The 56,475-nt window shown below is 69.5% G+C and carries 54 protein-coding genes (2 of these 54 running past the window's edge); 30 read left to right on the forward strand and 24 right to left on the reverse strand.

All coding sequences use genetic code 11. The features are described from left to right. A protein-coding gene (locus AC2D10_RS11035; protein WP_484707721.1) for an adenylosuccinate synthase crosses the window boundary here: on the reverse strand, positions 1 to 396 show its start. Its footprint begins 891 nt before the window's first position; the window shows 396 of its 1,287 coding nt (coding positions 1-396); it begins with the start codon at positions 394 to 396; its stop codon lies beyond the left edge, outside the window. A gap of 311 nt (positions 397 to 707) precedes the next feature. Here AC2D10_RS11035 and AC2D10_RS11040 point away from each other — a divergent pair, with 311 nt between their 5' ends. Then, positions 708 to 1,640 (forward strand): DMT family transporter, encoded by a 933-nt coding sequence (locus tag AC2D10_RS11040; RefSeq protein ID WP_484707722.1) that lies wholly within the window; start codon positions 708 to 710, stop codon positions 1,638 to 1,640. Between the two features lie 56 nt (positions 1,641 to 1,696). Here the strand turns inward: AC2D10_RS11040 and AC2D10_RS11045 are convergent, their stop codons facing one another. Beyond that, positions 1,697 to 2,365, reverse strand: a complete 669-nt coding sequence (locus AC2D10_RS11045; protein WP_484707723.1) for a GntR family transcriptional regulator — start codon at positions 2,363 to 2,365, stop codon at positions 1,697 to 1,699. Between the two features lie 180 nt (positions 2,366 to 2,545). Here AC2D10_RS11045 and AC2D10_RS11050 point away from each other — a divergent pair, with 180 nt between their 5' ends. From AC2D10_RS11050 to AC2D10_RS11085, 8 genes are all read left to right on the forward strand, one after another. Beyond that, complete coding sequence (locus tag AC2D10_RS11050) at positions 2,546 to 3,238, forward strand: Pr6Pr family membrane protein (protein WP_484707724.1); 693 nt, start codon at positions 2,546 to 2,548, stop codon at positions 3,236 to 3,238. Between the two features lie 232 nt (positions 3,239 to 3,470). Continuing rightward, positions 3,471 to 4,436 (forward strand): AAA family ATPase, encoded by a 966-nt coding sequence (locus AC2D10_RS11055; protein WP_484711846.1) that lies wholly within the window; start codon positions 3,471 to 3,473, stop codon positions 4,434 to 4,436. Between the two features lie 7 nt (positions 4,437 to 4,443). Next, positions 4,444 to 5,331, forward strand: a complete 888-nt coding sequence (locus AC2D10_RS11060; protein WP_484707725.1) for a DUF58 domain-containing protein — start codon at positions 4,444 to 4,446, stop codon at positions 5,329 to 5,331. Then, complete coding sequence (locus tag AC2D10_RS11065) at positions 5,318 to 5,806, forward strand: hypothetical protein (RefSeq protein WP_484707726.1); 489 nt, start codon at positions 5,318 to 5,320, stop codon at positions 5,804 to 5,806. Before AC2D10_RS11060 ends, AC2D10_RS11065 begins: the two co-directional genes overlap by 14 nt. Then, positions 5,797 to 6,783, forward strand: coding sequence for a vWA domain-containing protein (locus AC2D10_RS11070; protein WP_484707727.1), 987 nt, complete (start codon positions 5,797 to 5,799; stop codon positions 6,781 to 6,783). The genes AC2D10_RS11065 and AC2D10_RS11070 overlap by 10 nt, the downstream gene beginning before the upstream one ends. Continuing rightward, a complete protein-coding gene (locus tag AC2D10_RS11075) occupies positions 6,780 to 7,817 on the forward strand; it encodes a vWA domain-containing protein (RefSeq protein WP_484707728.1) in 1,038 nt (345 codons plus the stop codon). The genes AC2D10_RS11070 and AC2D10_RS11075 overlap by 4 nt, the downstream gene beginning before the upstream one ends. Then, positions 7,814 to 8,566: a hypothetical protein gene (locus AC2D10_RS11080; RefSeq protein WP_484707729.1), complete on the forward strand. Its 753-nt coding sequence runs from the start codon at positions 7,814 to 7,816 to the stop codon at positions 8,564 to 8,566. The genes AC2D10_RS11075 and AC2D10_RS11080 overlap by 4 nt, the downstream gene beginning before the upstream one ends. Beyond that, the gene (locus AC2D10_RS11085) at positions 8,566 to 9,666 is read left to right on the forward strand and encodes a DUF4064 domain-containing protein (RefSeq protein WP_484707730.1); all 1,101 of its coding nucleotides are present in this window, start codon (positions 8,566 to 8,568) and stop codon (positions 9,664 to 9,666) included. The genes AC2D10_RS11080 and AC2D10_RS11085 overlap by 1 nt, the downstream gene beginning before the upstream one ends. A gap of 242 nt (positions 9,667 to 9,908) precedes the next feature. On the opposite strand, the gene AC2D10_RS11090 is transcribed toward AC2D10_RS11085, so the two are convergent. From AC2D10_RS11090 to AC2D10_RS11100, 3 genes are all read right to left on the reverse strand, one after another. Then, complete coding sequence (locus AC2D10_RS11090; protein ID WP_484707731.1) at positions 9,909 to 10,901, reverse strand: hypothetical protein; 993 nt, start codon at positions 10,899 to 10,901, stop codon at positions 9,909 to 9,911. 62 nt (positions 10,902 to 10,963) lie between these two features. After that, positions 10,964 to 11,932, reverse strand: a complete 969-nt coding sequence (locus AC2D10_RS11095; protein ID WP_484707732.1) for an alpha/beta hydrolase — start codon at positions 11,930 to 11,932, stop codon at positions 10,964 to 10,966. Positions 11,933 to 12,220: 288 nt separating this feature from the next. Continuing rightward, complete coding sequence (locus tag AC2D10_RS11100; RefSeq protein ID WP_484707733.1) at positions 12,221 to 12,928, reverse strand: ZIP family metal transporter; 708 nt, start codon at positions 12,926 to 12,928, stop codon at positions 12,221 to 12,223. Positions 12,929 to 13,269: 341 nt separating this feature from the next. On the opposite strand from AC2D10_RS11100, the gene AC2D10_RS11105 reads away from it, so the two are divergent. The 7 genes from AC2D10_RS11105 to AC2D10_RS11135 all read left to right on the forward strand — a co-directional run bounded on the left by AC2D10_RS11105 (position 13,270) and on the right by AC2D10_RS11135 (position 22,184). Further along, complete coding sequence (locus AC2D10_RS11105; protein WP_484707734.1) at positions 13,270 to 13,527, forward strand: hypothetical protein; 258 nt, start codon at positions 13,270 to 13,272, stop codon at positions 13,525 to 13,527. A 66-nt stretch (positions 13,528 to 13,593) separates the two neighbouring features. Then, on the forward strand, positions 13,594 to 15,027 hold the full coding sequence (gene argG / locus AC2D10_RS11110; protein ID WP_484707735.1) for an argininosuccinate synthase: 1,434 nt from the start codon (positions 13,594 to 13,596) through the stop codon (positions 15,025 to 15,027). 241 nt (positions 15,028 to 15,268) lie between these two features. After that, the gene (locus tag AC2D10_RS11115; protein ID WP_484707736.1) at positions 15,269 to 15,913 is read left to right on the forward strand and encodes a TetR/AcrR family transcriptional regulator; all 645 of its coding nucleotides are present in this window, start codon (positions 15,269 to 15,271) and stop codon (positions 15,911 to 15,913) included. Further along, positions 15,910 to 16,659, forward strand: coding sequence for a hypothetical protein (locus tag AC2D10_RS11120; protein ID WP_484707737.1), 750 nt, complete (start codon positions 15,910 to 15,912; stop codon positions 16,657 to 16,659). The genes AC2D10_RS11115 and AC2D10_RS11120 overlap by 4 nt, the downstream gene beginning before the upstream one ends. After that, positions 16,656 to 18,533 (forward strand): YhgE/Pip family protein, encoded by a 1,878-nt coding sequence (locus AC2D10_RS11125; protein ID WP_484707738.1) that lies wholly within the window; start codon positions 16,656 to 16,658, stop codon positions 18,531 to 18,533. The genes AC2D10_RS11120 and AC2D10_RS11125 overlap by 4 nt, the downstream gene beginning before the upstream one ends. Positions 18,534 to 18,647: 114 nt before the next feature. Next, a complete protein-coding gene (locus AC2D10_RS11130) occupies positions 18,648 to 21,386 on the forward strand; it encodes a penicillin acylase family protein (RefSeq protein WP_484707739.1) in 2,739 nt (912 codons plus the stop codon). A gap of 36 nt (positions 21,387 to 21,422) precedes the next feature. After that, positions 21,423 to 22,184 carry an alpha/beta fold hydrolase gene (locus tag AC2D10_RS11135; RefSeq protein ID WP_484707740.1) on the forward strand — a complete coding sequence of 254 codons (762 nt, stop codon included), beginning with the start codon at positions 21,423 to 21,425 and terminating at the stop codon, positions 22,182 to 22,184. 88 nt (positions 22,185 to 22,272) lie between these two features. On the opposite strand, the gene AC2D10_RS11140 is transcribed toward AC2D10_RS11135, so the two are convergent. The 7 genes from AC2D10_RS11140 to AC2D10_RS11170 form a co-directional block, all read right to left on the reverse strand. Then, the gene (locus tag AC2D10_RS11140) at positions 22,273 to 23,085 is read right to left on the reverse strand and encodes an endonuclease domain-containing protein (RefSeq protein WP_484707741.1); all 813 of its coding nucleotides are present in this window, start codon (positions 23,083 to 23,085) and stop codon (positions 22,273 to 22,275) included. A 319-nt stretch (positions 23,086 to 23,404) separates the two neighbouring features. Further along, on the reverse strand, positions 23,405 to 23,794 hold the full coding sequence (gene mnhG / locus AC2D10_RS11145) for a monovalent cation/H(+) antiporter subunit G (RefSeq protein ID WP_484707742.1): 390 nt from the start codon (positions 23,792 to 23,794) through the stop codon (positions 23,405 to 23,407). Next, the gene (locus tag AC2D10_RS11150; RefSeq protein ID WP_484707743.1) at positions 23,791 to 24,060 is read right to left on the reverse strand and encodes an MrpF/PhaF family protein; all 270 of its coding nucleotides are present in this window, start codon (positions 24,058 to 24,060) and stop codon (positions 23,791 to 23,793) included. Before AC2D10_RS11150 ends, mnhG begins: the two co-directional genes overlap by 4 nt. Then, a complete protein-coding gene (locus AC2D10_RS11155) occupies positions 24,057 to 24,644 on the reverse strand; it encodes a Na+/H+ antiporter subunit E (protein WP_484707744.1) in 588 nt (195 codons plus the stop codon). The genes AC2D10_RS11150 and AC2D10_RS11155 overlap by 4 nt, the downstream gene beginning before the upstream one ends. Beyond that, positions 24,641 to 26,194 (reverse strand): Na+/H+ antiporter subunit D, encoded by a 1,554-nt coding sequence (locus AC2D10_RS11160; protein WP_484707745.1) that lies wholly within the window; start codon positions 26,192 to 26,194, stop codon positions 24,641 to 24,643. Before AC2D10_RS11160 ends, AC2D10_RS11155 begins: the two co-directional genes overlap by 4 nt. Further along, positions 26,191 to 26,763: a Na(+)/H(+) antiporter subunit C gene (locus tag AC2D10_RS11165; RefSeq protein WP_484707746.1), complete on the reverse strand. Its 573-nt coding sequence runs from the start codon at positions 26,761 to 26,763 to the stop codon at positions 26,191 to 26,193. Before AC2D10_RS11165 ends, AC2D10_RS11160 begins: the two co-directional genes overlap by 4 nt. After that, entirely contained in the window at positions 26,763 to 29,771 is a 3,009-nt protein-coding gene (locus AC2D10_RS11170; RefSeq protein ID WP_484707747.1) for a Na+/H+ antiporter subunit A, read from the reverse strand. Before AC2D10_RS11170 ends, AC2D10_RS11165 begins: the two co-directional genes overlap by 1 nt. A gap of 138 nt (positions 29,772 to 29,909) precedes the next feature. On the opposite strand from AC2D10_RS11170, the gene AC2D10_RS11175 reads away from it, so the two are divergent. Then, a complete protein-coding gene (locus AC2D10_RS11175) occupies positions 29,910 to 31,409 on the forward strand; it encodes a hypothetical protein (protein ID WP_484707748.1) in 1,500 nt (499 codons plus the stop codon). Here the strand turns inward: AC2D10_RS11175 and AC2D10_RS11180 are convergent. Next, positions 31,398 to 32,483, reverse strand: a complete 1,086-nt coding sequence (locus AC2D10_RS11180; protein WP_484707749.1) for a LacI family DNA-binding transcriptional regulator — start codon at positions 32,481 to 32,483, stop codon at positions 31,398 to 31,400. The genes AC2D10_RS11175 and AC2D10_RS11180 overlap by 12 nt on opposite strands. A gap of 60 nt (positions 32,484 to 32,543) precedes the next feature. On the opposite strand from AC2D10_RS11180, the gene AC2D10_RS11185 reads away from it, so the two are divergent. Further along, positions 32,544 to 33,779, forward strand: coding sequence for an MFS transporter (locus tag AC2D10_RS11185; protein ID WP_484707750.1), 1,236 nt, complete (start codon positions 32,544 to 32,546; stop codon positions 33,777 to 33,779). 47 nt (positions 33,780 to 33,826) lie between these two features. Further along, on the forward strand, positions 33,827 to 34,522 hold the full coding sequence (nucS, locus tag AC2D10_RS11190) for an endonuclease NucS (protein ID WP_484707751.1): 696 nt from the start codon (positions 33,827 to 33,829) through the stop codon (positions 34,520 to 34,522). Between the two features lie 18 nt (positions 34,523 to 34,540). On the opposite strand, the gene AC2D10_RS11195 is transcribed toward nucS, so the two are convergent. Next, positions 34,541 to 34,876, reverse strand: coding sequence for a response regulator (locus tag AC2D10_RS11195; RefSeq protein ID WP_484707752.1), 336 nt, complete (start codon positions 34,874 to 34,876; stop codon positions 34,541 to 34,543). Positions 34,877 to 35,022: 146 nt separating this feature from the next. Here AC2D10_RS11195 and AC2D10_RS11200 point away from each other — a divergent pair, with 146 nt between their 5' ends. Next, positions 35,023 to 35,688, forward strand: a complete 666-nt coding sequence (locus AC2D10_RS11200; protein WP_484707753.1) for an HAD hydrolase-like protein — start codon at positions 35,023 to 35,025, stop codon at positions 35,686 to 35,688. 182 nt (positions 35,689 to 35,870) lie between these two features. Here the strand turns inward: AC2D10_RS11200 and AC2D10_RS11205 are convergent, their stop codons facing one another. Beyond that, positions 35,871 to 36,077: a cold-shock protein gene (locus AC2D10_RS11205; protein ID WP_042540947.1), complete on the reverse strand. Its 207-nt coding sequence runs from the start codon at positions 36,075 to 36,077 to the stop codon at positions 35,871 to 35,873. Positions 36,078 to 36,241: 164 nt separating this feature from the next. Continuing rightward, on the reverse strand, positions 36,242 to 39,808 hold the full coding sequence (locus AC2D10_RS11210; RefSeq protein WP_484707754.1) for an efflux RND transporter permease subunit: 3,567 nt from the start codon (positions 39,806 to 39,808) through the stop codon (positions 36,242 to 36,244). Between the two features lie 643 nt (positions 39,809 to 40,451). Here AC2D10_RS11210 and AC2D10_RS11215 point away from each other — a divergent pair. Further along, positions 40,452 to 41,270, forward strand: coding sequence for a shikimate 5-dehydrogenase (locus tag AC2D10_RS11215; RefSeq protein WP_484707755.1), 819 nt, complete (start codon positions 40,452 to 40,454; stop codon positions 41,268 to 41,270). 21 nt (positions 41,271 to 41,291) lie between these two features. Here AC2D10_RS11215 and AC2D10_RS11220 read toward each other — a convergent pair whose 3' ends face one another. Continuing rightward, positions 41,292 to 42,320, reverse strand: a complete 1,029-nt coding sequence (locus tag AC2D10_RS11220) for a zinc-binding alcohol dehydrogenase family protein (protein WP_484707756.1) — start codon at positions 42,318 to 42,320, stop codon at positions 41,292 to 41,294. 70 nt (positions 42,321 to 42,390) lie between these two features. On the opposite strand from AC2D10_RS11220, the gene AC2D10_RS11225 reads away from it, so the two are divergent. Next, the gene (locus tag AC2D10_RS11225) at positions 42,391 to 42,756 is read left to right on the forward strand and encodes a winged helix-turn-helix transcriptional regulator (RefSeq protein ID WP_484707757.1); all 366 of its coding nucleotides are present in this window, start codon (positions 42,391 to 42,393) and stop codon (positions 42,754 to 42,756) included. Between the two features lie 32 nt (positions 42,757 to 42,788). On the opposite strand, the gene AC2D10_RS11230 is transcribed toward AC2D10_RS11225, so the two are convergent. The 4 genes from AC2D10_RS11230 to AC2D10_RS11245 form a co-directional block, all read right to left on the reverse strand. Beyond that, a complete protein-coding gene (locus tag AC2D10_RS11230) occupies positions 42,789 to 43,070 on the reverse strand; it encodes a hypothetical protein (RefSeq protein ID WP_484707758.1) in 282 nt (93 codons plus the stop codon). Then, a complete protein-coding gene (locus AC2D10_RS11235; RefSeq protein ID WP_484707759.1) occupies positions 43,067 to 43,237 on the reverse strand; it encodes a hypothetical protein in 171 nt (56 codons plus the stop codon). The genes AC2D10_RS11230 and AC2D10_RS11235 overlap by 4 nt, the downstream gene beginning before the upstream one ends. 114 nt (positions 43,238 to 43,351) lie before the next feature. After that, a complete protein-coding gene (locus AC2D10_RS11240; protein WP_484707760.1) occupies positions 43,352 to 44,938 on the reverse strand; it encodes an amidohydrolase in 1,587 nt (528 codons plus the stop codon). Continuing rightward, on the reverse strand, positions 44,935 to 46,179 hold the full coding sequence (locus tag AC2D10_RS11245) for an MFS transporter (protein ID WP_484707761.1): 1,245 nt from the start codon (positions 46,177 to 46,179) through the stop codon (positions 44,935 to 44,937). Before AC2D10_RS11245 ends, AC2D10_RS11240 begins: the two co-directional genes overlap by 4 nt. 178 nt (positions 46,180 to 46,357) lie before the next feature. On the opposite strand from AC2D10_RS11245, the gene AC2D10_RS11250 reads away from it, so the two are divergent. After that, complete coding sequence (locus AC2D10_RS11250; protein WP_484707762.1) at positions 46,358 to 46,960, forward strand: TetR/AcrR family transcriptional regulator; 603 nt, start codon at positions 46,358 to 46,360, stop codon at positions 46,958 to 46,960. Between the two features lie 30 nt (positions 46,961 to 46,990). On the opposite strand, the gene AC2D10_RS11255 is transcribed toward AC2D10_RS11250, so the two are convergent. Then, positions 46,991 to 47,986: a LacI family DNA-binding transcriptional regulator gene (locus AC2D10_RS11255; RefSeq protein WP_484707763.1), complete on the reverse strand. Its 996-nt coding sequence runs from the start codon at positions 47,984 to 47,986 to the stop codon at positions 46,991 to 46,993. Between the two features lie 68 nt (positions 47,987 to 48,054). On the opposite strand from AC2D10_RS11255, the gene AC2D10_RS11260 reads away from it, so the two are divergent. From AC2D10_RS11260 to AC2D10_RS11285, 6 genes are all read left to right on the forward strand, one after another. Then, entirely contained in the window at positions 48,055 to 49,551 is a 1,497-nt protein-coding gene (locus AC2D10_RS11260) for a mannitol dehydrogenase family protein (protein WP_484707764.1), read from the forward strand. Beyond that, positions 49,548 to 50,552, forward strand: a complete 1,005-nt coding sequence (locus AC2D10_RS11265; RefSeq protein WP_484707765.1) for an L-idonate 5-dehydrogenase — start codon at positions 49,548 to 49,550, stop codon at positions 50,550 to 50,552. The genes AC2D10_RS11260 and AC2D10_RS11265 overlap by 4 nt, the downstream gene beginning before the upstream one ends. 76 nt (positions 50,553 to 50,628) lie before the next feature. After that, positions 50,629 to 52,020, forward strand: coding sequence for an MFS transporter (locus AC2D10_RS11270; protein ID WP_484707766.1), 1,392 nt, complete (start codon positions 50,629 to 50,631; stop codon positions 52,018 to 52,020). Between the two features lie 67 nt (positions 52,021 to 52,087). Further along, positions 52,088 to 53,314, forward strand: a complete 1,227-nt coding sequence (gene manD / locus AC2D10_RS11275) for a D-mannonate dehydratase ManD (RefSeq protein ID WP_484707767.1) — start codon at positions 52,088 to 52,090, stop codon at positions 53,312 to 53,314. Then, complete coding sequence (locus AC2D10_RS11280; RefSeq protein ID WP_484707768.1) at positions 53,304 to 53,948, forward strand: bifunctional 4-hydroxy-2-oxoglutarate aldolase/2-dehydro-3-deoxy-phosphogluconate aldolase; 645 nt, start codon at positions 53,304 to 53,306, stop codon at positions 53,946 to 53,948. Before manD ends, AC2D10_RS11280 begins: the two co-directional genes overlap by 11 nt. Next, on the forward strand, positions 53,945 to 54,907 hold the full coding sequence (locus AC2D10_RS11285) for a sugar kinase (RefSeq protein WP_484707769.1): 963 nt from the start codon (positions 53,945 to 53,947) through the stop codon (positions 54,905 to 54,907). The genes AC2D10_RS11280 and AC2D10_RS11285 overlap by 4 nt, the downstream gene beginning before the upstream one ends. Before the next feature lie 200 nt (positions 54,908 to 55,107). Here the strand turns inward: AC2D10_RS11285 and AC2D10_RS11290 are convergent, their stop codons facing one another. Continuing rightward, positions 55,108 to 55,674, reverse strand: coding sequence for a TetR/AcrR family transcriptional regulator (locus AC2D10_RS11290; protein WP_484707770.1), 567 nt, complete (start codon positions 55,672 to 55,674; stop codon positions 55,108 to 55,110). Positions 55,675 to 55,744: 70 nt separating this feature from the next. Here AC2D10_RS11290 and AC2D10_RS11295 point away from each other — a divergent pair, with 70 nt between their 5' ends. Further along, positions 55,745 to 56,308, forward strand: a complete 564-nt coding sequence (locus AC2D10_RS11295; RefSeq protein ID WP_484707771.1) for a dihydrofolate reductase family protein — start codon at positions 55,745 to 55,747, stop codon at positions 56,306 to 56,308. A gap of 24 nt (positions 56,309 to 56,332) precedes the next feature. Here the strand turns inward: AC2D10_RS11295 and AC2D10_RS11300 are convergent, their stop codons facing one another. Continuing rightward, positions 56,333 to 56,475, reverse strand: the end of a protein-coding gene (locus AC2D10_RS11300; protein WP_484707772.1) for a RecQ family ATP-dependent DNA helicase. It continues 1,519 nt past the right edge of the window; only the last 143 of its 1,662 coding nucleotides appear in the window; its start codon lies off the right edge, out of view; it ends in the stop codon at positions 56,333 to 56,335.

The following is a 56,475-nucleotide window of genomic DNA, read 5'->3' on the forward strand; positions in this document are numbered from 1 at the left end:
GATGCCGCGGCCGGTGGTGCCGATCATGCGCTTGCCGAGGAAGCGCTCGGTGACCTTGTCGAGTGTGCGGTGGTATGCCGTGATGATGTGCGCGTTGGCGCTGACGCGCAGGCGCGACACGTCGATTCCGCGAGCCGAGAGCGCCTCGAGTTCGAAGAACAGCACCTCGAGGTCGATCACGACGCCGTTGCCGATGACCGGGTTCACACCGGGAGAGAGGATGCCGGAGGGCAGGAGGTGCAGGGCGTACTTCTCGTCGCCGACGACGACGGTGTGCCCGGCGTTGTTGCCGCCGTTGAACTTCACCACCCAGTCGGTGCGCTCACCGAGAAGATCGGTGGCCTTGCCCTTTCCTTCGTCGCCCCACTGCACGCCGACGATCACGATTCCTGGCATGGGTATCCCCCTGGCTGCTGACCGGGATTCCACCGGCCGGATGAGCTGGCCCGAACGGGCGGTCCCATCCTATCGGGAGGCCTCTGCGGCGCCTGCGGGCTGCTTCCGGTCGCAGTTCCTGCCTGCTGCGGGCGGCGCGGGCGGCGCGAACTGCGACCGGAGCCGCGTCGCACGAGGCGAGGCGGCGCGAACTGCGACCGGAAGCGGAGCCGGATGCCGCACCGGCCCGGCCCGCGATGTGACGGAAAAGCGACGGATGCTGGCGCTTCGCGCCGTCGACGGATGTCGGAGGCCGGTGCGAGGATCGGGGCATGCCAGAAGCAGTATCCGGAGGCCCCGGCGTTCGCACGCCGAGCGTCGCCCTGAAAGCGCAGGGACCGCTCGTCCTGATCGCCGCCCTCGTGACGGTCGTGCTCTGGGCGTCCGCGTTCATCGGCATCCGCGGGGCGGGTCCGCACTTCGATCCGGGCTCGCTCGCGCTCCTGCGCATGGCGATCGGCAGCGCGGTGCTCGCGATCATCGCGGTGCGCCACGGCATCCGTCTTCCCGATCGTCGGCACTGGTGGCTCATCGCGGTGTGGGGCGTCGGCTGGTTCTGCGTCTACAACATCGCCCTCAACGCCGCCGAGCGCACGCTCGACGCCGGCACCGCCGCGATGGTGGTCAACCTCGCACCGCTCATGGTCGTGATCTTCAGCGGACTGTTCCTGCGCGAGGGGTTCCCGCGACCGCTCGTGATCGGCGCCCCGATCGCCTTCCTCGGCGTCGTGCTCATCGGCATGAACTCGTCGACGAGCGCGGGTCCCGACATCACGGGGCTGCTGCTCGCCCTCCTCGCCGCCGTGATGTACGCCGGCTGCACCCTCGTACAGAAACGGCTGCTCAGCGCCGGGACCGATGCGACGACGCTGACGTTCCTCGGCGCGGTCGCGGGTACCGTCGCACTGCTGCCGTGGGCCGGCAGTCTCATCGGCGCACTGCAGTCCGCGCCGCTCGACGCCACGCTGTGGGTCGTCTACCTCGGCATCTTCCCCACCGCGATCGCCTTCACGACGTGGGCGTACGTGCTGCAGCGCAGCACCGCAGGCCAGACCTCGGCGACCACGTACGTGGTGCCGGCCATCGCGATCCTGATGTCGTGGGCGATCCTCGGCGAGGTGCCCACGCCGCTGATGTTCCTGGGCGGCGCGCTGTGCCTGCTGGGTGTGCTCGTCACCCGACTGCGCTGGCGGCGGCGAAGCTGACGGCTGGCAGCGCCGAAGCTGACCGCCGCCCACCCACCATTGCCGGCCGACGGGACTCAGCCCGGGAGCACCGACAGCGGCTGACCGTGCAGACGACGGAACCACTGCTCCGCGGCATCCCCGTCGCCGGCGAGGATCGCTGCGCGGATCTGCGCGAGGTGATCGGCGCGCGACGCGGGCGTGCCCAGCATGACCCGCGACCGGCGCAGGTTGCGCGTCACGAGCAGGTCGACCGCGCGCATGCCTGCCACCAGCATCGGGTTGCGCGACTGCTGCGTGAGGTAGCCCACGAACATGCGCGACGACAGCATCAGGTCGGCAGCGTCGTCGGCGGCGGACGCCTCGATCATGCGATCCAGCAGTGAGACCGCCTCCTGCCGCGCCTCGGCGTCCATGCGTCGCGTCGCCAGGTGCAGCACGATGCCCGCCTGCTGGTTCGTGTACTCGAGCGTGTGGGCGATCGACTCCGTGGTGACCTCGGTCACGCGGGTGAAGCGGTTCGGCGACACCTCCACGAGTCCGAGCCAGGAGAGATGCCGCAGGGCTTCCCGCACCGGTGTGCGAGAGATCTCGAGTGCCTCGGCGATCTCCTTGTCGCTGATGCGCTGGCCGGGAGCGAGCCGCCCCTCCACGATCGCATCGCTGATGGTCTCGAAGACGCGCTCACCCAGCACCTCGCCGTCGCCGAGCGGCCCCAGACTTTCCCGCAGCGTCGAATCGCCCATGATCGTGCCTTCCCTCTGCCGAGTCCCCGGATGACGCCCGCCCGGCGCGCGGGTGACGCGACGGGGAGTGCGGGTGACGACGGTTTTCGGGTTACAGCTATGTATACCCATATACAAACACGTGCGAAAGACGCCTCTCGCAACGAATTCCCCGACCGCTACAGTGGCGGCGGAGGCGATATGAAAACCTGGTGGCCCTACATCCGCATCGTCGGATCGGCTCTCGCCGTCGCCGCGATCATCGCGCAGCTGACGCGCTCCCTCGAGATCGCCCGCGCGGCTGACACCGAGTACGGCGGGCATCTGCCGACCGTCGTGGCGAACTTCTTCAGCTTCTTCACCATCGAATCGAACGTGCTGGCGGCCGTCGCCCTCGCGATCGGCGGCGTCTGGGCACTCCGACAGAAGAGCGACGCCACCCCCGAGCCGCAGTGGCTCGCGGTGCTGCTCGTCTGCGCCAGCACCTACATGATCGTCACGGGCGTCGTGTACAACCTGCTGCTGCGCGGCATCGCGTTGCCCCAGGGCGCCACGGTCGGATGGTCGAACGAGGTGCTGCACGTGGTGATCCCGATCGTCATGCTCGCCGACGTGCTGTTCGCCCCGCGGCGGCGCACGGTGACTTGGAGCGCCGTGGGAATCGCCGCGATCTTCCCGATCGTGTGGGTCGTCTACACGCTCGTGCGGGCGAACCTCGTCATCGCGCCGGCGTCGGGCAACGCCTGGTGGTATCCGTATCCCTTCCTCGACCCGCACCAGCCCGGCGGCTACGGCGCGGTCAGCCTGTACGTGCTCCTCATCGCGGCCATCATCGTCGGCACCGCCGCCCTGGTCGTCTGGGTCGGTCGCCGCCGGGGCGTCGTCGTCAGCTGAGCGGTTACTCTGGTCGCGGGGGCTGAACGTGATGTGCACCTCCGTGTGAACGAGGGAGCCCCAGATGAACGAGCCCTACGCCTCGAGCCCGCCGATCGGTTCGGCCCCGCCGCCCCCTCCCGCGCCCCCGGCGCCGCAGACCGCGGCACCGCAGGCACCGCAGGCACCCGCTCCGGCACAGGCCCACGCCCCGGTGGGTCTGCGCAACCAAGACGCCCCCACGGCCGCCGAGATGGCGCGCGCCGGCGAGGTGCTGCGCGTCGTCTCCGACGCCTACTCCGCCAAGATGGTGGGTCAGGAGCGCCTGCGCACCAGCCTGCTCGTGTCGCTCATCGCCGGCGGGCACATTCTGCTCGAGAGCGTGCCGGGGCTGGCGAAGACCACCGCCGCGAGCACCCTTGCCGATACCGTGAAGGCGCAGTTCAAGCGCATCCAGTGCACGCCCGACCTGCTACCCAGCGACATCACCGGCAACCAGATCTACGACGCGGCGACCGGCTCGTTCCGCACGGTGCTCGGACCGGTGCACGCGAACTTCGTGCTGCTCGACGAGATCAACCGCTCGAGCGCCAAGACCCAGAGCGCCATGCTCGAGGCGATGCAGGAGCACCAGACCACGATCGGCGGCGAGGTGCACCACCTGCCGCAGCCGTTCCTCGTGATCGCGACGCAGAACCCCATCGAGCAGGAGGGCACCTACGAGCTGCCCGAGGCGCAGATGGACCGCTTCCTGCTGAAGGAGATCGTCGAGTACCCGAGCCCGGCCGAGGAGTTCGAGATCCTCAGCCGCATCGACTCCGGCGTGCTCGATCCCGACCGGCATGTGGCGAGCGCGGTCTCGCTCGACGACATCCGGATGCTGCAGGATGTCGCGAGTCGCATCTACGTCGACCCGGCCATCCGCAACTACATCGTGTCGATCGCCTACGTCACGAGGAACCCGGCGCCCTACATCGGCGAGGAACGCGCGCGGTACATCAAGTACGGCGCGAGCCCGCGTGCGAGCATCGCGTTCCTGCAGGCCTCCCGTGCGCTCGCCCTGCTCCAGGGACGCTCGCACGTGCTGCCCGAAGACATCCGCGAGCTGCGCCACCTCATCCTCCGTCACCGGGTCCTGCTGACCTTCGAAGCCGACGCCGAGGGCATCCGCAGCGAGGAGATCATCGACCAGATCTTCGCCTCCGTGCCGACGCCCTGACCTCTCCATGGCCAGCCTGATCGCGCAGGTGAAGAGCAAGCTCTTCATCCACTCGTCGCGCAAATCGATGCATGCGCTCGACGGCGCCTACGCATCGCTGCTGCACGGGCGCAGCCTCGACTTCGAGGACCTGCGCAAGTACGAGTACGGCGATCAGGTGCGCGACATCGACTGGCGTGCCACGGCGCGACTGGGCACGCCGCTGGTCAAGCGCTCGCGCGCCACGCGCATGCACACGATCCTGTTCGTGGTGGACTCCGGCCGGTCGATGGCCGCCCTCGCCGCCGACGAGCAGTCGAAGAAGGACCTCGCGATCCTCGCCACCGGCGCCCTGGGCGTGCTGACACTGCGCCACGGCGATGACTTCTCGGCCGTGTACGGCGACGCCGACCGGGTGCGCCGCCTGGCCCCCGGTCGCAGCGAGGGCGCGCTCGAGCACGCCCTGCGCACGATCGACCGCGCCATCACCGACAGCACCGCCCCGAGCGACCGCGATGCGCTGCTGTCGTACGTCACCCACACGATCTCGCGCCGCATGATCGTGGCGATCGTGACCGACGAGGCGCCCATCACCGACGAGACCGAGCGCATGCTCCGCCGTCTGCGCGTGCAGCACGACGTGCTGTGGCTGACCGTGCGCGACGCCGACCCCGTGCTCGATCACCCGACCGGTCGCACCCGCAGCGACGTCGACAGCCTCTGGGAGGTTCCTGACTTCGTGCAGGGCGACCTCGGCATCGTGCAGGAGCTCACCCGGCAGACGCAGGCCGACGCCGCGCGCCTCGCCGAGACGCTCACGCGCATGGAGATCAGTCACGCCGTGCTCGACGGTCAGACCGATGCCGTGTCGCAGCTGCTGCAGCTGCTGAACCGGAGGTCGAATGCCCGGTACTGACGAGCTGTACCCGCCCGCGCAGTACGGGTGGGGATGGATGCTGCTGGCCCTCGGCATCCTGCTCCTGCTGATCACCGCCGCGTGGCTCGTGGTGCTCCTCACCCGACCCCGTCGCGCCGACACGACCGGAGACGTGACGCAGCCGCCGCTACGCACCGAGGACGTGCTCTCGCAGCTGCGCACGGAGTACTTCGCCGAGATCGAGAAGATCGAGACGGACTACCGCGAGCGACGCCTCTCGCCCCGTGACGCGAATCTGCAGCTGAGCCGCGTGGTGCGCACCTTCGTCAACGAGTACAGCGGGCTCGAAGCCCCGGTGCTGGCGCTCGATGACCTGCGGGCGCGCGGCGTGCACCCCGCCCTGCTCGATGCGATGGGCCGCCACTACTACCCGAGCATCTTCCGCCAGGGCCCGCCGATCGATCCGATCGCCGGCGCCGAAGCTGCACGGACGGTGGTGCGCACATGGCACTAGCCAACCTCTGGGTGCTGCTGATCGCGGTCGGGGTCGCGATCGTCGCCATCGCGCTCGGTCTCTTCCTCGGCCTGCGCCGCACCGGTCACAGCGACACCGCCGACGCCGCCCGCATCGCCCGCGCCGAGCGCCTGCGCGCCCTGCCCGCGTTCCGTGCGGCGCTGACCCGCCGCGTGGTCGCGCTGACCGGCATCCTGGCGCTCGGCGCCGTCACTATCGTCGCGGCCGGAGTCGTGGCCGCTCGACCGATGTCGTCGCAGACCATCCAGCCCGTCAACACCAGCCGCGACATCATGCTGTGCCTCGACGTGTCGGGATCGATGAGCGAGGTCGACGTCGAGGTTCTCACGGTGTTCGAAGAGCTGCTCGAGGGCTTCGAGGGCGAGCGCATCGGGCTGACGATCTTCAACAGCTCGCCGGTGCAGATCTTCCCGCTGACCGACGACTACGACTTCATCCGCGGGCACCTCGAGCGCATCGTGCAGAGCTTCGACTACGCCGAGGAGATCCCCGAGCACTGGGTCGGCACGCTCAACGGCAACGGGGCGTCGCTGATCGGCGACGGGCTCGCCGCGTGCACGCTGGGCTTCGATCGCCCCGACGACGAGCGCTCGCGGTCGGTCATCTTCGCCACCGACAACGAGGTCAACGGCGCCTCGATCGTCTCGCTCGAGGAGGCCGCTGCGTTCGCCGCGTCGAAGGACGTGCGGGTGTTCGCCCTGAACCCGGTGCAGGGGAAGGATGCCGACGTCAGCGCCGAGCTCGCCGCCGCCGCCGAGGCCACGGGCGGTGCGGCCTTCGGGCTGCGCGACACCACGACCGTCGCCGACATCGTGGCGCAGGTGCAGGAGCAGGAGGCGACCGAGCTGCGCGGCGAGGCCCAGGTGGTGTGGGCTGACACCCCGGATCTCTGGATCGTCGTGTTGATGGCCGGGCTGCTCGCGTTCATCGTGGTGCTGTGGAGGGTGCGACTGTGATCCTCCAGCCCGTGCTGAATCCGCTGCTGCTCCTGCTGCTGTTCGCGCCCGTCATCGCCCTGGTCGTCTGGGTGATCGTGCGCCCGTCCGCCGCCGGCGCCCGCGATGCGTCACTGGGCCGGATCCGCGGTCACCGGGCCCTCTGGGCGATACGCCTGGTCATGGTGCTCGCCTGCCTCGTGATGCTGCTGCGCCCCGGCATCCCCGGCGGAGCCACCCAGACCCTCGCGACCGACACCGACGTCGTACTCGTGGTCGACACCACCGCGAGCATCGTCGCCGAGGACTGGAACGGCGACCAGCCCCGTCTCGACGGCGTGCGCGCCGACGTGCAGGCGCTGATCGCGGAGTACCCCGGCGCCCGCTTCGCCCTGGTCACGTTCGACGCGGCAGCAGAGCTGCGGATGCCGCTCACCACCGACACCACGGCACTGGTGGGGTCGCTCGGCGTGCTGCGGCCCGAGGTGACCAGCCAGTCCCGCGGCAGCTCGATCGGCATCGCCGCACCGCTCGTCGCCGAGACGCTGTCGGCCGCGGCCGAGGCCTCGCCGGACCGGTCGCGCATGGTGTTCTACTTCGGCGACGGCGAGCAGACCGTGACCTCGCCGCCGGAGCCGTTCAGCGCGAGCGCGGAGTACACCGACGGCGGAGCGGTGTTCGGCTACGGCACCGCCGAGGGCGGGCCGATGCGGATCACGACGGGTGGCGTCGGCGGTGACGACGCCGAGTACATCGAGTACGAGGGAGCGAACGCGCTGTCGACCATCGACGAGACGAACCTCGAGACCGTCGCCGATCAGCTCGGCGTCGACTACCAGCACCGCGCGGCCGACGTCGCGCCCGAGCTGCCTGACGCGCCGTCGACCACCACCACGTACGCGGAGTCCGGCGAGGTGGGCAACGTGGTCGAGCTGTACTGGATCGCCGCGCTGCTGATCGTGGCGCTGCTGGGCGTCGAGCTCGCGCGGGCGACGATGCTGATCGCCCGGCTGCGGCAGCTGCGCGCCCCGCGCACGGACGGGGGTGCGCGATGACTGACCCCAACCCCGCCGCCGCTCTGCTCGAGGCGAATCGTCGGCGCCGCCGCATCCGTCGCTGGATCGCGATCGGCACCCTGCCCCTGACCCTCGCCGCTCTGCTGCTCGTGGGCAAGGTGCTCAGCATGTATGCCTTCGCGCACCAGTCGATCACCGCGTATGTGGTCGACGAGTACGCCGGGTCGGAGTCGGCCGCCCGCGGCCAGGAGTTCCTCAACTGGTTCGAGCCGGCCAAGGCGCCGTACAACGTCGGCACCGCGCTCGCGGGTGCCGAGAGGCTGCCCGAGGCGCGGGCGAAACTCGAAGAGGCGCTCCCTCTCGCGCAGGGCCTCGAGGTCTGCGCCGTGCGCATCAACCTGGCCTTCGTGATCGAGCGGATGGGCGATGCCGCCCGCGCCGACGGGGACGGCGCGGGGGCGGCGAGCCTCTATGGCGAGGCGCTCACGATCACGCTCGACACCCCCGACGAATGCCGCACCGACGAGGCGCAGCAGCAGTCGCCCGATCCGCAGCGCGACATGGAAGACACCCTCGACGACGCCGAGCGGCGCCTCACCGAGAAGCAGCAGCAGGAGCAGCAGCCCCCGCCGCCGCCCGAGGAGCAGCCGCAGCCCGAAGAGGAGCCGCAGCCCTCTGACGACAAGCTGCAGGAGTTGCAGGACAAACTCGACCAGGGCACGCAGGAGCGCGATCAGCAGCAGGACGGCGACGACCCCGGCGGCTCCGGAACGGACAAGCCATGGTGATGGATCACGAGAAGCAGCGCGCACGGTACATCGCGGGGACCGAGGGTGCGCCACCCGTTCCGCCGCCCGGGGGCTACCGCGGTGCACGGCGAGCGCAGGGTCCCGACTCATGGGTGCCGCCGGTCCCTGTCGCCCCGACCGCGGGCGACGATGAGAAGACCACGGCGAACGCGCTCGGGTGGATCGCGCTGGTCGCCGGCATCCTGTTCGTGCTGATCCTGTTCGGCACGCTGCTCGCCGGCGCCACCGACCTGCTCTACGGCGTGACGATGATCGCGCTGCAGCTGATCGTGGTGGGAGTCGTGATCGCGGCCCTCATCTCTCCGCGTGGACGCCGTCTGGGCGCGGTCGCGCTCGTCGTGACGATCCTGTTCAACGTGGCGACCGTCGGCGGCATGAGCGCGCTGCAGACGTCGGCCTCGGGCAACTACGACGGCGCCAAGACCGACGAGCAGAAGCACGCCGAGGCGTACCCCGGCATCAAGGGGACCAACCCGCAGGACGTACTGGCGCAGCAGTCGCTCGAGCAGGTGCGCTCCGACGCCGACGGCCTGTTCGCCGAGGTGCGGGCACGGCTCACCGACGAGTTCGGCTACACCTGGACGCAGGTCGGCGAAGAAGACCTGCGCCCGGAGCGCAACGGCTACGGCGGAGAGTCGATGCTGTACGAGTACGGCTCGGTGGGCTGGGCGACGAACGAGCCGATCCAGGACTACTCGCGCAAGCTGGAGGTGATGCAGGTGATCGACGAGGTCGTCGTCGATCAGGGCCTGTGGGATCTGTACAGCTTCAACGAGCCCGGGATGTCGGGCATCGACCCAACCATGATCGCGAAGCTGTACGGCACCGATGACCCCCGCACGCAGCACACGTGGGAGTACTACAGCGAGAACTACCCCGACCCGCTGCGCTTCTACGCCAACGTGTACGACCTGTCGAACGACGCTACGGGTGACTTCCGAGTCACGCGCGAGGCGCAGAGCGCGCGCACGGGCGAGCCGCTCGAGGGGCTGCAGCTGCAGGTCATCGCGAGCGCCGTGCTCAGCGACGCCGACCGCGCCGAGTTCGAGCAGAAGCTGACGGAGTACCCGGGGTTCTGAGCCGCGGCGGCGTTCCACGCCACGACTCCCGCGGGCGCGGCGGTGCTCCGGTCGCAGTTCGTGCCGCCCGCCGGGCTTGCGGTCGCCAGTCGGCGGTGCTCCGGTCGCAGTTCGTGCCGCCCGCCGGCGTTCCGGTCGCAGTTGACGCCGTCGGCGGCGGCATCCGGCGGCAGCAACTGCGACCGGAAGGCGCCGGGCATGAGGCGCCGGGCATGAGGCGCCGGAGACCCGGCGCGCAACCCTCAGGCGGCGAGGCGCAGCAGCATCCGCGCGATGACGAACCGCGCCTGACCCCGCGGGGTGCGCGGGTCGTATCCGAGCTGGTCGATCAGTGCGGTCAGCCGGTCCTGCACGCTCGAGTGGTGTCGGCCGAGGCGCACGGCGGCGCCGCGCACGCTCTGCTCGTCGACGACCGCGTCGAGCAGTTCGCGGCTGCGCGCGTCGAGCATCGCGAGCGCGGCCGCATCCGGATGCATCGGCCCCGAGTCCGCAGCCTCGGCGATCAGCAGGAACGCACCGAGGTCACTTGCTGCGACGATGGGCTCCTCCGGCGTGCTCAGCCGCACGGCGATCAGCGCCGCCGCCCACGAGGCGGGCAGTTCCTCAGCCGCAACGGCCGTGCCGACACCGAGCCGCACGCCCGGTGCGTCGGTCCACGCGGCCTCAGCCGCAGCATCCGCCGTGACGATCGTCGCCCGGGTGAGTCCGTGCCGGGTCGCGACCACGGCGGACGGATGCTGCGCCGGCGCCGGGTCGGGCGGCGAGGCGATCACCCGCAGCCGCCCGGAGCCGAGGCGGAGCCGTGACACCGCGGCTGCCCGTTCCCCCGCGCTCGCGAACGCACTGATGCCGAGTTCGACCGCGCTCTCCGCTCCGCCCGAATGCCGCGCGCGGATGATGCCCAGCGCGAGCGTCAGACGCTCCAGGATCATCGCGTCGTTGGTGTGCGGGGCGCCGTCGCGCTCGATCCAGGCGACAGCATCCGGTCCACTGTCGCGCAGCGTCCAGGCGTCCCCCGGATCGAGGGGCTCGATGCGCACCCCGTCGGCGCGCACTCGCACGATCTGGCGGGCGTCACGATGCCCGACGGTCGCGCCGCTGAGCACCGCGGCTCCGCGCAGCATGCTCTCGACGCCCACCGAGCGCGTGACGAGCGTGTCGAAGTAGGAGACGACTTTGAGCGTCTCGCTCGCATCGGGGTCGAGGGCGGTGAGCCGCCCCAGCAGATCTTGCATGTGGGCTCCATCGCGCGGGATTCCCACCCTAGAGGGTCGCGTCCGACCCCCTGGGGAGGGAGTCACGCGAACAGGCGGTTCACCCAGTTGTCGCGGGCGGCGAGCATCGCCTGGGCGACCGCGGAGTGCGGCGCGAACGAATCGAAGCCGTGGAACCCGCCGGCCCAGACGTGCAGTTCCGCCTGCACCCCCGCCGCCCACAGCGCCGTGGCGTAGGCGACGTCCTCGTCGCGGAAGACCTCGGCGCTGCCGCAGTCGATGAACGCCGGCGGAAGACCCGAGAGGTCGGTCGCCCGGGCGGGGGCTGCGTAGATCGACACGTCGTCGGAGCCCCGACGGTCACCGAGGAGCGCCGACCATCCGGTCATGTTGGAGCCGCGGTCCCACACGCCGACGCCGTCGATCTGGTGGGTGGACACCGTCTCGTCGCGGTCGTCGAGCATGGGGTAGATCAGCAGCTGACCGATCAGCTCCGGGCCGCGGCGGTCGCGGGCGAGGAGTGCGGTCCCGGCCGCGAGTCCTCCGCCGGCGCTGGCGCCCCCGATCAAGAGCCGATTCGGGTCGATGCCGAGCTCGTCGGCGTGCTCGGCGGTCCAGAGCAGCCCCGCGTAGCAGTCCTCGACGGGATACGGATCGGGGAACTCGGGCGCGAGCCGATACTCCACGGTCACGATCACGCCGTTGTAGCGCTCTGCCCAGTCGAGGAAGCCGACCACGCCGATCCAGCGGTTGCCGAGGATCATGCCGCCGCCGTGCGTGTGGAAGAAGCCGGGGCCGGTGCCGGTGCGGCCCTCCTTCTCGACCACGGAGACCGTGATCTCGTCTCCGCCGTGTCCGGCGATCGTCACGTCACGACGCGAGAAGCCGCGCTCGGCCAGCACGCCGAAGATCTCCTCCTCGCCGCCGAGCGGTGCCTGACGCATCAGCGGGATCATCTCCGCCGTGAGCGTGGGCGGCATCTGATCCCCGATCAGGGCCAGCGCGGCCTCCAATTCCGGATCGAACGGGGGGCGTGCGGTCGTCGTGGTCATCAGAACTCCCTTGTTCTCGGCCGTCGGTGCGGCGGCGTCCCGCCAGCATCCTGCACGCGTCGATCGAGGGTAACCCGCCATTCGGGGCGGTTCCGCAGCCGTGGGGCCGCCGGGTGGCGGGTGGCGGGTGGCCCCGCCGGGCCTCGCCGGGTTCCGGTCGCAGTTGGCGTGGCCTCGCCGGGTTCCGGTCGCAGTTGGCGCCGTCGGCGGCGGCATCCGGCGGCAGCAACTGCGACCGGAACCACCCGCTAACCAGCCGCGGACCACCCGCGACGCGCCCGGCGACGCTCAGGACGCGAGCGCCAGCCCCGCGGCGAGCGCGAACCCGAGCACGGTCGCGAGCCCCGTCGCCTCCTTCGCCTTCGACTGCGCCTCGGGAACCATCGAGTCGACCAGCATCACCAGCAGCGCTCCCGCCGCGAACCCGCCGGCCGCGGCACGGAAGTCGTCGCCCGTGACGCTCGCGAGCGCGAAGCCCGCCACGGTGGCGACCGTGCAGACGACGGCGACCCCGGCCCAGAGCAGCAGCACGCGCGACTTCGCCATGCCGCCCTCGAGCAGGTCGGCGGCCGATCCGATCGATTCCGGCAGGTTCGACACGACGATCGCGACCACGAGGGCCACGCTCACCGGTTCGCCCGACGCCAGGCCGATGCCGAGCACGAGTTGCTCAGGGATGCCGTCGAGCAGAGCGCCGACGGCGAGCTGTCCTCCGCCCGCCTGGCCCTTCTTCCGGGCCGCGCGGGCGTCGAGGATGCGGGCGGCGAGGTAGTAGCTGAGCGCACCCGCCGCGACTCCTGCCACGAGCGGGATCGGGCCCGCGAGCGCCAGCCCCTCCTCCCACAGTTCGAACGCGATCGACGCCATCAGTGCGCCGGCGCCGAAGCCCAGCACGATCCCGAGCCACCGCGGCGGCCAAGTGCGCAGCAGCGCGAGCACCGCACCGACGAACAGCGGCGCGGCGGCCACCGCACCCCACAGCACTGCATCGCCCATCGTCGACCTCCCGCGCACACTCTGCCACGTCGGGCGAGCAGCGCAGAAGCGGCCTGCACAGTGCTCGACTTTACGAGATCATCCCCGATCGCCGGAGTGGACGAGCACGCATCGTCCGTCCCGTGTCCCCGAGGCTGTTTCATCGTCGGATGACCCGCCACTCCCGTAAACGTTTCATTGACGATGCCCGACCCAGAACATTACGCTGATTCTCGTGATCGGCGCCGATCGCACCGGTCAGTTGCTCGAACTCGTTCTCGTGCCGGCGCCCGACCCCGCCCTCATCATCCATGCCGATCGACTGCGGCCCGGTCGATACAAGTACCTCTGAGGAGACCGCATTGTCCGAGACGAGTGTCCGCGACGAACACGACCACGACATCGACGCCTTCATCGCCAGCATCCGCCCCGAGTCGATGCGAGACGCGTCCCGTCTGCGCGAGATCGCGGATGCTCGGGCAGCTCGCGGCGCCGCGGAAGCGCGCCTGACACTGGCCATCGCTGCGGCCCGGCAGGCCGGAGACTCCTGGACGATGATCGGCCTGGCACTGCGAACCTCCAAACAGAACGCGTTCCGCAAGTACGGTTCAGCGGTCTGACGCTGCCGCTCTCCGCGCCGTCATGCGGCACGGGGCGACACGCCGCCCGCCGATAGACTGGGAAGCATGTCCAAGGTCCTCCAGTCCCTGCCCGTCGGCGAGCGCGTCGGCATCGCCTTCTCCGGAGGACTCGACACCTCCGTCGCCGTCGCCTGGATGCGCGAGAAGGGCGCCGTGCCCTTCACGTACACGGGCGACCTCGGGCAGTACGACGAAGACGACATCGCGTCGATCCCGGGCCGCGCCCTCGAGTACGGCGCCGAAGCCTCGCGCCTGGTCGACTGCAAGACCGCGCTCGTCGAGGAGGGTCTGGTCGCCCTCTCGTGCGGCGCCTTCCACATCCGCTCGGGCGGCAAGACGTACTTCAACACGACTCCGCTCGGTCGCGCGGTCACCGGCACGCTGCTGGTGCGGGCGATGAAGGAGGACGGCGTCGACATCTGGGGCGACGGCTCCACCTACAAGGGCAACGACATCGAGCGCTTCTACCGCTACGGTCTGCTCGCCAACCCGCGCCTGCGCATCTACAAGCCGTGGCTCGACGCCGACTTCGTCACCGAGCTCGGCGGCCGCAAGGAGATGAGCGACTGGCTCGTCGCCCGCGACTTCCCGTACCGCGACTCCGCCGAGAAGGCGTACTCGACCGACGCGAACATCTGGGGCGCGACCCACGAGGCCAAGACGCTCGAGCACCTCGACGTGTCGCTCGAGACCGTCGACCCGATCATGGGCGTCAAGTTCTGGGACCCCTCGATCGAGATCGAGACCGAAGACGTCACGGTCACGTTCGAAGCCGGCCGCCCGGTCGCCATCAACGGCACCTCCTACTCCGACCCGGTCGCCCTCGTCATGGAGGCGAACACGATCGGCGGACGCCACGGACTCGGCATGAGCGACCAGATCGAGAACCGCATCATCGAGGCCAAGTCGCGCGGCATCTACGAGGCACCGGCCATGGCGCTGCTGTTCATCGCGTACGAGCGTCTGGTCAACGGCATCCTGAACGAGGACACCCTCGCGACGTACCACGAGCAGGGTCGGCGCCTGGGTCGCCTGATGTACGAGGGCCGCTGGCTCGAGCCGCAGTCGCTCATGCTGCGCGAGTCGATCCAGCGCTGGGTCGGCCTGACGATCTCGGGCTCGGTCACGATCCGCCTGCGCCGCGGCGACGACTGGACGATCCTCGACACCGTGTCGCCGAACCTGTCGTACGGCCCCGAGAAGCTGTCGATGGAGCGCGTCGGCGACGCCGCGTTCGGCCCCGTCGACCGCATCGGCCAACTCACCATGCGCAACCTCGACATCGCCGACTCCCGCTCGCGCCTCGAGCAGTACGCCGGGCTCGGCCTAATCGGCGGAGCGACCGGCGACCTCGTCGGCCGCGTCACCGCGGGCGAGTCGGGCGAGATCACCGGTTCGGTGGAGTCGGTCGACGAGCGGCTCGCCGATGCCGTCGACACCGCATCCGAGGGTGCGGCGTTCGACTCCGGCACGGACTGACACTCCGGCGACACAGACACCCGAAGGGGGCGGATGCTGCGGCATCCGCCCCCTTCGTCGTGCTCGTGCCGTCCGTGCGCCGTTCACAATTCAGCAGATCTGCGCCGAGATGCGTCGCATCCGGCTCTACCGCGACGAGAACGCACGTTCTTTGCTGAGTTGTGAACGCAGCACCGGGCGCACCCTGTGAGTACTCCGAGTTATCTTGCACAACAGTGTGCACAATACGTACGATGGAGGCATGACCTCCCGTGCTCCCCGTCGCGACGCCGTCGAGAACCGACTCGGCATCCTCGCCGCCGCGCGCTCCGCCCTCGCGCTCGACCCGCGCGCCTCGATCGACGCCATCGCCCGCAGCGCCGGACTCTCGCGCCGCACGCTTTACGGGCACTTCGACGACCGCGAGGCGCTCATCCGCGAACTCATCGACCACGGCGCACAGCGCTTCAACGCGATCGCCGCCTCAGTCGCCGATGCCGACGCCCGCCTCGCACTCGCACGCCTGGCCGCACGGCTGTGGCACGAGGCCGCGCACGTGCAGGTCACCGCGGCCCTCGCCCTCGATGAGGCGCATGTCGAGCACACCGCGCAGGCGCTCGCCCCGCTCCGTCGCGCGGTCGTGGATCTCACGCGGCGCGGCCAGGCCGACGGCTCCTTCCGCGGCGACATCGACGCCCCCACGCTCGCACGCCTGATCGAGGAGATGGCCCGCATCGTGGTGTCGCGGACGGATGCCGCAGCCGACGCCGCATCCGGAGTCGCCGTGCGCGCGGTGCTGTCGATCGCCGGGCTGTCGTGGCGCGAGGCCGACGAGCTGCTGACGTCGAACCCCGCGATCCTCGCCGAAACCTCAGAGACACCCGAAACCCCCGAGGCCACCGCATGAGGATCACGCTGCACGCGGTGAGCAAGGGCCGCGGCGGGCAGGCTCTGCCGACGACGAGTCTCGAGTTCCACACCGGCGCCGTGCGCTTCGCCCTCGCCGAGACCGAGCAGCGGCCGACCGTGCTGGGTCTGATCGCGAGCGGACGCATGCGCCCCGACACCGGCCACGTGACGATCGACGGAGCCGCGAACGCGAAGGACATCCGCCGGCGTGTGGCCCTCGTCGACGCGCCGGACGCGAGCGATCCGCACGCCGACATCACTCTCGCGGGAGTCGTCGGCGAAGAGCTGATGTTCGCGGGCGTGGGTGCGACACCCCTGCACGCTCGACGCTGGCTGGCGCAGCTCGGCTACGAGGAGCTGCGACAGGTGCCCATCGGCGCGGTCGATCCGGCGGCACGGGTGCGGATCCTGTGCGAGCTCGCGGTGCTGCGCGAGGGAGTCGACGGCATCGTCCTCGTCTCTCCCGACCGGCACGGCGGAAGCCCCGACGGCTGGTGGCGCATCGCGTCGGAGTTCGCCGACCGTGGCTACGCGATGCTCGTGATCGTCGGCGGATCCGCAGCCGTCGCCCTCGAACGGATGCAGGAACTCGAAGCGATCAACGCATCCGGTCCCATCCCGGACTTCCCCTCCCTGCGCCAGGCTCCAGAGCCCGAGCCCGAGCCCGAGCCCGAGCCCGAGCCCGAGCCCGAGCCTGAACCCAACGAAACACCCTCCACGCCCGAAGACGGAGCCGCACGATGAAGGTCCCCTCGATGATCGCCGCCGAGCTGCGACGACTCACCGCCAGCCGTATGGGAGTGATCGCGCTGATCGCGCTGGTGTGCGTGCCGATCCTCTACGGCGGCCTGTACCTGTGGGCGAACCAGGATCCGTATGCGAAGTTCCCCGACGTCCCGGTCGCGCTCGTGGTCGGAGACGACGGCGCCCCCACACCGACCACCGGCAACGCCGCCCCTACGGGCGAGACCGTGAACTACGGCCAAGACGTCGCTGACAACCTGATCGAGGGCAACGCCTTCGACTGGCAGCGCATGAGCGCCGAGGGCGCGGCCGCGGCCCTCCGCCACGGCGACGTCGACTTCACCGTGACGATCCCGTCGGACTTCTCGGCCGCGCTGACGTCTGCCGCCGGCGATGCGCCGCATCAGGCACGCATCGAGCTCGAGACGAACGACGCGAACAACTACCTCGCGTCGTCGATGGGCACTCAGGCGGTCGAGAAGATCCGCAGCTCCGTCGCCGAGATGGTCGGCAGCGAGGCCGCCGAACGACTTCTCACCGGACTCAGCGATGTGCGCGACAGCCTGGTCTCGGCCACGGACGGCGCCACTCAGCTCACCGACGGCGCCGACGCTGCGGCATCGGGCAGCACGACTCTCGCCGACGGCACGGCCGAGCTCGCCGACGGCACTGCCCAGCTGTCAGCCGGGGCACAGCAGCTAGCCACCGGTGCACAGCAGCTCGCGTCGGGTGCGCAGCAGGTGAGCGACGGCAATCGGCAGCTCGCCGACACCGCCGATCGAGCCGGTGCCGCCGTGCAGCATGCGGCCGATGTTCTGCCGCAGGTGCGCACCGACATCGCCGACGTGCTCGCCGACCGCGGGCTGACCGGCGACGAGATCGACCAGGTGCTCGCCCGCCTCGACCCGGTGGGCGCTCGACTCGAAGAGGGCAACAGCCGGGTTCAAGCGGCGGTCGGCAAGGTCGATCAGCTGGCGACCGGAGCCGCGACCCTCGCCTCGGGTGCTTCCGATCTCGCGTCCGGCGCCGGCACGCTCGCGTCCGGCGCTGACGCGGCCGCCACCGGGGCGGCAGCCGCGAACGACGGCGCTGCACAGCTGCGTGACGGCCTGCAGACCCTGGCGTCGGGCACCGCCGAGCTGCGTGACGGGCTCGCCGCCGGGGTCGAGCAGATCCCGGCATCCACCCCCGAATTGCGCACGCTCCAGGCCGACACCATCGCCGACCCGGTGAAGGTGTCGAGCGACAAGGTGGCGTCCGCCGAGGACTACGGCGCCGGGCTCGCGCCGTTCTTTGCGGCGCTGTCGGCATGGATCGGCATCTACGCCCTCTTCCTGATCGTCAAGCCGATCTCACGGCGGGCGATCACCGCGCTGCATTCTCCGGTGCGCATCACGCTCGCGGGCTGGTTCACGCCGGCGATGCTCGGCGCGGTGCAGATGGTGGGGTTGATGGGCATCCTGGCGATCACCCTCGGGTTCACGTTCAACCACCCGCTGGGCACGCTCGGGGTGATGGTGTTCGCGTCGGCGACGTTCGCGGCGATCATCCTCGCGCTGAACGTCTGGCTCGGATCCGTCGGGCAGTTCCTCGGACTCGTGCTGATGGTGCTGCAACTCGTCACCGCGGGCGGCACCTTCCCGTGGCAGACGCTGCCCACGCCCCTGGCCGCTCTGCATCATGTGCTGCCGCTCGGGTACGTCGTCGATGCCATGCGTCAGCTGATGTACGGCGGCGATCCGGCGCGCGCGGCCTGGGATCTCGCGGTGCTCGGCATGTGGCTCGTGGGGGCGCTGCTCTTCGCGATGCTCGGGGTCACGCGCATGACGCACCGCCGCACGTTGCGCGATCTGCAGCCGAGCCTGATCGGCTGATCCGCGCGCACGAGTCGCATTCGTGTGTATAGGATGCGAGAGCGCGTACCCGAAACGCGCTCCGGGACTCGGTGGGACTGAGTCTCACCGTGCTACCCGAAGGTGTTCTCGACGATGATGACCGATTCGCAGACGATCGCCGTCCCCGCGCGCCCTCCCCTGGGTGTGCGGATCGGTCGCATCGCATTCCTGGTGGTGGCCGGCATCGTGGTGGTGGCGGTCGCCGCCGCGTTCTTCGTGACCTGGACCATCCAGCGCTCCTTCCCGCAGACGTCCGGCACTCTCGAGGTCGATGGACTCTCGGCCGAGGTCACGGTGCAGCGCGATGACCAGGGCATCCCCACGATCACGGCCGACACGACCGACGACCTGTTCTTCGCCGAGGGCTTCGTGCACGCGCAGGATCGGTTCTTCGAGATGGACTTCCGCCGCCATGTGACCGCGGGTCGGGTGGCCGAGATGTTCGGCGCGTCGCAGGCGGGGACCGATGCGTTCCTGCGCACGCTCGGCTGGCGCAAGGTGGCCGAAGCCGAGGTCGCCGCCATGGATGACACGACGCTGGGGTACTACCAGGCGTATGCCGACGGCGTGAACGCCTACCTCGCCTCGCGGTCGGGCGCGGAGCTCTCGCTCGAGTATGCCGTGATCGGCATGCAGAATCCCGACTACTCCCCGGAGCCGTGGGAGCCCGCCGATTCGGTCGCGTGGCTGAAGGCGATGGCCTGGGATCTGCGCGGCAACGTCGTCGACGAGACCGAGCGCGCGCTGCTCGCCGCCGAGCTCGACGCAGGAGCGGATGCCGGGGCCGACCCCACCGCCGTGCCGACCCAGCAGATGCTCGAGAAGCTGTACCCCGCCTATCCCTTCGCGGAGAACCCGGTGATCGTGCCGAAGGTCTCGACCGCACCCCCGGCCGGCACCGACACCGGCACCGACACCGGCACTGACACCGGCACCGACGCCGACGCGGCCTTCGCCCCCGGCACGAACGATCCCGGCACACCCGACGCCGAGGTGCAGCAGGCGCGCACGACCGTCGACTGGCAGCAGACCGCGAGCGTGGTCGAGGCCGCGAGCCTGATGATCGGCGACATGGGCGAGGGCATCGGCTCGAACTCGTGGGTCGTCTCCGGATCCCTCACCGAGAGCGGCATGCCGCTGCTCGCCAACGACCCGCACCTCGGCTCTTCGCTCCCCTCGGTCTGGTACCAGGTGCAGCTGAAGTGCTCGACGGTCGACGAGTCGTGCCCGTTCGACGTCAGCGGATTCTCGTTCTCGGGTCTCCCCGGCGTCGTGATCGGCCACAACCAGACCGTGGCGTGGGGCTTCACGAATCTGACGACCGATGTCACCGACCTCTACATCGAGAAGATCGAGGGCGACCAGTACTGGCGTGACGGCGCACTGGTGCCTCTCACCGAGAGCACCGAGACGATAGAGGTCGCGGGTGGCGACGACATCGAGCTCACCATCCGCTCCACCGCGCACGGGCCGATCATCTCGGGCCTGACTTCTGACTTCACCGGCATCGCCGACGACCCGTTGCCGGGTCTGGCGGTCGGCAACTCGGGTCCCACGGGCGACCAGGACCCCGGACCCGCGACGCCCGGCACCGAAGCAGACCCAGAGTACGCGGTCAGCCTGCGCTGGACCGCGCTCGATCCGGGCACCGCGGCCACGGCCGTGTTCGCCCTGTCGACCGCGCAGGACTTCGACGAGTTCCGCGCCGCCGCCGCTCAGTTCGACGTGCCGGCGCAGAACCTGGTCTACGCGGACACCGCGGGCAACATCGGCTACCAGGCGCCCGGACGCCTCCCGATCCGCGGCGCCGGGGATGGCTGGATGCCGCAGCCCGGATGGGACAGCCGCTACGACTGGACCGGCTTCATCCCGTTCGAGGAGCTGCCGACGTCGTACAACCCGAGCTCGGGCTACATCGTCACGGCGAACAACGCGATCGTCACCGACGACTACGGCTACTTCCTCTCCCGCGACTGGGACTACGGCTACCGCGCCGCGCGCATCGTGCACCTCATCGAACGGCGTGCGGCGGTCGCACCGCTCACGGCGCAGGACATGCGCGACATCCAGATGGACAGCGAGATGTGGATCGGCACACGGCTCGCCACCGCGCTCGATGACGTCGACGTGGCGGGCGCCGGCCCGAAAGCGGCGGTCGAGCTGCTGCGTTCCTGGGATGCGCAGAACACCGCAGCCTCCGGCCCCGCGGCCTACGCGAACGTGCTGTGGTCGAACCTGGTGCAGAACATCTTCGTCGAACGCGCGCAGCCGCTGCCGGTCGACGGCCACGGCCGACTGTTCGCCGTGGTCACCGCGATGCTCGACGACCCCGCCGACCCGCTGTGGACGAACGAGCAGATCGACGTCGCAGACCGCGACGAGATGCTGGCGCTGTCGGCCGAAGAGGCGTACGACGAGCTGTCGGCCCTGCAGGGGACCGACCCCACGTACTGGAACTGGGGCGAGCTGCACGCGATCACGCTGACGAGTTCCACGCTCGGCTCCTCGGGCATCGCGCCCGTCGAGGCGCTGTTCAACCGCGGCCCCTACCCGGTGAGCGGCGGTGCCTCGGTGGTGAACGCGACCGGCTGGGAGATCGGCGACGGATACGCGACCACGACTGTCCCCTCGATGCGCATGGTCGTCGACCTCGCCGACCTCGATGCCTCGACGTGGAACCACCTCACCGGCGCGTCCGGGCACGCGTTCCACGCGAACTACGTCGATCAGACACAGGACTGGGCCGACGGCATCCAGCAGCCCTGGGCGTTCTCGAGGAAGGCCGTGGATGCCGCGACTGTCGACACCCTCACGCTGACCCCGGCCAGCTGAGGCAGCGCTCCCAGCCATCTCGACTAGCGTTGACGGGTGCCCTCCAGTTATCTCGCCCCGAAAGGGACCCCGGCGACCCTGCTCGAGTTCGAGCATTCCGGAGCGACGCTGATCGCCGAGACGTTCGGTGAGGGGCCGCATCCGTTCCTTCTGCTGCACGGCATCGGCATGGGCCGCAGCGTCTACCTCGATGTGGTCCAGCGGCTGCGCGGACGCGTGATCGCACTCGACCTCCCGGGTTTCGGCGAAGCTCCTGAGCCCTCGCGCACCTTCACGATGGAGCGTCACGCCGACCTCATCGCCGCGTATCTGCGGCACGTGGGCTCCGAGCCGGTCGTGGTCATCGGACACTCGATGGGCAGCCAGATCGGCGCGGAGCTCGCGGCGCGGCATCCGTCTCTGGTCGCCGGGGTCGTGCTCGCGGGCCCCACCGTCAACAAGGCCGCCCGCAACATCGGCGCCCAGGCCCGGTACCTGATGAGCGATCTGGTCGGCGAGCGTCCGCTCGTGATCTGGCGCGGTGCCCGCGAGTACCTGCGCGGCGGTCCGCACCTGATCCGCAAGATCCGCGCGACGGTGGTGCACGAGCCCGAGAAGGCATTCGCGCGCATCGACTGCCCCGTGCTCGTGCTGCGCGGCGAGGATGATCCGCTCGCTCCGATGAGCTGGTGCCGCGAGATCATCGACGCGATCCCCGGCGCCGATCTGCAGGTCATCCCCGACCACGGACACGGCACGCTGATCAGCGACTCCGAGCCCGCCGCCCGCCTGATCCAGAACTTCGCCGACGCCCTCTGACGGGTCCGGCTCCGCGTTCACCTCCGGCGCGCGTTCACAATTCAGCAAGAACTGACGCCTCGGGTATCCGAAGCCCGGATCCGACCGATCAGCGCGAGTTCTTGCTGAGTTGTGAACGGCGACCCGTCGCGGCCCGCGGCCCGCGCACCTCGATGATCTCCCGCAGCGCCCGCTGCACCCCCGCTGCGTCGTTCAGTATCTCGGACGCCAGCGGGCGCACGGTGACATAGCCGAGACGCGCGGCCGCGATATCTCGGCGCCGGTCCTCTTTCTGCTTGGCCCACCCCTCGTGGAACTCCCGGCTGTCGCACTCGATGATCAGCCAGCCGTCGATGACGAAGTCCACGCGACCGACCCCTGCGATGAACACCTGCGTCTCATACGAGACTCCCATCGCACGCAGGAGCAGCCGCACGTACGTCTCGGGGCCCGATCCTGCCGATGCATCCACGAGTGGGCGCAGCGGCCGGAGGCGCGCGGGAAGGCCGGCGAAGACCCTGTCCAGCTCGACCATGCTCATCAGCCCGTGATGCATGAGGCTGTCCAGCGTGGCGATCGCGGCACGGGGCGGTTGGCAGCGCACGGCGTGCAGCACCGCGACCACGAGCGGAGCAGCGTGGAGCGGTACGTCGTCGCCGGACCACGGCGTCCAGTGGCGGACAACCCTGCGCCCCTTCACCACCTTCTGCCGAGACGACCCCGGCGTGACCAGCACATGGAGTTCGTCACAGCGGTGCACGAAGATCCCGAAGGAGGCGAGCAGCGAGAGGCATGTCAGCCGGGCGCCGATGCGGACCGCCTCCACGACGTCATCACTCGCCGTCGGCGACACGTACCGGTCGCGTCGCACATGCACGAGAGCAGCCGAGCGCACCGCCCCGGCGATGGCGCGGGCCGTCATGCCGCGCGAAACCAGATCGCTTCGCGTGAATGCGCAGCGGCCATACGCATCGGCAGCACGCTGCGCGACGCTCCTCCTGTCGGAATCCATCACAGCAGTGTGCGGACTTGCGCGCCGTCAGGAGGGGCATCTCCGGCAAGAGTGTCAACTTTCGCAGAACCCGTTACCTGTGCAGAAGCAGTGGCACGCGCGCCCGCCGTTCATAACTCAGCAAGAATCGCGCGCGGAACCCGCCCAGGCTCCGAAACGGCCACACAACACAAGCTCTTGCTGAGTTGCGAACACCGAACGCGCGAGAGAACCCGAAAACAGCCCCGAACTACCCCGCGGCGGGCGGAGTCTGCTTCGATTCGGCCAGTTCGTCGACCACGAGCGTGTGCTGATCGGTCGTACCGTTGCGATACGCCTGCCGCCCGACCATGTGCGCCGAGAGCGGGGCTGTGGCGAACTGCATCAGCACGACGGGGGCGACCAGCAGCAGTCCGAGCAGGATGCCGCCGACACTGCGCTGCGACAGCGCGACAGCGAGGCAGATGAACACGAGGCCGAGAACCTGCGGCTTCGTCGCGGCGTGCAGGCGCGAGGGCACGTCGTGGAAGTGCAGCAGGCCGACCGCGGCCGAAAGGCACAGGATCGCGCCGAGCAGGATCAGCACCAGCACCGACACGTCGATCACGACGTCGGGGATCATCAGACCGAAGACGTTCATGGTGCCGTGTTGTCCCTTCTCGCGACGAAACGGGCGACGGAGATCGAACCGAAGACCCCGACGGCGGCGATGATCAGCATCACCGGAATGCTGCGGGTGTGCCCGTTGATCGCCATCTCGGCGCCGAGCACGCACATCACCTCGGTGAGCAGCACGTCGGAGGCGACGGCGCGGTCGAGGATCGACGGTCCGCGAACGATCCGCACGAGGGTGAGGATCGCGGCGAGGCCGAACACGATCATGATCACCAGCAGCAGGGTGTTCATCGCACACCGCCCTTCTTCTGCGCCGCGCGATCGTCGTCGCGCAGCGCGCGGTACTGCGCGGGGCTGCCTAGAGCGCGCACGATCCGTCGCTCCCAGAGCAGCACGCCCTGGCGCTGCTTCTCGACGTCGGCCTTGTTGCGCACGCCGATCACGTGGAGGTAGAGGATGCCGCGGTCGCGATCGGCTTCGACGATGAGCGAGCCGGGCACCAGCGACGAGGTCACGGCGACGTGCGTCATCACCAGGTCGTCGGCGTATCGCAGCGGCACGCCGATGATCGCCGCACCCGGCTGACGGCGGAAGTCGAACACCTGCACGGTGACCGCGAGAGCGCCCCGCAGCACGGCGAACAGGAACTGCACGACGAAGAGCGCGGCGTACCAGACGTTGATCCGACCCGAGAGCGCGATGGTGGGCAGCCGGAACACGCGGGTCACGAAGATCGCCACGACCAGACCGGTCACCAGTGCCAGCACCGTGAACTGGCCCCATAGCAGCATCCACAGCACGACGAGCCACAGCAGGAAAGGTACCTGCGAGCCGATGTCGCGCCAGAGATGGCGACGGGTGGTGCGTGCGCTCATCCGTCCACCTCATCCTGCAGCTGTGTGAGGTTGACCGGCTGGAGCAGCCCGGCGCCGATGCGGTCGCAGAGCGCGTAGAGGGGTCCGGCGAAGATGGTGAGCGCCAGCGTGACGCCGACCATACCCGCGGTCGAGATCGTCATGATCCGCGGGATGCGGCGGCGCTCCTGCTGCTCGTCGGCGGCGGGTGCGTTGCCGAGGTGGGCGATCCGCCCCTCGGTCTCGCTCGAGTCCTCCTCTTCGCGCCAGAACGCGAGGTTCCAGGCGCGCATCAGGGCGTAGAGCGTGAGGAGCGAGGTCAGGATGCCGCCGAAGATCAGCACGATCATGAGCGGGGTGCCGACGGATGCCGCAGCTTCGAAGAGCGCGAACTTGCCGATGAAGCCCGAGAACGGGGGCAGGCCGCCGAGGTTGATGGCGGGTACGAAGTAGAGCACGGCGATGACCGGCGCGATCTTCAGCAGTCCCTTCACCCGCAGGATCGACGTGCTGCCCGCCCGACGCTCGATCAACCCCACGGCGAGGAACAGGGTCGTCTGCACGACGATGTGGTGCACGATGTAGTACACCGTCGCGCCGATGGCGGCTGGCGTGGCGATCGCCAGACCGAAGATCATGTATCCGACGTGGCTGACGAGGGTGAACGACAGGATCCGTTTGAGCTCGGCCTGCGCGACCGCACCCAGCACTCCCACCACCATGGTCGCGAGCGCGACGATCAGCAGCACCGTGTCGATGCTGTTCTCGGCGAAGAGCTGCGTCTCGGTGCGGATCAGCGCGTACACGCCGACCTTCGTCAGCAGGCCAGCGAACACCGCCGTGACCGGCGCGGGCGCCGTGGGGTACGAGTCGGGCAGCCAGAACGACACGGGGAAGATCGCGGCCTTGATGCCGAATGCGACCACGAGCATCAGGTGCAGCACCAGCTGCGTCTCCTGCGGGAGCTCGGTCATGCGCTCGGCGATCTGCGCCATGTTCACGGTGCCGAGCGCGCCGTAGATCATCGCGATCGACGCGAGGAACAGGATCGACGACACGAGCGAGACGACGATGTAGACGGCACCGGTGCGGATGCGCGACTCGGTGCTGCCGAGGGTGATCAGCACGTACGAGGCGACGAGCAGGATCTCGAACCCGACGTACAGGTTGAACAGGTCGCCCGCGATGAACGCGTTGAAGATGCCCGCGGCGAGGATCAGGTACGAGGGGTTGAAGATCGAGATCGGGGTCTCGTCGGTGCCGTCCGCGGCGCCCTGACCGATGGAGAAGAGGAGCACGGCGAGCAGCACGATGCTCGAGATCAGCACCAGCAGCGCCGCGAGCCGGTCGACGTACAGCACGATGCCGAACGGCACCGGCCAGCCGCCGACCGAGACCGCGAGGGGCTGACCGCCGTCGACGACGACCAGCAGCACGGCGGCGATCACCGACACCGCGGCCAGCGTCATCACCGTCACGGCCACCTGCAGGCGGGCGTTGCGCCCGAAGATCAGGGTGATCGCGGCGCCCAGGAGCGGGAGTCCGACGAGGAGGGGGACGAGCACGCTCATGAGCGGTCCTCCTCATCCGACGCACTCGGACCGTCGCCGGGTCCCGCCGAATCAGGCCCCGTGTACGGGCGCGAGGGCAGGTCGGTCGGGGCGTCGTCCTGAATGGAGGAATGGTCTCGCATGTGAAGCACCGTGATCGGGGCGGTCTGCACGCCCACGAAGTCGGTGGTGGCCTCGTCTTCCGTGTCGGACTCGTCGTCCATGAGATCTTCGTCGGCGTCGGTGCGCACGCGCAGCGCGATGTCGGCTTCGTCGTCCTCGACCGTGTCGGCCTGACCCAGCTGCCACGAGCGGTAGATCAGCGCGAGCAGGAACGCCGAGATCGCGAAGGTGATCACGATCGCGGTGAGGGTGAGCGCCTGAGGCAGGGGGTCGCTCACCCGTCCTTCCTCGCCGTAGAAGGGCGCGGCGCCGGGCACGCCCATGACGATCAGGAGCAGCAGGTTGGTGGCGTTCCCCAGCAGCAGGAAGCCGATCAGCACACGGGTGAGGCTGCGCTCGAGCATGGCGTACACGCCGCACGCGAAGAGCACGGCCATGATCACGATCAGGGTGAGAGAGACGTCCATCAGCGGATCACCCCTCCCCCGGTGGCGGAGCCCTGGGCGGTGGCCGAGGCGGGTCCGTGGGCGGCGGCGGACGGACCGGACGTCTGGCGCACGGCCGACTGCCGGTCGACCTCGGCGCCGAGGCTGCGCAGCACATCGAGCACGAGCCCGATCACGACGAGATAGACGCCCACGTCGAAGATCGTCGAGGTGACGAACTCCATGTGCCCGATGCCGGGGATCTCCCACTCCCAGAACGAACTGGTCAGCGGGGCGAGACCGAAGAACAGCGGGATCACGGCTGTGCCGACCGCGAGGATGAGGCCCGAGCCAAGCAGTCGCCCGGCATCGGTCGGGGCGGCGGCGCCCAGCTCCCAGCGTCCGCCCGCGATGTAGCGCATGACCAGGGCCATGCCGCCGACCAGGCCGCCGGCGAAGCCGCCGCCGGGCAGGTTGTGGCCGGCGAACAGCAGGAAGATCGACACCACGATGATGGTGTGGAAGAGGATGCGGACGATCACCTCGAGCAGGATCGACCTGTTCTCGGGCTTCATCTTCTGCCCGCCGACGAGCCAGGCCCGCGGACTGCTCTGGTTCTCGGCGGTCTGGAAGCGGATGCCGTCGGTGGTCTCCACCAGCGGCCGGCTGCGCGCCGCCTTTCGGGTGGCGCGCGGGAGCACCTTGGTGGCCGACAGCAGATCGGCGCGGTGGGTGACGAAGACGAGGGATGCCACACCGGTCGCCGCGAGCACGAGCACCGAGAGCTCGCCCATCGTGTCCCAGCCGCGAAGATCGACGAGCGCGACGTTCACGACGTTCTTGCCGTGCCCGATCTCGTAGGCGAGCTTCGGGAACATGGCCGAGATGGGATCAGACACGCGCGACTGGGTGGCGACGACGGCCACGAGCGCCATCGTGAGTCCGACCCCGATGCCCAGCAGTGCGCGCGGGATGCGGCCGACCGAGGCGTTGTGCTCGCCCATACGTGCGGGCAGGCGGCGCAGCACCAGGGCGAAGGCGACCATCGTGACGGTCTCGACGAGGATCTGCGTGAGCGCGAGGTCCGGGGCGCCGCTCGTGGCGAAGAGCGCGACCATGCCGAGGCCCGTGACCGACACGAGCACGACCCCGGTATATCGCTTCCGCGCCCGCACCGCGAAGACACCGGCCGCGGCCATGATCGGCGCAACGACGATCTGAGCGGGCGTGTGCCAGGCCGAGAGCGAGAACCGGTCGATGTCGGTCGCCACGAGAGCGGTGATCTCGGCGGCGACGAACACCACGAAGATCGTTCCGACGTAGACGGGCAGCGATCCGCGCTGCGTGAGCGTGGTGCTGAACACCGAGACGCGGTCGATCGAGCGCATGACCAGGTAGTACACGTCGGCCGCGGTGAAGGGGATCATCCGCGCCTTGCGGTCCCAGCCCGTGCGCCGAGTGAGCAGGAACAGACCGATGCCGAGCAGGATCGTCAGGATCGAGATGCCGAGCGCCGGCTCGAGTCCGTGCCAGAGCGCCAGGTGGCCGGGGCCCTCGGTGGCTTCGCCGGCATCGTCGAGCCCGGGGGTCGCGGTGACGGCGTAGCCCTGCAGCGCGATGTCGAGCGCCGGGGCGCCGATCCCGGCGGCGAGTGTCACGCCCGCGAGCACGATCGGCGCCGAGAGGAAGCCGACCGGCGGATCGGGCCATGCGGTCGTCGGCAGCTTCTCTCCCTGCGCGTCGCGCTTGGTCCAGAACGCTCCCCAGAGGAAGCGCGCGCCATATGCCGCGGTGAGCATGGATCCGAGCGAGACGCCGATGATCGCGACGAGTCCCCACACCGAGCCCGCGAGCGCGTCGTCGAGCAGGGCCGTGAGCGTGGACTCCTTGGCGACGAAGCCGAGCGTCGGCGCGATGCCGGCCATCGACGCGACGGAGATGAAGGCGGCGGTGGCCATCACCGGCGCTTGTCTGCCGACGCCGGAGAGCTCGTCGATGTCACGCGTCGACAGCTGACGGTCGATCACACCCACGATGAGGAAGAGCGCTGATTTGAAGAGCGCGTGACCGATCACGAGCGCCAGCCCCGCGAGTGCCGACGCCTGCGTGCCGTATCCGACCACGGTCGCGAAGAAGCCGAGCTGGCTCACCGTGCCGAAGGCCAGCACGCGCTTGAGGTCGGTCTCGCGGAGGGCCTGGATGCCGCCGAGGATCATGGTCAGGATGCCGACGCTGATGATGATCGGTCGCCACGGGGCGCTGAACGCGAAGACGGGAGCGAAGCGCGCGATCAGGTAGATACCGGCCTTCACCATCGCCGCCGCGTGCAGGTAGGCGCTCACCGGCGTAGGCGCCGCCATGGCTCCGGGCAGCCAGAAGTGGAAGGGGAAGAGCGCTGACTTGCTGATGGCGCCGACGAGCAGCATCACGATCGCCGCGTCGACGATCGGACCGGTCGGCACGACCTCGAGGATCTCGCGGATGCTCGAGGTGCCGGCATCCACCACCAGCAGCACCACGCCGACGAACATCACGAGACCGCCGAGCGTGGTCACCAGCAGCGCCTGCAGCGCGGCACGTCGGCTGGCGGCGCGACGACGGTAGTGACCGATCAGGAGGTACGAGAGGATGCTCGTGACCTCCCAGAACATCACGAGCATCACCAGGTCGTCGGTGAGCACGAGGCCGTACATGGCGCCGGCGAATCCGAGCAGGACACCGGCGAACTGGCCGATGCCGGCCGAGTCGTCGTGGAAGTACCAGCGGCAGTAGAGGAGCACGAGCGCGCCCACGCCGGTGACGATCAGCGTCATGATCCAGCCGAGCACGTCCATGTGCATCGACAGGTTCAGGCCGAGTTGCGGAATCCACGCGACCGAGACGAACGGAGACGATCCGTTCTCGAGCACCTGTGGGGTGAGGACCAGCGCGTGCACGAAGGCGGCGGCGGGCACCAGGGCGGCGATCGCGAACGCCTGCGCTCCGAGCCATCTCACCAGCGCGGGCATAAGCAGCGACCCGAGAAGGAAGACGGCGAGGAGCGTCAGCATATACGCGGCTCCTCGAAGCTCGTCGGCCGGTGGGGCTCAGGCGGGCGGATGTGTGTCCAGTTTACCGGGTCCCGGGGTCCCCGGGTCCCCCAGCTCCTGTGGCGGCCCGTCTCGGCACTCGCGTGGCAGAGTAGCGGCATGCAGCGCACGGGGATCCGGGAGACGGCGGGATGGCTCGCCGCCCTCGCGATCTCGCTGATCGTCAGCGGCCAAGTGGCGTCGTCGGCGCGGGCGGAACTGCTGTTCCGCGATGCGGACTCCCTGATCGTGGCGCTGTTCTCGCGATCGCTGCTCGACGGATCCGCCTCGGACTGGGCGATGTCGAGCGTGCTCTTCATCCCCGAGTCCGCGGCATTCACGATCCTCGACGTTCTCCTGCCCCTCGGTGTCGACGGGCTCTTCGCCGTGAGCGCGGTCGCCACCCTGCTCGCGCTCTACGGGGCGGTGCGACTGGTCGCCGGGCGTCGCCGCACCGGTGCCGCGCCGGTGGCCTGGTCGGTCGTGGCTCTCGCGGCGTTCGGTCTCCTGGCCGTCTCCGAGACCTCGGCGTCGCGCGACGCCCTCGAGCTCGCGTCGCTGTCGCTCACCACCACGTACTATTCCGCGACCGTGGTCGCCGTCGTGCTCGCCGTCGGGCTGATCCGGCGACACGTCGACGCTGCCGGCCGAGGCGTCATTCCGCTCATCGCTCTGGCGGTGCTGGCGCTGGTATCGACGCTCTCGAACCCGCTGTTCGCGGTGTGGGCGACGGTCCCGCTCTCCCTCATCCTGGCGCTCCTCGCCGTCCGCGCACCCGTGAAGCGACGGATGCTGACGCCTCTGGCCGTGCTCATCGGAGCGTCCGCGCTGGGATTCCTCGCCCGCATTCCGTTGTCGGCATGGATCGCCAACACCGGCGCGGGCTACGTCCGGCCCGACCAATGGATGCAGTCGCTCGGCTACTACGGCGAGCTCGTCGCCGACCGTCTGTCGACCCCGCTCGGCGTCCTCGGCACCCTGCTCGCCATTGCACTCCTGACGTTCGCCGTGGTTCGATCGGCGCGGCTGACCGACGCCGCGGCGCGTCTGGTCGCATTGGCGGCGTGGGTGCTTCCGGCTCTCGTCGTGATCGGCGCCATCGCTCTCGGCACGCACGCGGCGCGCTACCTGCAGCCCCTCGCATTCGCCCCGATCCTCGCGCTGGTCGCCGTGCCCCGCGCGTGGAGCCTCCCGCGGCGGATCGTCCGGCAGCTCACCGCAGCGATCGCCGTGCTGCTCGCCGTGGGCGCCGGTCTCAGCGTTCCCCGGCTGGCGGCGGCAGCCGGGTCACCCGATCCCGACCTCACCTGCGTGACCGACTGGGTCGACGAGTCCGGCCGCACCGGCGCCGGTCAGTTCTGGACCGTTCGGCTGCCGAAGCTGCATCTCGACGACCCCGCGCAGCTGGTGCAGGTCGACCATCAGCTGAACGGCTACGCCTGGCTGGTCGATCGCGCCGACTTCGGCGTCGGCGCCGTGTCGTTCCTGATCGAAGACGCTCAGACCGTGCCGTGGCAGATGCCGGTCTCGGCGATCCCGGCTGACGTCATCGACTGCGGGCGCTACCGCATCCTCGACTTCGGTGACGCGCTGCTGCCCCTCGGCGCGTCACACGGCTGAGCGCGCGGCGACGAGCTCGGTCGGCGGCGGTCCCGTCGTGGTGCCCGCGCGGAACTCGCAGGTGAAGTGCTGCGACTGTGCCGGCTGGCCGTTGAGCATATGGGCCACCTGCTCGCCCGCCGCGCGCCCCTTCTCGACGGCCGGCTGCACGCTGGTCGTCAGCACCTGTCCGCCCAGACCGTCGACCGCGATGCCGTCGAAGCCCGCGACCGAGACGTCTTCGGGCACGCGCAGTCCCAGTTCCTCCGCCGCACGGATCACGCCGACCGCGAGCAGATCGCTCTGCGCGATCACGGCGGTGGGACGATTCGGGGCACCGAGCAGGGTGCGTCCGACGATGATGCCCTCGTCGATCAGGCTGCCGGCTGCCGAGATCGCGATCGCATCGGGGAAGACCGATCGCAGGCCCGCCAGGCGGTCGATCGTCACGTCGACGGTCGCGGTGGCCAGGCGCTCCTCGGTCACCACGCCCCGCTCACGTTCGCTGTCGAGTGAAAGCGTCACGAACGCCACCTCTGTGTGGCCGAGATCCTGCACGTGCTGGGCGACTGCGGCGGACGCGGCCGTGTTGTCGAGCGTGATCCGCGGGATCCCCTCGCCTGCATCACCCTCGATCACGACCACCGGGAGTCCCCGGCCCCGTACGACCTCGAGCGAGGCGCGGGTCCGGCCGGAGCATCCGATCAGCACGAAGGCGTCGACCGGGGCGCTGGCCAGCGCGGATCCGTCTTCGCCGGGTTCGTCGCGCAGGAGCAGGATGCCGGCGCTGAGGTCGGCCAGCCCGTCGGTGAGGCCGTCCATCATCGCGGTCGTGACCGGGTCGAGGAACGCTGCGCGCAGGTGCCCTTCGAGCACGACGGCGACGATCCCGCTGCGCCCACGCCGCAGCGATGCCGCCCGAGGGTCGGGACCGGTGTACCCGAGATCGGCGGCCGCCGCGAGAACACGCTCGCGGGTCGCCTCGGCCACGTTCGCCTTGCCGCTGAACACGACCGACGCGGTCGACGTGGCCACCCCCGCCTGGCGCGCGACATCGGCGATGGTCGCCCGACGCGGCGTCTCATGACTGCTCATACTCCGAGAATAGCCCGGTTCCGTTCCCGTAGATCGAATCGATTCGATAGGCTGTGCGGCATGGAATCCGTCCTCTCCCGCTCCCAGTTCGTCCGCTGGCGTGCCGCGATCTTCGCGATCTTCTTCGCCAGTGGTCTCTCGATCGCCACCTGGGCCTCCCGAGTGCCGAGCATCAAGGCTGATCTTGACCTGAACAACGCGCAGGTCGGGCTCATCCTGCTCGGCATGGGTATCGCGTCGATCATCGGAATCTCCACGAGCCCGGCGGTGATGGCACGCACCGGAGCCCGTGCGGGAATGTTCGTCACGATGCTGCTCTTCGCGGTCGGCATCACGCTCGTCGGCTTCGGCTCCACGGTCTTCGCCTCCGTGCCCGTGGTGCTGATCGGCATGGTGCTCGTCGGGTTCGGAAACGGCAGCCTTGACGTGATGATGAACGTCGAGGCGACGGCCATCGAGCAGCAGATGGGCAAGACGGTTCTGCCCGTGTTCCATGCCTTCTTCAGCTTCGGCACGGTCATCGGCGCGGGCGTCGGCGCTCTCGCCGCGCTTCTGTCGCTCACCGTCGCGGTGCACGCCTCGATCATGGGTGTGCTGATCGCGATCGTCGCGGTCGTGTGCGTGTTCCAGGTGCCGAACCGCGAGGCCGCGCTCGATCCCGGATCCACCGAGAAGCAGCCCTGGCGCGCCCGCATGCATGTCGCCCTCGAAGCGTGGCGTGAGCCCCGCACCTACCTGATCGGCGTCGTCATGCTCGGCATGTCGTTCGCCGAGGGCGGCGCCAACGACTGGATCGCGCTGGGCACCGAGCAGGGCCACGGCTTCACTCCCGGTTCCGGCGCGATCGCCCTGGCAGTGTTCTCCGTCGGGATGACCGTGGTGCGCCTCTTCGGCGGTCCGCTGGTCGATCGCTTCGGGCGCGTCGTGGTGCTGCGCATCCTCGCGGTGGCGGCGGCATCCGGCATCCTGCTGTTCATCCTCGGCCCCACCCTGCCGCTCGTGCTCGTCGGTGCAGCACTCTGGGGGATCGGCGCCTCGCTGGGCTTCCCGCTGGGCATGTCGGCCGCGGCCGACGACCCCGCCAAGGCCGCCGCCAGGGTGAGTGCCGCCGCGACGATCGGCTACGTCGCCTTCCTCGGCGGCCCTCCCGTCCTCGGCTTCATCAGCGAGCACATCGGCCTGCTGAACACGCTGTTCATCCTGGTCGCACTGGTCGTGGCGTCCGGGCTGTTCTCGGGCGCTGCGCGTCCGCTGCGCGAAGACGAGAAGACGCCCGTCGCGGCGACCGTCGACTGATTCGGGACCGCGACGGTGGGCGGGTCGGATGCCGTTAGGCTCGACGAGTGCGTCTCGTCATCGCCCGCTGCTCCGTGGATTACACCGGCCGGCTCAATGCCCATCTGCCCCTTGCCACACGTCTTCTCGTGCACAAGGGGGACGGGAGTCTGCTCGTGCACTCCGACGGTGGCAGCTACAAGCCGCTGAACTGGATGAGCCCGCCGTGCACGCTGTCGACCGAGGAGCCCGGCGACGAAGAGGCCGGCGCCGGCGTGGTCGAGGTCTGGCGCGTCACGCACAAGAAGACCGGCGACGCGCTGCGCGTGCAGATCTACGAGATCATCCACGACACCTCGCATGAACTCGGTGTGGACCCCGGTCTGCAGAAGGACGGCGTGGAGGCCGACCTGCAGCGACTCCTCGCCGAGCAGGTGGAGCGCATCTCCGACGGGGCGACGCTGGTGCGCCGCGAGTACCCGACGGCGATCGGGCCGGTCGATCTGCTCGTGCGTGATGCCGACGGCGCCGCGATCGCGGTCGAGATCAAGCGCCGCGGCGACATCGACGGCGTCGAGCAGCTCACGCGCTACCTCGAGCTGCTCGGTCGCGACCCGCACCTGTCGCCCGTGCAGGGCGTGTTCGCGGCGCAGGAGATCAAGCCGCAGGCCCGCGTGCTGGCCGAGGACCGCGGCATCCGCTGCCTGGTGCTCGACTACGACGACATGAAGGGCATCGAGTCGGGCATCCCCCGCCTGTTCTGAACCCCGCGTCCGCCACGCTCACCGGCTGCTGATCAGGCGCGGGTGGGGTCCTTCGAGCCGCGCGATCGAGATCTTCACCTCAGCCAGCTCCCGCTCGACGCCGTCCAATCTGTCCTCGATGCGGTCGAAGCGTGTGTCCTGAGCAGAGAACCGTCGGTCGATCTTCGCGTCCTGCGCCTCGAACCGAGCATCCATCTTCGCGTCCTGCGCCTCGAACCGCGCATCCATCTTCGCGTCGGCCTGCGCGAACCGCGCGTCCATCCGACTGATCAGCCAACCGCACATACTGACCAGCGCAATGATGACGCTCACGGCGCTCCCGATCATCGTGATGACTTCGATCGACACGAACATCCCTCCATCCTGTCCCGGGATCTCGAGCGTGTCACGGCTCTCAGACCACATCCCCCAGCGTGAACACAACCCGTGGAGAGGCTGGCGAGATGCACGACTGTGCAGAGCAGGTCGGCGCGGGCGTCGGCGGCCCTAGGCTGGAACGCATGGCCTCTTCCCCCTACTCCTGCGTGCTGTGGGACGTCGACGGCACCATCGTCGACGCCTCGATCGGCATCCTCCGTCGTCTGAACGTCGCGCTCACGCACTTCGGCCACCCGGCACCCACGCGCGAACAGCTCGTGCACTGGATCGGTCCGCCCATGTTCCAGTCCTTCCAGGATCAGGCCGGAATGACGCCGGAGCAGTCCGCCGAGGCCGTCTCCTTCTACCGCACGCTCGGCAAGGCCGACGGGTACACGACCGACGTCACGACGTACCCCGGCGTGACCGCGCTCATCCACGACCTGCACGCGGCGGGCGTACCCCAGGCGACGGCGAGTTCGAAGCCCGAGAACCAGGTCGACGCCCTGATCGATCACTTCGAGCTGCGTCCGGCCTTCCTCACCACCGTGGGAGCGACGCCGGATGAGTCGACCCTCGCGTCGAAGACCGACATCGTCGCCGAGGCGCTGCGCCGGCTGACCGCACTCGGTGCTGACGTGTCGCGGCCCGTGCTGATCGGCGACCGCCACCACGACGTCGAGGGCGGCAACGCGAACGGCGTGCCGGTGATCTTCGTCGAGTGGGGTTTCAGCGAGTCGAGCGAGGGCGACGAGGCGGCCTTCCGTGCCGGCTCGGTCGAGGAACTGCGGGCGCTGCTGCTCCCCTGATCGCGCGCACCCTCGTTTCGGAGGGGATCCGCGCAAGGGAGGTGCTGCTGCGGCATCCGCTCCTCCGCTGCGCGGATCTCCTCCCGAACGAACGGGCTCGCACACCCCCGCAAGCACAGAACTCCCCGCCGGAACACGCGCATGCGCGAATTCCGGTCGGGGAGTTCGGTGAAATCTCCGCCTCAGAGGGGGCGGATGTTCTCAGCCTGCAGGCCCTTGGGGCCCTGCGCCACGTCGAACTCGACTCGCTGGTTCTCTTCGAGAGACCGGTAGCCGGATGACTCGATGGCGGAGTAGTGCGCGAAAACGTCAGCGCCGCCGTCGTCGGGGGAGATGAAGCCGAAGCCCTTCTCCGAGTTGAACCACTTGACCGTGCCCTGGGTGCTCATGTACTGCCTGTTCTGCTGGTGAAGAAGCCGACGCGGGTATGCCCCGACACCGCTAACGCTAGTGGAGGAGCCCCCGAGCGGAACAGTCACTTCGAGAAGGTAATCCAAATGTTGCACGAGCGGCATCTCGTCGTCATCCGCTGCGACGACGAGACGCCCCTCGATCACAGCAGGCTCTCGATGCCCTCCGCATCGACCAGCTTCTCCTCGGCCCGGCGCGCACGCTTGTCCTCACGTCGAGCGATGCGACGCTCGCGCCCGCCCTCGACGAGCGTATAGAGAACCGGCACGAGCACCAGAGTGAGGACGGTCGAGGAGACGAGTCCGCCGATCACGACGATGGCGAGCGGCTTCGAGATGAAGATCCCGCCTCCGGTGAGACCCAGCGCCATCGGGACGAGTGCGAACACGGTCGCCGATGCCGTCATCAGGATCGGACGCAGGCGCAGGCGAGTACCGTTCTCGACGGCTTCTTCCAGGCTCGCTCCGGCCTCACGCAGGCGGCTGACCAGGTCCATCAGCACGATCGCGTTCGTGACCACGATGCCGATGAGCATCAGGAGTCCGATCAACGCCGGAACACCCAGCGGAGTGCCGGTCACCACGAGGCTGAGGATCGCGCCGGTCGCCGCGAACGGAACCGAGATCAGCAGCACGAGCGGGCCGCGGAAGTTGCGGAACGTCGCGATCATGATCAGCAGCACCAGCATGACCGCCGCCAGCAGCGCGATTCCGAGCTGCCCGAACGCGTCACCCTGCTCTGCCGCGGTACCGCCCTGCTCGAAAGCGACGCCGGCAGGCAGATCCGTCTCGGCGATGGTCTTGTCGACCGTGGCACTGGCGACAGCGAGGTCGCCCTTGTTCGGCGTCACAGTCAGCGTCACCTGGTACTGGCCCTCGGCCCGGGTGATGGTCGGCGCCGTGCCCTCTTCGTCGATCGTGGCGATCGCAGACAGCGGGATCGGCGTTCCCACCACTTCGGTGGCCGCCTTCTGCTCCGCCGCACTGGCTTCTGCAGCCGCATACTGGACGGCGGCCTCGTCTCGCGACTTGCGCAGCTCGGTGATCTGCTCGTCGGCACCGGCGATCCCCGATCGGGCACCGTCGATCGCGCTCTCGAGCTCGGCGATCTGCTCGGCGCGTTCCTGTTCGGCCCGCTCGGCCGCCTCGTCCTGCGGCGAGCGCGGGTCTTCCGGCACGACCGGGGCTGACTGCAGCGCCGCCAACTGCCTGCTCAGGTCGCCGAGCTGCGGTACCAGTGTGGAACGCTGCTTCGATGCCTCGGACAGCTGCTTGCCGATCTGATCCTCGGACTTCCTGCGCTCCTCCTCGGCCTTGGCCTTCGCCTTGGCCTCGAGCGCCTCACTCGCCGCCTTCTGCGCTGCGGCAGTCTGCTGCGAGGTGATCGGGAGCAGGATCTCGCCGAGCTTGTCGGCGGTGCGCTCCGCGCCGGGAGTGCGCACGACGATATCGCGCTCCTGGCCCTCGAGCGTGAGCGTTCCGACCGGGGAACCCGCCAGCGCCTCCGACACGGCGGTCGCGATCATCGTGCGATCGAAGCCGAGCTGCGCGGCCATCACCTCGTCGACCTTCACCCGCAGCACGGGCTGATCTCCGGCGAGCGCGCTCTTGACCGACTTCACACCGTCAGCGTCGGCCAGTTCCTTCTCGAGCAGGTCGTTGGCGGTGCGCAGCGCGGCGACGTCCTTGCCGCGGATGTTGAGCGCGATGCCGTCTCCGGCACCGCCCGCCTGCGGGTCCTTCGAGGCGACGGTGATGTCACCGGCATCGGTCTTGTCCACTGCGCGCTGCACCGCGGGCTCGACGGTCTCGAGGGTGGCGCCGTCGTCGAGTTGCACGCTGTAGCTGATGGTCGTGGGCGAGCCCGCCACCGGCATCGTGATCGAGGTGGTCACGTCGGCCACACCGTCGACCGTGCTGAGCGCTTTCTCGACCGGCTCGGCGGCGGCGATGAGATCGTCGGCCGTCGCCGCGTCGGTGCCCTGCGTGACGGAGAGCGTCGGCTTGCCCGTGGATCCGAGGAAGTCGGTCTTGAGCACTCCCGCCAGCACCACGGTCATGACCAGCAGCAGGCCCGCGGCGACGAGCGTGATGATCGGATGCCGACGGGTGGTGTTCAGCGCGGGCATGAATGTCCGCTGCAGCCGGTCGGGTGCCGTGTGGATCTCATCGAGATCCGAGTGCGGGTCGGCGGCGCGAGCGACGTCGCTTCGGAGCATCGGTGCGGATGCCTCGGACGATGACGAACCGCGCTTTAGGAACCAGAAGGCGAGCACCGGCACGATCGAGAGTGCCACCACCAGCGACGCCAGCAGCGCGATGCCCATCGTGATCGCGAACGGACGGAACAGCTGCCCGGTCGAGCCCGACACGAAGGCGATCGGAACGAAGACGGCAACGGTGGTGATGGTCGATGCGGTGATCGCACCGGCGACCTGCCGCACCGACGCGACGACGCCGTCGACCGTGATGGGTCCGTCACCTCGACGACGGGTGATGTTCTCGATCACCACGATCGAGTCGTCGACCACGCGGCCGACGGCGATGGTGAGAGCGGCGAGCGTCAGGATGTTCAGGGTGTTGCCGCTCCAGGAGAGCCCGATGAGGGTGATCAGCAGGGACAGCGGGATCGACACGGCGGCGATCGCGGTGGAACGCCACGACCACAGGAAAGCGAGAATCACCAGGACCGCGAACAGCAGGCCGAGCCCGCCCTCGATCGACAGGTCGTGGATCGACTGCTCGATGAACGGGGCCTGGTCGAAGATGACGGCGAAGTCCGCGTCGAGCGTGGGCGCGAGGCGGTCGAGCTCGGCGTTCGCGGCGTGGGAGATGTCGATCACGTTCGCGCCGAGCGCCGGGATGACCTGGAGAGTCAGCGAGGGCTTGCCGTTCACGCGAGACAGACTCTGCGCCGGCACCACGTCGGCATGCACATCCGCGAAGTCCGCCATGCGCACGACGCCGTCGCGTACCGGGACCGGAAGTGCGGCGATGTCGTCGATCGTGGCGAGGCCCGAGCCCACCGTGATCGAGATCGGGCCGCCCGGGGATGCCGCCTGGCCTGCCGAGGCCGCGGCGCCGTGCGCCTTCAGGAGGGGCCTGAGGGTGGCCACGTCGACCTTGAGCCTGGTCACATCGGCCGCACGCAGATCGATGACGACGCGCTGCTCCTCGCGCCCGGACAGCTCGACGGAGCGCACGCCCGGCACTGCCTGCAGTGCGGGCACGACGGTCTGCGCGAGAGCGTTGCCGAACGCGACGGGGTCACCGCTCGAGGCCGCGCTCAGCACCATCGCCGGAGCGTCCGCGTTGCCGCCCGACGCCACCGTTACCTCGGCGGTCGACGGCAGAGCGGGTTTCACCGAATCCACGGCGGCGCGGATGGCCTGCAGCGTCTCGTCGTCATCCTGACCGAAGCGCCATTCGACGGCGACCTCCGCCGTGCCGCTCGATGTGGTGGAGCTCACGGTCGTGACGCCGGCGATCGCACTGATGGCCTTCTCGACCGGCTCGGTGACCGTGTCGACCATCTGCTCCGGAGCGAGGCCGACCACCTGGGCTGTCACATACGCCGAGGGTGCCGCCATGGGCGGTAGCAGCTCCTGTTTGAGACTGCCGGTGGAGAGAAGCCCGACGGCCGCGATGGCGAGGCTGATGAGACCGACCAGCAGTCGATTCTTGAGGCTGGCGCGCGTGAGCGAAGACATGAGACCTTTCGGACGATGTCGCAGAAGACACCCTCGCGAGGCGCGGCGGAAGGGGCGATGGTCCCGATGGACCGAGCGACTCTCCCAGCTTTCCGAGCCGCCGGTGTTCCGGCATCGTGCCCTGGTACCGCCGGGGTCGTCCCGGAGGACGATCTCTCGCGGCGGAAGCACCCCCAGAAAATGGTGTGGCCCTCACCGCGGGGGGAGCGATGAGGGCCGAAGACGACCGGAGGGTGCGTCAGATTCCAGCATAGAGGATGATCTCAAGCGTTGTCCCCCATTTGGGGGACAAATCGCAAAAAAGATGCGAAGATGAATGACAGCGGCCCCCTCGAATAGTCCATTGGGGACTGAACTACTCGAGAGGGCCCAATCGCATGCACGGATCGTCTCGCCTCTGGGGAAGGCAGCCCGTCGACTGGGGATGACGGTGACGATCGATTCCCCTGTGCATGCACCTTCACCATAGGGGAGGACGCGGAATCCCGCTATGGAATCTTGTTCCAGACTGCGGGTCCGGTCACGGTGAGGAACTGATCCGCACGGATCGCAGGTTTCGAGTGGAGACAGGACGCACAGCACGGATGCACATCCGGCGCCCTGTCTCCCTCGAATCCGCGGCGCTCGACGCTAGCCTGAGTCGGTGACCATGCTGAACAAGGACATGACGCTGTGCATCTCGCTGTCGGCGCGACCGAGCAACAACGGCACCCGCTTCCACAACTTCCTCTATGAAGCGCTCGAGCTCAATTGGATCTACAAGGCGTTCGCGCCCACCGACCTCGCTCAGGCCATCGCCGGCGTGCGCGGACTGGGCATCCGCGGCTGCGCGATCTCGATGCCCTATAAGGAAGACGTCATCGCGCTGGTGGACCGCATGCACGAGTCGGCGAGCGCGATCGACTCGGTCAACACGATCGTCAACGACGACGGAGTGCTCACCGCCCACAACACCGACTACTCCGCGATCGCTCAGCTGATCCAGCGGAACGCGCTCGACCCGGCGGCCACCGTGCTGCTGCGCGGGTCGGGCGGGATGGCGAAGGCCACGGCGGCCGCCTTCCGCGACGCGGGTTTCGCGCGCGTGACGATCGTCGCCCGCAACGAGGCCGCCGGTCGCGGACTGGCCGACCTGTACGGATTCGAGTGGGCCGCGGACGCGGACGGCCGCACGGCCGACATCATCGTGAACGTCACTCCCATCGGCATGGCGGGGGGTGCCGACGAGCACACGCTCTCGTTCGACGATGAGGCGATCGCCGCGGCAGCCGTCGTTTTCGATGTGGTGGCGCTGCCCGCCGAGACCCCGCTCGTGCGCGCCGGCCGGTCGGCGGGTGCGCAGGTCATCACGGGAGCCGAGGTCGCCACGCTGCAGGCACTCGAGCAGTTCGTGTTGTACACCGGCATCCGCCCCTCGCCCGAGCAGGTGCGCGCCGCCGAGGAGTTCATGCGGGCGCAGTGACCCGCGCCCGCATGACGAGCGCTACTCGCGCGTGACCACGACCTTGCCGATCGTCTTCGAGGTCTCGACGAGTTCATGCGCGCGGCGCAGGGTGGCCGCGTCGAACGGGTGCAGGTGCGTCGTCAGCGTCGAGCGGATCGTGCCGGCGTCGACCAGCTGAGCGACGAGGTTCAGCAGATCGTGCTGGTACGAGTCTTCGGGCTCGAACATCGGACGGGTGAACATCAGCTCCCAGTGCCATGTGACGCTCTTCGACTTGAGCGCGTCGATGCTGCCGCCGCTCTCGTCGATCGAGACGACCTCGCCCCGCGGACGGATCACCTCGGCGATGCGGTCCATGTTGCCCGGCGTGAACGACGTGAAGACGTAGTCGACGCCCGCCGGTGCGATGCGCTCGACGTCGGCGACGAAGTCGCGTCCGACGACGTGGTCGGCACCCATGTCCGTGACCCACTCGACCGAGTCGGGGCGCGACGCCACGGCGATCACTGTGAGTTGCGTCAGCGCCTTCGCGAGCTGGATGATCAGCGAGCCGACACCGCCGGCGGCACCGATCACGAGCAGCACGCCGGTGCTGTCGGCGTTCAGACGAAGCCGATCGAACAGGGCCTCCCACGCGGTGATCACCGTCAGCGGCAGCGCCGCCGCTTCGGCCGCCGTGACCGTGCGCGGCGCCAGGCCGACGATGTTCTCGTTGACCAGGTGGTACTCGGCGTTCGTGCCCGAGCGATCGATCTGTCCGGCGTAGAACACCCGGTCACCCAGGGCGAACCGCTGCGCCCCGTCACCCAGCGCGACGACGGTCCCCACCGCGTCGTAGCCGATGACCCGGGTGGCTGCGGCGCGGCGTCCGCGCACCTTCACGTCGACCGGGTTGATCGACACCGCGTCGACCTGCACGAGGATGTCGTGTCCGGACGGGCGCGGAGTCGGAAGGGTGGCGTCAGTGAGCGACCCGAAGTTCGACAGCGGTCCGCCGGGCGCGGCCACCACGGCCATGGTGTCGGGAAGATCGAAGATGTGCGCCGAAGCGGCAGTGTTGTGAGACATGCCTGGACCCTACGCCTCGGGTCCCAGTTACCCGCAAGGGATGCTGGTTTCTTTCGGGTACCATGGCGGCATGCTCCACAGTCCGTCGTGCTCGTCCGACTCGCCCCACGATGTCTATGACTCCCAGTGCCCGTGCCGCGGGGTGCTCGATCTGCTCGCCGACAAGTGGAGCGCGCTGGTCATCGGCGCCCTCGAGGACAAGCCGATGCGCTTCGGCCAGCTCAAGAAGAAGTTGACCGGCGTGAGCCCGAAGGTGCTGACCGCGACGCTCCGCCGCCTCGAGGACCGCGGTCTGCTCGACCGCGAGGTGTTCGCCGAGGTCCCGGTGCGCGTCGAATACTCGCTCACGGAGCTCGGTGTGGACGCCGGTCGTCCGCTGCGCGAACTGCGCGACTGGGTCGAGTCGAACATCGAGCGCTTCCCGACGCCCGCCTGATCCGAGCCGACCCGGGCGCCCGAGCTGAGACCTCAGTCGCGCGGACGATGCGAGCCGATGCCCGGCTCGTCGTTGTGGATCGATTCGTACTCGACGTCGGCTTCCGAGTCGGAGTCGACCTCGACAGCCCCGACCGCACCGGAGTCCGCTCCTGCACCGCCCGCGGGAACGTCTCCGCGCGGAACGTCGTCGAGGACGTCGGGGTTGTCGGCATCACGTGCTGCCACGAGGTCGGCGATGCGCGCCTCGCCATCGCCGTCCGCCGGCGATGCTACGTTCTCGCCCGAAACGGGGCGCTCGTCGGTGCCGCTCATCCGAGGGCCCTCCGCGTCTCGGTGGGGAACGTACCATCCGCCGGTGCAGCCCCATCCGACTGGCCTTCGACCACGTCCTCCTCTTCCGGGAGCGCCGGCTCCTCGGGCACCTCGGGGGTGTCGGGTGTGGGGACCTGACTGTTCAGGAATGCATCGGGATTCGACATCGTGTTCTCCGATCGCTGAGGGGACGAGAGTTCAGGATCGCGCGGATGCCGCAGATATACAGGCCCGTTGACAGCGCTCGGGCCTGGCGGTAGCTGGGCGCCCCTGCAGTCCGCTCACATCTCGTACACGGTGCGTCCGTCGATCACCGTCCGCACCACGCGGGTCTCGAGCAGCGACGCGGCATTCGAGGGGAACGGATCCGTGTCGAGCACAGCGAAGTCGGCCCCGTAGCCGACCGCGATCCGTCCGCGCCGGTCACCCTCGCCGATGGATGCCGCGGCATCATGCGTCGCATGCACGACGGCGCGATGCAACGGGAGCGCGTACTGCGGATGCACCGCGGGCACGGACGGATCGAGCGCGGAGGCCCGAGTGGTCGCGACGTGCAGGTTCGCGAGGGCGTCGAGAGGGGCGGTCGGCGCATCGGTCGAGAAGGCGAGGAGCGCTCCTGCGGCCTCGTACTCCGGCCAGGCGAAGGCGCGGTCGACGCGGTCGTCGCCGAGCTGTGCCGCCCAGTTCGCGAAGATCGCCGGATCGGCGTGCACGGGCTGCATCGACGCGGTCACGCCGAGGCGCGCCATCCGCTCCGCCGTGCCGGGGGCGGCGTACTCGAGGTGTTCGATGCGATGACGGCGCGGGATGTCGCCGTTGATCGCGATCGCCTGCTCGATGGCGTCGAGCGCGAGCGTGCTCGCCTGATCGCCGATCGCGTGCATCGCGATCTGCAGGCCCGCGGCATCCGCGGCGACCACCACCGGCACCAGCCGCTCCGCAGGCCAGATGGGCGCGGCGTTCGTGCCGTCGGCGTACGGCGCGCGCATCGCGGCCGTGCAGGCGTCGATCGTTCCATCCAGCACCAGCTTGATACCGACGACGCGCACGGCCTCGATCGACCCCCGCGCGCGGGCGATCGCCGTCTCGACCTGCTCGAGGTTGGCCGCGTCGTCTCCGGTGTTGCCGACGAACCAGTGCGCGGCGATGCGCAGGGGCAGGGCGTCACGTCGCTCCGCACGCTCGAGCGCCGCGAGTCCGAGTTCGTCGAACGCCATGTCGACCGCCCCCGTGACGCCCGAGGCGAGGTACGCCGCGACCGCGCGGTCGACGGCGGCGTCGCGCTGAGCGTCGGTCGCCGCCGCGTCGCGCTGCGCCCAGGCGTACTGCTGAGCGGCGGTCTCATAGAGCATGCCGGTCGCCTCGCCCTCGGAGTCGCGCTCGATGCGGCCGCCGAGGGGATCGGGGGTGTCACGCGTGATGCCGAGTTCATGCAGCGCCGCCGTGTTCACCCAGCAGGAGTGGTAGTCGTTCGCATCGAGGTAGACCGGGATGTCGGCGACAGCCTGATCGATCATCGCGGCCGTGGGCGCGCCGCCCGGCACCGCGTCGAACAGCCATCCGCGCCCGCGCAGCACGGTCGTCGAGGACTCACGCGCCGCACGCAGCCGGGCCTGGATCTCCTCGAGCGTGCGGGCGTCGGTCAGACCGATCTGCCCGAGTGACTCCCCCAGCATGAGCAGGTGCGTGTGCGCGTCGATGAAGCCGGGCAGCACCGAGCGCCCGCCGAGATCGATGATGTCGTCCGCCGACGGAGCATCCGCCTCCGTGCCGACGAACGCCAAAGTTCCCTCGTCGACCACCACGGCGTCGGCGCCCTCCGGCTCACCGGTGAAGAAGCGTCCGTTGCGGAACAGGGTGCGGGTCATACGGCGACCTCCGTGGGGGTGACGGGCGCGCCGCGTTCGGCGCGGGTGGAGACCAACGCGACCGCGCCGGCGGGGATCGCGAGCGCGAAGCTGGCGACGCCGAGAGCGATCGCGAATCCCTCGTAGCCCAGCAGGCCGACCAGTGCCGCGCCGATGACGGGCGTCAGCGCGGAGCCCACGAGATAGACCGCGAGCAGCGGACCGGACCAGCGACCATCGGCATCGAGGGCCGCCGATGTCGCCACGAAGTACATGAAGGCGATCGCGTAGATGGTGTTCCAGGCGACGAACACCACGATGAAGACGGTGGGATCGGTGACGTAGCCCTCGACGATCTTGAGCACTCCGCCGAGTACGAGCAGCACCACGAGCGGCACCGCACGACCGAGACGGTTGCCCACGGCCATCAGCAGCAGTGATCCGAGGAGCCCGCCGGCGGTCGCGCCGCTCAGCGCGAGACCGAGGCCTTCGGGGGTGAGCCCGGCCTGGTCCGCGCCCATCACGCCGGCCATGGCCCACAGCGAGTCCTCGCTGACCGCCCACAGCGCGAAGACGACGAGAAGCCCGAAGCCGGCGATGGTCGTGGAGCGCGAGCGCACCGACGAGACGCGCACGGTCCCGGTCGGCGGGATCTCGATGGGCATCGCGTCGCCGACCGCGGCCCCGGCCTGCGGGCCCAGCACAGGGGCGGCCGGAAGCCAGACCGAGACCGCGATGCCGAGCACGCTGAACAGGGCGAGCGTGCCGAACACGTCGATCGGCGCCAGACCGATCAGCGGGATCACGGCGAGCACCACCGTGATGACGGCGCGGTTGGCGAGTCCGTTGAATCCTGCGACGCGGTCGGGGTTGCGGAACGCGGCGAGCGCGGCGCCCGATGCGGCCACGGCCCCGCCCGCGCCCGCTCCGCCGATGAGGAGCGCCGGCAGCATCCCCGCGGGGAACAGGGCAGCCACGGCGAAGCCGATCGTGGCGATGCCGAGTCCGACCCGGGCGACGGCGCGACGGTGACGCCCGGCGCAGAGCGGCGCGATGGCCAGACCGGTCACGGCGGTGAGCAGCAGCGTGGCCGTGATGAGCCAGCTCGCGGCGAGCACGTCGATGCCGAGTCCGGTCTGGGCTGCGGTGATCATGTACGGCGAGAGATTGACGCCGAGGTAGCCCGCGATGCCGATCGCGAAGGTGGCCGTGGCGGTGGGCACGCGCAGGGGGACGCGGGTGGTGAGGTCGAGGGTTGTCATCAGACTCCAGGAGGGATGATGCACGAGTGTGCGGCGAGGTGGTGCTGGAGGTGCGAAACGGCCGACATTCAAAACGAATGGTGTTCGTCAACGAATGGTGTTCACTATTATGCACAGGAGGGGTCTCCGTGGGAAGAGGCGTCTTCACAACGATTTCGACCATTGAAGGAGAAGGTCCATGCCCCGGCCGTCCACTCCGCTGCTGTCGCCCGAGATCATCGGCGACGCGGGCCTCGCGCTCTCCCTGGCCGGCGAACCCTTCGGCGTCAATGCCATCGCCCGCCGCCTCGGCGTGCGCCCGTCGTCGCTCTACAACCACGTCGACGGGATGGACGGAATCGTCGAGCTCATGCGCGGCGAGCTCGTGCAGAAGTACCGCGTCGAATGGGAGGGCGGCACCTGGGACGAGTACCTGGTGGCGCTGCTGCGCGCCCAACGGCGGATGTACGCCGAGCACCCGCAGCTCGTGCCGCTCCTCGTCGGGAAGACCATCACGCACCCCGCCGTCATCGCCGCCTACGACGACCTCGCCACCGCCCTCGTCGACGGCGGCTTCCCCCTCGACGACGTGCTGCCCGTGATCGGGGTCATCGACGCCTTCGCGATCGGCTTCGGGCTCGACCTGGCCTCACCGGAAGACGTCTGGGACCCCTCGGACGAGACCCGGACGCTCGGGCTGATCCTCGAGGGATCTGCTCGGGGCGCGGCCCGGTCGGACCGCACGTTCGAGCTGGGCGTGCAGCTGCTGGTCGACAGCCTGCGCGCGCGACACGCGGGCTAGGCCCGCCTCGAGGTTTTGCGGGTCAGTGCTTCAGGAAGCGGATGCCGCCGGAGCCGCCGTCGACGCGCGCACGATCAGCTCTGAACCGAGCGTGGCCACGTCGTTGATCGCGACCCCGGCGATCGACTGCAGCAGCAGATCGACGGCGAGGGCTCCGCTGCGCTCGATCGGCATGCGTACCGTGGTCAGAGCCGGGGTCACGGCGCCCGCCAGGTCGATGTCGTCGATGCCGACGATGCTGACGTCGGCAGGGCAGCGGCGTCCGAGTTCGAGCATGCCGGCCTCGAGGCCGAGGGCGACGAGGTCGTTGTACGCCACGACGGCAGTGGCCCCGCTGGCGGCGGCCGGCGCGGCGGCGGCACGACCACCCTGGATCGACGCCGCGTGGTGGCTGAGGCGCGTGAGACGGATGCCGTGGCGCTCGCACGCGCGCTCGATGGTGTCGGCGCGGCGCACGTCGGCCCACGATCCGCGGGGTCCTGACGCGTAGGCGATGTGCCGGTGACCGAGCGCCACGAGGTGCTCGATCGCCTGCGTGGGGCCGTGCTCGGGGTCCATCAGTACGCACGGCACCCCGTCGATCTGCCGGTTGACCACCACGGTGGGAGCGGCACCCACGAGCGCCAGCACGTCGGCGTCGGGCAGGCGCGGCGAGCAGAGCAGCATGCCGTCGAGCTTGCGGGCCTGCTCGATCTGCTCGCGTTCACGGCGCAGATCCTCGTCGGCGTCGAACAGCACCATGCGGTGGCGCCCGTGCCACGCCTGGCCCTGCACGGCCTTGAGGAGTGTGGCGTAGACGGGGTTCGACACGTCGGGCACGACGACGCCGAACGTGCGCGTCGCGGTCGCGGACTGCGGGGTCGCGTACCCCAGATCGGTCGCGGCCTGCAGCACTCGCTCGAGCGTGGTCCCGGCGAGGCGATCGGGTTCGCCGAACGCGCGGGAGGCGGTGGCGATCGACACGCCTGCCCGCCGTGCCACGTCCGTCAAAGTCGCTGCCACGTTCACCTTCCGCTTCTTGCTCACTCTATGATCGTGCATCGTCGATGTGAAATGAGTTGACAAGTTTGTACAACTCATACATCATCGTTTACATGACGATCATCGCCGATCACCCTCAGCCCGATCGCGCCGGCATCCTCCACCTCGGACTCGGCAGCTTCCACCGGGCACACCAGGCGGTCTACACCGCCGCGGCCCTCCCCGCCTCCGGTGGCGACTGGGGCATCATCGGCGTCGCCTCCCGCTCGCGCACTGTCGTCGACGCGATGCACGCGCAGAACCTCCTCTACTCGGTCGCGACGATCTCCCCCGACAGCACCTCCCTTGTGGTGCCGGGCGTGCACACCGACGCCTTCGTCGGTGCCGAGCAGCCCGAGCGCGTCGTCGCGCAGATCGCCGACTCCGGCATCCGCATCGTCACCCTCACGGTCACCGAGAACGGCTACAGCTACTCCGCGGCCACCCAGCACCTCGATCTGGACGACGCGACCGTGCGCGGCGACCTCGCCGGCGGATCGGCCCGCTCGACCATCGGGCAGCTCGCCCGCGGTCTGCAGGCCCGCGCCGCCGTCGGGGGTGCTCCGATCTCGGTGCTCAGCTGCGACAACCTCGCAGCCAACGGAAAACACACCGAGAAGCTCGTGCGTGAGTTCCTGCAGGCGCTGCCTCACGGCGAGGGCGCCGACACGCTCGCCTACCTCGACACCGCGGTCTCGTTCCCGTCGAGCATGGTCGACCGCATCGTCCCCGCCACCACGCCCGAGCTGCGCGAGCGTGTCAGCGCGCTCCTCGGCACACGCGACGAGATCCCGGTTCCCGCCGAGCCGTTCACCATGTGGGCGATCGAGGACGACTTCGCCGGCGGACGCCCGGCGTGGGAGAACGGCGGCGCGGTCTTCACCTCCGAGGTGGCGCGCTACGAGCAGATGAAGGTGCGGCTGCTCAACGGCACGCACTCCCTCATCGCGTACCTCGGAGCGCTCCGCGGCGTGGGCACGATCCCCGAGGCGATCGGACTCGACGACATCTCGAGTGCCGCGCTCCGCGTGCTCCGCGGCGAGTACGAGCCGTCGATCGAGGTGCCGTCGGGCGTCGACATCCGCGACTACGAGACGCAGCTGTTCGAGCGCTGGGGAAACAGCGCGCTCGGCCATCGCACGAGCCAGGTCGGCACCGACGGCTCGGTCAAGCTGCGCCAGCGGGTGCCCGAGCCCGCCCTGCTCGCACTCGGTCGTGGCGAGATGCCGCACCTGATCGCCCTCACCATCGCCGGCTACCTCTCGTGCATCGCGCCGCTGGGCGGTTTCGACCCGGGCGCGCACGCCGCCGCGATGTCGGATGCCGCGCGCGAGCGCCTCGCCCCTCTCGCCGCCACCGCGCGCAGCGGACGCGAGCTCGCCGAGCGCGTGATCTCCGACTTGCAGCTGTTCGGCGACGGACTCGCCGGGCATGAGGCGTTCATCGGCCGTGTCGGAGAACTGATCGATACGATCCAGCGTCGAGGCGTCGAGTCGGCCATCGCCGACGCCGTCACGGCATCCCAGACCCTCACCTCATCACTCACCAGCGCGAAGGAGATGCAGCCATGAAGGCTCTCGCCATCCACGGCAAGGAAGACATCCGCTGGGAGGACCGCGAGGTCCCCACTCCCGGTGACGGCGAGGTGCGCCTGCGGGTGAACTACGTCGGCATCTGCGGCTCCGACCTGCACTACTACTTCCACGGCGCGAACGGCGAGTACACGATCCGCGAGCCACTGACGCCCGGACACGAGCTGTCGGGCGTGGTCGACCTCGACCCGTCCGGTCGTCTGGCGCCGGGCACGCCGGTGACCGTGCACCCCGCCCGTTACGGCCCCGTCGTCGCGGGCCTCGAAGACCACCCGCACCTGCGCCCGGGCGGCGACTACTTCGGCAGCGCCGCGGCAGACCCGCACCGTCAGGGCGGAGCATCCGAGATGCTGATCGTCGAGGCACCCATGATCCGCGTGCTCCCCGAGGGGCTGCCGCTCGAACGCGCCGCCCTCGCTGAGCCGCTCGCCGTCGCCATCCACGCCGTGAGCCTCGCCGGTGACATCACCGGCAAGCGCGTGCTGGTGATCGGCGCCGGACCGATCGGTCTTCTGGTCGTCGCCGCCGCACTGCACGCCGGAGCCGCCGTCGTCGGCGCGAGCGATGTGCGCACCGAGCCTCTCGACCGCGCCCGGGCTCTCGGCGCGACCGAGGTCTCGCTGGTCGGCCGCGACACCATCGAGAACGAGTCCTACGACGTGGTCTTCGAGTGCTCCGGCGTCGGAGTCGCGCTGACGCAGGCCGTGCGCGCCGCTCGCCGTGCCGGCTCGATCGTGCAGGTGGGCATGCTCCCGAACGCCGACATCGGTGTGAACCTCGCCCCCATGCTCGCCAAGGAGCTCACGATCCGCGGCGCCTTCCGCTTCTCCACCGAGATCGACGACGCGGTCCGCATGCTGGCCGAGTCCGACGCCCTCGACTCCGTCGTCTCCCATGTCCTCCCGGCATCCGACGCCGTCCAGGCGTTCGAGCTCGCTCGCGACTCGTCCGCCTCGGCAAAGGTCCTGCTGGCCCTCTAGCGCTTCACCCCGCGCCCCCGCGCACGACGCACACCACATCCACCCCCTCTGTTCCTGGTCCGAAGGAGTACCTCCCATGTCCGAACCGCAGTTGACGGCTCCGGCCGTCGATCCCGCAGCGAAGAGGTCCGTCCGCGACCTCGTGCGCGCCGCCATCTCCGGGTGGCTCGGCACCGCCCTCGAGTTCATGGACTACCAGCTGTACTCGCTGGCAGCCGCGCTCGTCTTCGCCGATCTGTTCTTCTCGTCGGAGGACCCGGCGATCGCCGTCGTGGCCGCGATGGCGACCTACGGCGTCGGCTACGTCGCCCGCCCGGTCGGCGCGTTCTTCTTCGCCCGCCTCGGTGACAAGACCGGTCGCACGAAGGTGCTGTTCTACACGATCCTGCTGATGGGGCTCGCGACCACCCTCATCGGATTCCTGCCGACGTACAACCAGGTGGGCATCCTCGCGCCGATCCTCCTCGTGCTGCTCCGTATCGCGCAGGGCTTCGGCGCGGGTGCCGAGATCTCCGGCGCCGGCGTCATGCTCGCCGAGTACGCACCGGCGAAGCGCCGCGGCATCATCGCGTCGCTCGTCGCACTCGGCACCAACTGCGGCACCCTGCTCGCGTCCGGCATCTGGGCGATCCTCCTCGTCGCGTACAGCGAGCAGGAGGTCATCGACTGGGCATGGCGCATCCCGTTCATCGGCAGCGCGATCATCATGCTCTTCGCCATCTGGGTGCGCTTCAACCTCAAGGAGACCCCGGTCTTCGAGGAGCGCGACGACGTCGTCGACGGCAAGGCGCTCTCGAAGGAAGACGCCCACAAGCTCGCCACCGAGACCGGCGACGTCCGCACCCTCGAGGCGATGCAGCGCAAGCCCTGGAAGGCATTCTCGATCGCACTCCTGCTGCGCTTCGGCCAGGCCGGCAACTCGGGCATGATCCAGACGTACCTCATCAGCTACATCACCGTCGTACTGCTGCTGGACCGCTCGATCGGCGTCAACGCCGTGATCGTCTCGTCGCTCGTCGCATTCATCACCGTTCCGCTCTCGGGCTGGCTCGGCGACCGCTTCGGCCGCAAGCGCATGTACATGATCTGGGCGATCGTCGCCCTCATCGTCATCATCCCGACGATGCTCATGATCAGCAGCGGCGTCACGCTGCAGGTCTTCATCGGCTACGTCGTGCTGCACAACCTCGCCGTGATGAGCTTCGCCTCACTCGAGAACCTGACGCTGCCCGAGCTGTTCGGCTCGCGCAACCGCTACACGTTCACCGCCATGGCGCGAGAGATCGCCGCCATCGTCGCGACCGGCGCCGGCCCCGTCATCGCCGCCGCATGGGTCTCGGCCGTCACCGGCTCGTTCATCCCGATCATCATCATGCTGTTCATCTTCACGCTGAGCGCGCTCATCGCGTCGATCTGGATGCCGGAGGTCGCCGGCCGCGACCTCACCGATCCGCGCGACGCGATCTGACCGACCAGACCACCGACCCGGGTGCGGTCGCCTCGGCGACCGCACCCACACCACTGAGGAAACCGATATGACCATCGAGCTCGTCGACGTCAACATCACCAGCCCCGGCCGCAACTTCGTGACGCTGAAGATCACGACCTCCGACGGCATCACAGGGCTCGGGGATGCCACGCTGAACGGCCGCGAGCTCGCGGTCGCCTCCTACCTCGCCGATCACGTCGCGTCGATGCTGATCGGCCGCGACGAGGACCGCATCGAAGACACCTGGCAGTACCTGTACCGCGGGCCGTACTGGCGCCGGGGTCCGGTCACCATGGCCGCGATCGCCGCCGTCGACATGGCGCTGTGGGACATCAAGGCCAAGAAGGCCGGGATGCCGCTGTACCAGCTGCTCGGCGGCGCGAGCCGCGAGGGCGTGCGGGTCTACGCCCACGCCTCGGGCACCGACTACGCCGCGCTCTCGAACGCGATCACCGGCTACAAGGAGCTCGGCTTCACCGCCGTGCGCGTGCAGACCGGTGTTCCCGGGCTCGGCCAGATCTACGGCGTCTCGGCTGCCGGTCCCGGTGTGCGCTACGACTACGAGCCCGCCAAGCGCTCCGGCGATCGTCCCGCCGAGGAGACGTGGGACACCCGCAACTACCTCAACCACATGCCCGGGGTGTTCTCGCAGATCCGCGAGGAGTTCGGCACCGACCTGCGCATCCTCCACGACGGACACCACCGGATGTCGCCGATCGAGGCCGCCCGCTTCGCGAAGGACATCGAGCCCTACGACCTGTTCTGGCTTGAGGACTGCACCCCCGGCGAAGATCAGACCGCGCTGCGGCTGGTGCGTCAGCACTCCACCACCCCGCTCGCGATCGGCGAGGTGTTCAACTCGGTGCACGACTACCAGACGCTCATCACCGAGCGACTGATCGACTACGTGCGCTCGGCGGTCACTCACACCGGTGGCATCACGGCGATGAAGAAGCTGCTCGACTTCGCCGCGATCTACGGCATCAAGTCGGGCATCCACGGCCCGACCGACATCTCGCCCGTGGGCATGGCAGCGGCGCTGCACCTCGACCTCGCGATCCATAACTTCGGGATCCAGGAGTACATGCCCCACAATGAGCAGACGCTCGAGGTGTTCCAGACCTCGTTCACGTTCGATCAGGGCTTCCTGCACCCGGGCGAGCAGCCCGGCCTCGGTGTGGAGCTCGATGAGGATGCCGCGGCCGGCCACGAGTACACCAAGGCGTACCTGCCGGTGAACCGTCTGCTCGACGGGACCGTTCATGACTGGTGAGATCGTGCGGGTCGCCCTGCCGCAGCGCTCCGTCGATTCGCGGCTAATCATCGTCGCCCGCGCGCAGCGCGCCGAGGACTACGACGCCGTGCTCGACGTGCTGGTCGACGCCGGCATCAACAGCATCGAGCTGACGCTGACGACGCCCGGCACGTTCGATCGGCTGCCGCAGCTGCTCGCGCAGTACGACGCGGTCGCCGACCTCGGCGTGGGCACCGTGACCAACGCGACCGATTTGGCGCGGGCGGTCGATGCCGGCGCGCGCTACCTCGTCACGCCGATCACCTCGGCCGCGTTCGTGCAGCAGGCGACGGATGCCGGTGTGCCGATCGTGCCCGGCGGCCTCACCCCGACCGAGCTGTTCGCGTCGTGGTCGGCCGGTGCTTCGGCCGTGAAGATCTTCCCCGCGGGGCAGGTCGGCCCCGGCTACCTCAAGGATCTGCGCGGGCCCTTCCCCGATCTGGTCGCGGTGCCCTCGGGCGGCGGCGATCTGGCGGGAGCCGCGGCCTGGCTGCAGGCGGGTGCCGCCGCCGTGAGCGTGGGCGGTCCGCTGCTCGGCGACGCGTTCTCGGGCGGAGACCTGCGCGCGCTGCGTGACCGGGCGCAGGCCTTCGTCGAGGTGTGCGCGCGGTGAACCTTGCAGCGCCCGCCTCTGTGGTGACCCTGGGCGAGACCATGGCGCTGATGCGCACGACCGAGATCGGCTCGCTGCGGCATGCCCACGGGATGGCGCTGGGCATCGGCGGCGCCGAGACGAACGTGGCGATCGGGCTGGCCCGGCTCGGCGTGCCCGTGTCGTGGCTCGGTCGCGTCGGCGATGACTCGCTCGGCGAGCGTGTGGTGCGCGAGGTGCGTGCCGAGGGCGTCGACGTGCGGGCCGTGATCGATGCGGATGCCGCGACCGGCCTTATGGTGAAGGAGCGCCCGTCCGCGGCATCCACCGCGGTGCACTACTACCGCGCCGGGTCGGCGGGGTCTCGGGTTTCTGACTCGGACCTGCCCGACGGCTGGATCGAGAACGCGTCGCTGCTGCACGTGACCGGCATCACCCCGCTCCTGTCGCCCTCGGCGCGTGACGCGGTGCTCGCCGCGGTCGATCGTGCGCGCGATGCCGGCGTGCCGGTGAGCTTCGACATCAACTACCGGTCGGCGCTGGCCGCGGCATCCGTGGCCGGTCCGATCTTGCGCGAGATCGCCGAGCGCGCCGACATCGTGTTCGGCGGTGAGGACGAGTTCGCGATCCTCTATCCCGAGGCGGCGGCGGTCGAAGCGGCTGCACTGCTGCGCGACGCCGGATGCGCGACGACGGTGCTCAAGCAAGGACCCGGCGGGGCGACGGTGTTCACCGGCGAGTCCGTGGTGGAGTCCCCCGGATTCCCGATCGACGCGGTCGACACCGTCGGCGCGGGCGATGCCTTCGTGGCGGGATACCTCAGCGCGCTGCTCGAGGGTGCGAACGTGCAGGCGACGCTCCGCCGGGCGAACGCCTGCGGCGCGATGGCGTGCCTGGTGCCGGGCGACTGGGAGGCCGCGCCCACACTGCGCGACCTCGAGCGGTTCCTGGCGGGCGACGCCGACCCCGTCCGGCGCTGACGCGCTGACCGCGTCACCCTCGCCCCGCCGGCATCCCTCGCCTCGGCATCCCTCGCCCCGCCCAGCATCCCCGCTCACCCCGGCATCCCTCCTCACCTCGCCGAGTGCACGGCTTCGCGGCGAGCGCACGGACTCTTTGCGCCAACAAGCCGTGCACTCGGCAGCATCCCGTGCACTCGGCAGGGAGGGCGCCGCAGGAGTCAGCGGATCAGGCCCGCCACCAGGGCGTCGATCACGTCGTCGACCGACGTCTCGGGGTCGATGGGCGTCGTCAGACGATCGAGCAGCAGGCCGTCGATGGCGTAGTGGAACAGGGCGATCTCGCGTCGCCCGCCCGGCAGCCCCGCCGCGGAGTTGAACGCGACGTCATCCTCGAACCCCGCGCGCTGCCAGGCTCCCAGCACGGCGGCGACTTCGGGGCGCCGCCCGCCCTCGAGTCGCAGTTCGAACAGCGCCAGAGTGACATCTCGATCGTCCGTGAGGCGACGCACGATGTCGCGGACGTAGTCGGCGAAGAGCGCAGGTCCTGGCTCGGCGGATGCGCGCCGCGCGAGGTCGTCCGCCGTCGGGGCGAGTCGCTCGCCGATGCGCTCGACCATTCCTTCGATCAGCGCGTCACGGCTGCGGAAGTAGTTCGATGTGGTGCCCGTCGGCACACCGGCGGCGACATCGACGGCGCGGTGAGTGAGCCCGCGTGAGCCTTCGCGCGCTAGGACCCCGAGCCCGGCATCCGCGATCGTCCGCCGCCGCGAGTCGTTCTTCACCATGCAACCGACCCTAGCGCAACCACGACAGCTGTTGTACTGTCAACCACAACAGATGTCGTGATGGAGAATCATGCGAGAACTGGTCTACTACGTCGCCGTCACCCTCGACGGCTTCATCGCCGGACCGAACGGCGAGTTCGACGCCTTCCTGTTCGAGGGCGACCATATGGATGCCATCAACCGGCGTTTCGCCGACACGGTTCCGACCGATGCGGCGCGGGCGCTCGGCATCGTGCAGGAACGTTCGCTGTTCGACACCGTGCTGATGGGGTGGAACACCTACGCCGTGGGAGGAGTCGCGAGTCCGTATCGGCACCTGCGGCAGATCGTGTTCAGCCGCACGCGGACGGCTGAGGGCGAGAACCTCGAGGTGACCGACGAGGATCCGACCGACGTCGTGCGGCGGCTCAAGCAGGAAGACGGCGGGGCGATCTGGCTCTGCGGCGGCGGTGCACTCGCCGCGCAGTTGGTCGGCGAGATCGATCGGCTGGTGCTCAAGCGGCAGCCGCTGCTGTTCGGTGCCGGCATTCCGCTGTTCGGCGGCCTTCCCTACGACCCGACGCTGTTCGATGCAGTCGAGACGACGGCCTTCGAGTCGGGCGTGGTGATGTCGGAGCTGGTGCGTCGCGGTTGATCGGTCGCGCGGCAGGACAGGTGATCAGGCCACGTCGAGGATGCCGCGCTCGAGCGCCTCGCGCGCCACGACCTTGTACCCCTGCTGCTCGAAGAACACCGTCATGCGGTCGGCCTCGACGCTGACGACGGTCCCCGCTCCCCATTCCGCGTGCTGCACGGCGTCGT

Source organism: Microbacterium sp. PI-SA-G (assembly GCF_057215335.1).

Coding starts and splice junctions, on each gene's coding strand:
- AC2D10_RS11040 (WP_484707722.1), top strand. CDS start 708: ATGCCAGAAGCAGTATCCGGAGGCCCCGGCGTTCGCACGCCGAGCGTC.
- AC2D10_RS11045 (WP_484707723.1), bottom strand. CDS start 2,365: ATGGGCGATTCGACGCTGCGGGAAAGTCTGGGGCCGCTCGGCGACGGC.
- AC2D10_RS11050 (WP_484707724.1), top strand. CDS start 2,546: ATGAAAACCTGGTGGCCCTACATCCGCATCGTCGGATCGGCTCTCGCC.
- AC2D10_RS11055 (WP_484711846.1), top strand. CDS start 3,471: ATGGCGCGCGCCGGCGAGGTGCTGCGCGTCGTCTCCGACGCCTACTCC.
- AC2D10_RS11060 (WP_484707725.1), top strand. CDS start 4,444: ATGGCCAGCCTGATCGCGCAGGTGAAGAGCAAGCTCTTCATCCACTCG.
- AC2D10_RS11065 (WP_484707726.1), top strand. CDS start 5,318: ATGCCCGGTACTGACGAGCTGTACCCGCCCGCGCAGTACGGGTGGGGA.
- AC2D10_RS11070 (WP_484707727.1), top strand. CDS start 5,797: ATGGCACTAGCCAACCTCTGGGTGCTGCTGATCGCGGTCGGGGTCGCG.
- AC2D10_RS11080 (WP_484707729.1), top strand. CDS start 7,814: ATGACTGACCCCAACCCCGCCGCCGCTCTGCTCGAGGCGAATCGTCGG.
- AC2D10_RS11085 (WP_484707730.1), top strand. CDS start 8,566: ATGGATCACGAGAAGCAGCGCGCACGGTACATCGCGGGGACCGAGGGT.
- AC2D10_RS11090 (WP_484707731.1), bottom strand. CDS start 10,901: ATGCAAGATCTGCTGGGGCGGCTCACCGCCCTCGACCCCGATGCGAGC.
- AC2D10_RS11095 (WP_484707732.1), bottom strand. CDS start 11,932: ATGACCACGACGACCGCACGCCCCCCGTTCGATCCGGAATTGGAGGCC.
- AC2D10_RS11100 (WP_484707733.1), bottom strand. CDS start 12,928: ATGGGCGATGCAGTGCTGTGGGGTGCGGTGGCCGCCGCGCCGCTGTTC.
- argG (WP_484707735.1), top strand. CDS start 13,594: ATGTCCAAGGTCCTCCAGTCCCTGCCCGTCGGCGAGCGCGTCGGCATC.
- AC2D10_RS11115 (WP_484707736.1), top strand. CDS start 15,269: ATGACCTCCCGTGCTCCCCGTCGCGACGCCGTCGAGAACCGACTCGGC.
- AC2D10_RS11120 (WP_484707737.1), top strand. CDS start 15,910: ATGAGGATCACGCTGCACGCGGTGAGCAAGGGCCGCGGCGGGCAGGCT.
- AC2D10_RS11125 (WP_484707738.1), top strand. CDS start 16,656: ATGAAGGTCCCCTCGATGATCGCCGCCGAGCTGCGACGACTCACCGCC.
- AC2D10_RS11130 (WP_484707739.1), top strand. CDS start 18,648: ATGATGACCGATTCGCAGACGATCGCCGTCCCCGCGCGCCCTCCCCTG.
- AC2D10_RS11140 (WP_484707741.1), bottom strand. CDS start 23,085: ATGACGGCCCGCGCCATCGCCGGGGCGGTGCGCTCGGCTGCTCTCGTG.
- mnhG (WP_484707742.1), bottom strand. CDS start 23,794: ATGAACGTCTTCGGTCTGATGATCCCCGACGTCGTGATCGACGTGTCG.
- AC2D10_RS11150 (WP_484707743.1), bottom strand. CDS start 24,060: ATGAACACCCTGCTGCTGGTGATCATGATCGTGTTCGGCCTCGCCGCG.
- AC2D10_RS11155 (WP_484707744.1), bottom strand. CDS start 24,644: ATGAGCGCACGCACCACCCGTCGCCATCTCTGGCGCGACATCGGCTCG.
- AC2D10_RS11160 (WP_484707745.1), bottom strand. CDS start 26,194: ATGAGCGTGCTCGTCCCCCTCCTCGTCGGACTCCCGCTCCTGGGCGCC.
- AC2D10_RS11165 (WP_484707746.1), bottom strand. CDS start 26,763: ATGGACGTCTCTCTCACCCTGATCGTGATCATGGCCGTGCTCTTCGCG.
- AC2D10_RS11170 (WP_484707747.1), bottom strand. CDS start 29,771: ATGCTGACGCTCCTCGCCGTCTTCCTTCTCGGGTCGCTGCTTATGCCC.
- AC2D10_RS11175 (WP_484707748.1), top strand. CDS start 29,910: ATGCAGCGCACGGGGATCCGGGAGACGGCGGGATGGCTCGCCGCCCTC.
- AC2D10_RS11180 (WP_484707749.1), bottom strand. CDS start 32,483: ATGAGCAGTCATGAGACGCCGCGTCGGGCGACCATCGCCGATGTCGCG.
- AC2D10_RS11185 (WP_484707750.1), top strand. CDS start 32,544: ATGGAATCCGTCCTCTCCCGCTCCCAGTTCGTCCGCTGGCGTGCCGCG.
- AC2D10_RS11195 (WP_484707752.1), bottom strand. CDS start 34,876: ATGTTCGTGTCGATCGAAGTCATCACGATGATCGGGAGCGCCGTGAGC.
- AC2D10_RS11200 (WP_484707753.1), top strand. CDS start 35,023: ATGGCCTCTTCCCCCTACTCCTGCGTGCTGTGGGACGTCGACGGCACC.
- AC2D10_RS11205 (WP_042540947.1), bottom strand. CDS start 36,077: ATGAGCACCCAGGGCACGGTCAAGTGGTTCAACTCGGAGAAGGGCTTC.
- AC2D10_RS11210 (WP_484707754.1), bottom strand. CDS start 39,808: ATGTCTTCGCTCACGCGCGCCAGCCTCAAGAATCGACTGCTGGTCGGT.
- AC2D10_RS11220 (WP_484707756.1), bottom strand. CDS start 42,320: ATGTCTCACAACACTGCCGCTTCGGCGCACATCTTCGATCTTCCCGAC.
- AC2D10_RS11225 (WP_484707757.1), top strand. CDS start 42,391: ATGCTCCACAGTCCGTCGTGCTCGTCCGACTCGCCCCACGATGTCTAT.
- AC2D10_RS11230 (WP_484707758.1), bottom strand. CDS start 43,070: ATGAGCGGCACCGACGAGCGCCCCGTTTCGGGCGAGAACGTAGCATCG.
- AC2D10_RS11235 (WP_484707759.1), bottom strand. CDS start 43,237: ATGTCGAATCCCGATGCATTCCTGAACAGTCAGGTCCCCACACCCGAC.
- AC2D10_RS11240 (WP_484707760.1), bottom strand. CDS start 44,938: ATGACCCGCACCCTGTTCCGCAACGGACGCTTCTTCACCGGTGAGCCG.
- AC2D10_RS11245 (WP_484707761.1), bottom strand. CDS start 46,179: ATGACAACCCTCGACCTCACCACCCGCGTCCCCCTGCGCGTGCCCACC.
- AC2D10_RS11250 (WP_484707762.1), top strand. CDS start 46,358: ATGCCCCGGCCGTCCACTCCGCTGCTGTCGCCCGAGATCATCGGCGAC.
- AC2D10_RS11260 (WP_484707764.1), top strand. CDS start 48,055: ATGACGATCATCGCCGATCACCCTCAGCCCGATCGCGCCGGCATCCTC.
- AC2D10_RS11265 (WP_484707765.1), top strand. CDS start 49,548: ATGAAGGCTCTCGCCATCCACGGCAAGGAAGACATCCGCTGGGAGGAC.
- AC2D10_RS11270 (WP_484707766.1), top strand. CDS start 50,629: ATGTCCGAACCGCAGTTGACGGCTCCGGCCGTCGATCCCGCAGCGAAG.
- manD (WP_484707767.1), top strand. CDS start 52,088: ATGACCATCGAGCTCGTCGACGTCAACATCACCAGCCCCGGCCGCAAC.
- AC2D10_RS11280 (WP_484707768.1), top strand. CDS start 53,304: ATGACTGGTGAGATCGTGCGGGTCGCCCTGCCGCAGCGCTCCGTCGAT.
- AC2D10_RS11290 (WP_484707770.1), bottom strand. CDS start 55,674: ATGGTGAAGAACGACTCGCGGCGGCGGACGATCGCGGATGCCGGGCTC.
- AC2D10_RS11295 (WP_484707771.1), top strand. CDS start 55,745: ATGCGAGAACTGGTCTACTACGTCGCCGTCACCCTCGACGGCTTCATC.